The sequence below is a fragment of the Pelotomaculum propionicicum genome (assembly GCF_048984525.1).
Taxonomy (GTDB): domain Bacteria; phylum Bacillota; class Desulfotomaculia; order Desulfotomaculales; family Pelotomaculaceae; genus Syntrophopropionicum; species Syntrophopropionicum propionicicum_A.
Window position 1 is genome coordinate 115344 of the sequence record NZ_JBMGJC010000004.1, and the last position, 57033, is coordinate 172376.

General features: G+C 50.6%; 59 protein-coding genes and 1 riboswitch (2 of these 60 running past the window's edge). Of the genes, 46 read left to right on the top strand and 13 right to left on the bottom strand.

Annotated elements, in window-relative coordinates; translation table 11 throughout:
• The 10 genes from ACOBQJ_RS05765 to ACOBQJ_RS05810 form a co-directional block, all read left to right on the top strand.
• Nucleotides 1-36, top strand: partial view of an FtsW/RodA/SpoVE family cell cycle protein gene (locus tag ACOBQJ_RS05765; RefSeq protein ID WP_421070777.1) — the end only. The gene continues 1278 nt to the left of window position 1, outside the view; the window shows 36 of its 1314 coding nt (coding positions 1279-1314); its start codon lies off the left edge, out of view; the stop codon is at nt 34-36.
• Nucleotides 33-1427 carry a peptidoglycan D,D-transpeptidase FtsI family protein gene (locus tag ACOBQJ_RS05770; RefSeq protein ID WP_421070778.1) on the top strand — a complete coding sequence of 465 codons (1395 nt, stop codon included), beginning with the start codon at nt 33-35 and terminating at the stop codon, nt 1425-1427. The genes ACOBQJ_RS05765 and ACOBQJ_RS05770 overlap by 4 nt, the downstream gene beginning before the upstream one ends.
• A gap of 361 nt (nt 1428-1788) precedes the next feature.
• Nucleotides 1789-3651, top strand: coding sequence for a Stk1 family PASTA domain-containing Ser/Thr kinase (gene pknB, locus ACOBQJ_RS05775; protein ID WP_421070779.1), 1863 nt, complete (start codon nt 1789-1791; stop codon nt 3649-3651).
• On the top strand, nt 3644-4528 hold the full coding sequence (gene rsgA, locus ACOBQJ_RS05780) for a ribosome small subunit-dependent GTPase A (RefSeq protein ID WP_421070780.1): 885 nt from the start codon (nt 3644-3646) through the stop codon (nt 4526-4528). Before pknB ends, rsgA begins: the two co-directional genes overlap by 8 nt.
• A complete protein-coding gene (gene rpe, locus ACOBQJ_RS05785) occupies nt 4528-5196 on the top strand; it encodes a ribulose-phosphate 3-epimerase (RefSeq protein WP_421070781.1) in 669 nt (222 codons plus the stop codon). The genes rsgA and rpe overlap by 1 nt, the downstream gene beginning before the upstream one ends.
• Before the next feature lie 2 nt (nt 5197-5198).
• A complete protein-coding gene (locus ACOBQJ_RS05790) occupies nt 5199-5327 on the top strand; it encodes an RCKP-type rubredoxin-like domain-containing protein (protein WP_421070782.1) in 129 nt (42 codons plus the stop codon).
• A 195-nt stretch (nt 5328-5522) separates the two neighbouring features.
• On the top strand, nt 5523-5801 hold the full coding sequence (locus ACOBQJ_RS05795) for an ArsR/SmtB family transcription factor (RefSeq protein WP_421070783.1): 279 nt from the start codon (nt 5523-5525) through the stop codon (nt 5799-5801).
• Between the two features lie 10 nt (nt 5802-5811).
• Nucleotides 5812-7476, top strand: a complete 1665-nt coding sequence (locus ACOBQJ_RS05800; RefSeq protein ID WP_421070784.1) for an FAD-dependent oxidoreductase — start codon at nt 5812-5814, stop codon at nt 7474-7476.
• Between the two features lie 13 nt (nt 7477-7489).
• The gene (locus ACOBQJ_RS05805) at nt 7490-7714 is read left to right on the top strand and encodes a sulfurtransferase TusA family protein (RefSeq protein ID WP_421070785.1); all 225 of its coding nucleotides are present in this window, start codon (nt 7490-7492) and stop codon (nt 7712-7714) included.
• A gap of 177 nt (nt 7715-7891) precedes the next feature.
• Nucleotides 7892-8374, top strand: coding sequence for a DsrE/DsrF/DrsH-like family protein (locus ACOBQJ_RS05810; protein WP_421070786.1), 483 nt, complete (start codon nt 7892-7894; stop codon nt 8372-8374).
• Between the two features lie 409 nt (nt 8375-8783).
• Here ACOBQJ_RS05810 and ACOBQJ_RS05815 read toward each other — a convergent pair whose 3' ends face one another.
• Entirely contained in the window at nt 8784-11159 is a 2376-nt protein-coding gene (locus tag ACOBQJ_RS05815) for a beta-propeller domain-containing protein (protein ID WP_421070787.1), read from the bottom strand.
• Between the two features lie 174 nt (nt 11160-11333).
• On the opposite strand from ACOBQJ_RS05815, the gene ACOBQJ_RS05820 reads away from it, so the two are divergent.
• The 5 genes from ACOBQJ_RS05820 to ribE all read left to right on the top strand — a co-directional run bounded on the left by ACOBQJ_RS05820 (nt 11334) and on the right by ribE (nt 15698).
• Nucleotides 11334-11747 (top strand): GntR family transcriptional regulator, encoded by a 414-nt coding sequence (locus ACOBQJ_RS05820; RefSeq protein ID WP_421070788.1) that lies wholly within the window; start codon nt 11334-11336, stop codon nt 11745-11747.
• Nucleotides 11748-11840: 93 nt separating this feature from the next.
• A riboswitch (FMN riboswitch) is annotated at nt 11841-11979 on the top strand.
• A gap of 162 nt (nt 11980-12141) precedes the next feature.
• On the top strand, nt 12142-13239 hold the full coding sequence (ribD, locus tag ACOBQJ_RS05825) for a bifunctional diaminohydroxyphosphoribosylaminopyrimidine deaminase/5-amino-6-(5-phosphoribosylamino)uracil reductase RibD (protein WP_421070789.1): 1098 nt from the start codon (nt 12142-12144) through the stop codon (nt 13237-13239).
• 41 nt (nt 13240-13280) lie between these two features.
• Entirely contained in the window at nt 13281-13931 is a 651-nt protein-coding gene (locus ACOBQJ_RS05830) for a riboflavin synthase (protein ID WP_421070790.1), read from the top strand.
• Between the two features lie 21 nt (nt 13932-13952).
• Nucleotides 13953-15161: a bifunctional 3,4-dihydroxy-2-butanone-4-phosphate synthase/GTP cyclohydrolase II gene (locus ACOBQJ_RS05835; RefSeq protein ID WP_421070791.1), complete on the top strand. Its 1209-nt coding sequence runs from the start codon at nt 13953-13955 to the stop codon at nt 15159-15161.
• Nucleotides 15162-15218: 57 nt separating this feature from the next.
• On the top strand, nt 15219-15698 hold the full coding sequence (gene ribE / locus ACOBQJ_RS05840) for a 6,7-dimethyl-8-ribityllumazine synthase (RefSeq protein WP_421070792.1): 480 nt from the start codon (nt 15219-15221) through the stop codon (nt 15696-15698).
• A gap of 70 nt (nt 15699-15768) precedes the next feature.
• On the opposite strand, the gene rpmB is transcribed toward ribE, so the two are convergent.
• Nucleotides 15769-15960 carry a 50S ribosomal protein L28 gene (rpmB, locus tag ACOBQJ_RS05845; RefSeq protein ID WP_421070793.1) on the bottom strand — a complete coding sequence of 64 codons (192 nt, stop codon included), beginning with the start codon at nt 15958-15960 and terminating at the stop codon, nt 15769-15771.
• A 114-nt stretch (nt 15961-16074) separates the two neighbouring features.
• Here rpmB and recG point away from each other — a divergent pair, with 114 nt between their 5' ends.
• Nucleotides 16075-18141, top strand: a complete 2067-nt coding sequence (gene recG, locus ACOBQJ_RS05850; protein WP_421070794.1) for an ATP-dependent DNA helicase RecG — start codon at nt 16075-16077, stop codon at nt 18139-18141.
• A gap of 586 nt (nt 18142-18727) precedes the next feature.
• Here the strand turns inward: recG and gpr are convergent.
• Nucleotides 18728-19711 carry a GPR endopeptidase gene (gpr, locus tag ACOBQJ_RS05855; RefSeq protein ID WP_421070795.1) on the bottom strand — a complete coding sequence of 328 codons (984 nt, stop codon included), beginning with the start codon at nt 19709-19711 and terminating at the stop codon, nt 18728-18730.
• Between the two features lie 155 nt (nt 19712-19866).
• On the opposite strand from gpr, the gene rsmD reads away from it, so the two are divergent.
• Genes rsmD through ACOBQJ_RS05870 form a run of 3 tightly spaced genes read left to right on the top strand, consistent with a single transcriptional unit; the run spans nt 19867 to nt 21397 of the window.
• Nucleotides 19867-20442: a 16S rRNA (guanine(966)-N(2))-methyltransferase RsmD gene (gene rsmD / locus ACOBQJ_RS05860; protein WP_421070796.1), complete on the top strand. Its 576-nt coding sequence runs from the start codon at nt 19867-19869 to the stop codon at nt 20440-20442.
• Between the two features lies 1 nt (nt 20443).
• Complete coding sequence (coaD, locus tag ACOBQJ_RS05865; RefSeq protein WP_421070797.1) at nt 20444-20926, top strand: pantetheine-phosphate adenylyltransferase; 483 nt, start codon at nt 20444-20446, stop codon at nt 20924-20926.
• Nucleotides 20927-20950: 24 nt separating this feature from the next.
• Nucleotides 20951-21397, top strand: a complete 447-nt coding sequence (locus ACOBQJ_RS05870) for an ATPase (RefSeq protein WP_421070798.1) — start codon at nt 20951-20953, stop codon at nt 21395-21397.
• A gap of 5 nt (nt 21398-21402) precedes the next feature.
• On the opposite strand, the gene ACOBQJ_RS05875 is transcribed toward ACOBQJ_RS05870, so the two are convergent.
• Together ACOBQJ_RS05875 and acs are read right to left on the bottom strand one after the other, a co-directional pair.
• The gene (locus ACOBQJ_RS05875) at nt 21403-22455 is read right to left on the bottom strand and encodes a phosphotransacetylase family protein (protein ID WP_421070799.1); all 1053 of its coding nucleotides are present in this window, start codon (nt 22453-22455) and stop codon (nt 21403-21405) included.
• Between the two features lie 10 nt (nt 22456-22465).
• A complete protein-coding gene (gene acs / locus ACOBQJ_RS05880) occupies nt 22466-24568 on the bottom strand; it encodes an acetate--CoA ligase alpha subunit (RefSeq protein WP_421070800.1) in 2103 nt (700 codons plus the stop codon).
• A 549-nt stretch (nt 24569-25117) separates the two neighbouring features.
• Between acs and ACOBQJ_RS05885 the strand changes: the two genes are divergently transcribed.
• Nucleotides 25118-28165, top strand: coding sequence for a chemotaxis protein CheB (locus tag ACOBQJ_RS05885; RefSeq protein WP_421070801.1), 3048 nt, complete (start codon nt 25118-25120; stop codon nt 28163-28165).
• Between the two features lie 103 nt (nt 28166-28268).
• Complete coding sequence (locus tag ACOBQJ_RS05890; RefSeq protein WP_421070802.1) at nt 28269-29489, top strand: ATP-binding protein; 1221 nt, start codon at nt 28269-28271, stop codon at nt 29487-29489.
• Between the two features lie 41 nt (nt 29490-29530).
• On the opposite strand, the gene ACOBQJ_RS05895 is transcribed toward ACOBQJ_RS05890, so the two are convergent.
• The 3 genes from ACOBQJ_RS05895 to ACOBQJ_RS05905 form a co-directional block, all read right to left on the bottom strand.
• Complete coding sequence (locus ACOBQJ_RS05895; protein WP_421070803.1) at nt 29531-29779, bottom strand: hypothetical protein; 249 nt, start codon at nt 29777-29779, stop codon at nt 29531-29533.
• A gap of 25 nt (nt 29780-29804) precedes the next feature.
• A complete protein-coding gene (locus tag ACOBQJ_RS05900) occupies nt 29805-30074 on the bottom strand; it encodes an SLATT domain-containing protein (RefSeq protein ID WP_421070804.1) in 270 nt (89 codons plus the stop codon).
• A 240-nt stretch (nt 30075-30314) separates the two neighbouring features.
• Nucleotides 30315-31328 carry a DUF3231 family protein gene (locus ACOBQJ_RS05905; RefSeq protein ID WP_421070805.1) on the bottom strand — a complete coding sequence of 338 codons (1014 nt, stop codon included), beginning with the start codon at nt 31326-31328 and terminating at the stop codon, nt 30315-30317.
• 222 nt (nt 31329-31550) lie between these two features.
• Here ACOBQJ_RS05905 and ACOBQJ_RS05910 point away from each other — a divergent pair, with 222 nt between their 5' ends.
• Nucleotides 31551-32039 carry a DUF3231 family protein gene (locus ACOBQJ_RS05910; RefSeq protein ID WP_421070806.1) on the top strand — a complete coding sequence of 163 codons (489 nt, stop codon included), beginning with the start codon at nt 31551-31553 and terminating at the stop codon, nt 32037-32039.
• Between the two features lie 2 nt (nt 32040-32041).
• Entirely contained in the window at nt 32042-32188 is a 147-nt protein-coding gene (locus ACOBQJ_RS05915; protein WP_421070807.1) for a DUF3231 family protein, read from the top strand.
• 104 nt (nt 32189-32292) lie between these two features.
• Here the strand turns inward: ACOBQJ_RS05915 and ylbJ are convergent, their stop codons facing one another.
• On the bottom strand, nt 32293-33537 hold the full coding sequence (gene ylbJ / locus ACOBQJ_RS05920; RefSeq protein ID WP_421070808.1) for a sporulation integral membrane protein YlbJ: 1245 nt from the start codon (nt 33535-33537) through the stop codon (nt 32293-32295).
• A gap of 296 nt (nt 33538-33833) precedes the next feature.
• Between ylbJ and ACOBQJ_RS05925 the strand changes: the two genes are divergently transcribed.
• The 12 genes from ACOBQJ_RS05925 to ftsY all read left to right on the top strand — a co-directional run bounded on the left by ACOBQJ_RS05925 (nt 33834) and on the right by ftsY (nt 43436).
• Nucleotides 33834-34343 carry a YceD family protein gene (locus ACOBQJ_RS05925; protein WP_421070809.1) on the top strand — a complete coding sequence of 170 codons (510 nt, stop codon included), beginning with the start codon at nt 33834-33836 and terminating at the stop codon, nt 34341-34343.
• Nucleotides 34344-34447: 104 nt separating this feature from the next.
• Nucleotides 34448-34627: a 50S ribosomal protein L32 gene (rpmF, locus tag ACOBQJ_RS05930; protein WP_421070810.1), complete on the top strand. Its 180-nt coding sequence runs from the start codon at nt 34448-34450 to the stop codon at nt 34625-34627.
• 157 nt (nt 34628-34784) lie between these two features.
• Nucleotides 34785-35348 (top strand): transcription factor FapR, encoded by a 564-nt coding sequence (gene fapR, locus ACOBQJ_RS05935; protein WP_421070811.1) that lies wholly within the window; start codon nt 34785-34787, stop codon nt 35346-35348.
• Complete coding sequence (gene plsX, locus ACOBQJ_RS05940) at nt 35345-36364, top strand: phosphate acyltransferase PlsX (protein WP_421070812.1); 1020 nt, start codon at nt 35345-35347, stop codon at nt 36362-36364. Before fapR ends, plsX begins: the two co-directional genes overlap by 4 nt.
• Nucleotides 36354-37346, top strand: a complete 993-nt coding sequence (locus ACOBQJ_RS05945) for a beta-ketoacyl-ACP synthase III (protein WP_421070813.1) — start codon at nt 36354-36356, stop codon at nt 37344-37346. Before plsX ends, ACOBQJ_RS05945 begins: the two co-directional genes overlap by 11 nt.
• A gap of 52 nt (nt 37347-37398) precedes the next feature.
• Complete coding sequence (gene fabK, locus ACOBQJ_RS05950) at nt 37399-38343, top strand: enoyl-[acyl-carrier-protein] reductase FabK (protein ID WP_421070814.1); 945 nt, start codon at nt 37399-37401, stop codon at nt 38341-38343.
• Between the two features lie 4 nt (nt 38344-38347).
• Nucleotides 38348-39289, top strand: a complete 942-nt coding sequence (gene fabD, locus ACOBQJ_RS05955) for an ACP S-malonyltransferase (protein WP_421070815.1) — start codon at nt 38348-38350, stop codon at nt 39287-39289.
• Between the two features lies 1 nt (nt 39290).
• Complete coding sequence (fabG, locus tag ACOBQJ_RS05960) at nt 39291-40037, top strand: 3-oxoacyl-[acyl-carrier-protein] reductase (RefSeq protein ID WP_421070816.1); 747 nt, start codon at nt 39291-39293, stop codon at nt 40035-40037.
• A 42-nt stretch (nt 40038-40079) separates the two neighbouring features.
• Entirely contained in the window at nt 40080-40310 is a 231-nt protein-coding gene (gene acpP / locus ACOBQJ_RS05965; RefSeq protein WP_421070817.1) for an acyl carrier protein, read from the top strand.
• 64 nt (nt 40311-40374) lie between these two features.
• Nucleotides 40375-41616, top strand: a complete 1242-nt coding sequence (gene fabF / locus ACOBQJ_RS05970) for a beta-ketoacyl-ACP synthase II (protein WP_421070818.1) — start codon at nt 40375-40377, stop codon at nt 41614-41616.
• Between the two features lie 95 nt (nt 41617-41711).
• Nucleotides 41712-42422 (top strand): ribonuclease III, encoded by a 711-nt coding sequence (rnc, locus tag ACOBQJ_RS05975; protein WP_421070819.1) that lies wholly within the window; start codon nt 41712-41714, stop codon nt 42420-42422.
• 3 nt (nt 42423-42425) lie between these two features.
• The gene (gene ftsY, locus ACOBQJ_RS05980; RefSeq protein ID WP_421070820.1) at nt 42426-43436 is read left to right on the top strand and encodes a signal recognition particle-docking protein FtsY; all 1011 of its coding nucleotides are present in this window, start codon (nt 42426-42428) and stop codon (nt 43434-43436) included.
• Between the two features lie 10 nt (nt 43437-43446).
• On the opposite strand, the gene ACOBQJ_RS05985 is transcribed toward ftsY, so the two are convergent.
• Nucleotides 43447-44511 (bottom strand): NAD(P)/FAD-dependent oxidoreductase, encoded by a 1065-nt coding sequence (locus ACOBQJ_RS05985; protein WP_421070932.1) that lies wholly within the window; start codon nt 44509-44511, stop codon nt 43447-43449.
• Between the two features lie 149 nt (nt 44512-44660).
• On the opposite strand from ACOBQJ_RS05985, the gene ACOBQJ_RS05990 reads away from it, so the two are divergent.
• Both ACOBQJ_RS05990 and ACOBQJ_RS05995 read left to right on the top strand, forming a co-directional pair.
• A complete protein-coding gene (locus ACOBQJ_RS05990) occupies nt 44661-45143 on the top strand; it encodes a hypothetical protein (RefSeq protein ID WP_421070821.1) in 483 nt (160 codons plus the stop codon).
• Between the two features lie 152 nt (nt 45144-45295).
• Nucleotides 45296-46375: an NAD(P)-binding protein gene (locus ACOBQJ_RS05995; RefSeq protein WP_421070822.1), complete on the top strand. Its 1080-nt coding sequence runs from the start codon at nt 45296-45298 to the stop codon at nt 46373-46375.
• Between the two features lie 29 nt (nt 46376-46404).
• On the opposite strand, the gene ACOBQJ_RS06000 is transcribed toward ACOBQJ_RS05995, so the two are convergent.
• Together ACOBQJ_RS06000 and ACOBQJ_RS06005 are read right to left on the bottom strand one after the other, a co-directional pair.
• Entirely contained in the window at nt 46405-46629 is a 225-nt protein-coding gene (locus ACOBQJ_RS06000) for a hypothetical protein (RefSeq protein WP_421070823.1), read from the bottom strand.
• A gap of 21 nt (nt 46630-46650) precedes the next feature.
• The gene (locus ACOBQJ_RS06005; protein WP_421070824.1) at nt 46651-46905 is read right to left on the bottom strand and encodes a hypothetical protein; all 255 of its coding nucleotides are present in this window, start codon (nt 46903-46905) and stop codon (nt 46651-46653) included.
• A gap of 56 nt (nt 46906-46961) precedes the next feature.
• On the opposite strand from ACOBQJ_RS06005, the gene ACOBQJ_RS06010 reads away from it, so the two are divergent.
• From ACOBQJ_RS06010 to ACOBQJ_RS06040, 7 genes are all read left to right on the top strand, one after another.
• On the top strand, nt 46962-47240 hold the full coding sequence (locus tag ACOBQJ_RS06010) for a hypothetical protein (RefSeq protein ID WP_421070825.1): 279 nt from the start codon (nt 46962-46964) through the stop codon (nt 47238-47240).
• Between the two features lie 78 nt (nt 47241-47318).
• Complete coding sequence (mtnP, locus tag ACOBQJ_RS06015; protein ID WP_421070826.1) at nt 47319-48092, top strand: S-methyl-5'-thioadenosine phosphorylase; 774 nt, start codon at nt 47319-47321, stop codon at nt 48090-48092.
• A gap of 241 nt (nt 48093-48333) precedes the next feature.
• Nucleotides 48334-49377, top strand: a complete 1044-nt coding sequence (gene mtnA, locus ACOBQJ_RS06020) for an S-methyl-5-thioribose-1-phosphate isomerase (protein ID WP_421070933.1) — start codon at nt 48334-48336, stop codon at nt 49375-49377.
• 170 nt (nt 49378-49547) lie between these two features.
• Nucleotides 49548-50798, top strand: a complete 1251-nt coding sequence (locus ACOBQJ_RS06025; protein ID WP_421070827.1) for an adenosylhomocysteinase — start codon at nt 49548-49550, stop codon at nt 50796-50798.
• 19 nt (nt 50799-50817) lie between these two features.
• Entirely contained in the window at nt 50818-52122 is a 1305-nt protein-coding gene (locus ACOBQJ_RS06030; protein ID WP_421070828.1) for an amidohydrolase, read from the top strand.
• A gap of 97 nt (nt 52123-52219) precedes the next feature.
• Nucleotides 52220-53395, top strand: coding sequence for a class I SAM-dependent rRNA methyltransferase (locus tag ACOBQJ_RS06035; RefSeq protein WP_421070829.1), 1176 nt, complete (start codon nt 52220-52222; stop codon nt 53393-53395).
• Between the two features lie 88 nt (nt 53396-53483).
• Entirely contained in the window at nt 53484-54494 is a 1011-nt protein-coding gene (locus tag ACOBQJ_RS06040) for a GGDEF domain-containing protein (protein WP_421070830.1), read from the top strand.
• On the opposite strand, the gene ACOBQJ_RS06045 is transcribed toward ACOBQJ_RS06040, so the two are convergent.
• Nucleotides 54484-55908, bottom strand: a complete 1425-nt coding sequence (locus ACOBQJ_RS06045; RefSeq protein ID WP_421070831.1) for an aspartate aminotransferase family protein — start codon at nt 55906-55908, stop codon at nt 54484-54486. The two genes, ACOBQJ_RS06040 and ACOBQJ_RS06045, sit on opposite strands and share 11 nt — an antisense overlap.
• Nucleotides 55909-56142: 234 nt before the next feature.
• On the opposite strand from ACOBQJ_RS06045, the gene ylxM reads away from it, so the two are divergent.
• Together ylxM and ffh are read left to right on the top strand one after the other, a co-directional pair.
• Nucleotides 56143-56487, top strand: coding sequence for a YlxM family DNA-binding protein (gene ylxM, locus ACOBQJ_RS06050; RefSeq protein WP_421070832.1), 345 nt, complete (start codon nt 56143-56145; stop codon nt 56485-56487).
• A 357-nt stretch (nt 56488-56844) separates the two neighbouring features.
• A protein-coding gene (gene ffh, locus ACOBQJ_RS06055) for a signal recognition particle protein (RefSeq protein WP_421070833.1) crosses the window boundary here: on the top strand, nt 56845-57033 show its start. The gene runs 1161 nt beyond the window's last position; only the first 189 of its 1350 coding nucleotides appear in the window; its start codon is at nt 56845-56847; its stop codon lies off the right edge, out of view.

Genomic DNA, 57033 nt, shown 5'->3' on the forward strand with positions numbered 1-57033 from the left:
CTTAATATATCACACGAGGCAGACGACAGTATATGAAACAGAACATAAAAAAACTCGGCATACTGATTATCGGGCTGCTGACTGTGCTGGTGCTTTACCTTTCATACCTCAATGTCGTCAGGGGCTCCGCTATTGCGGCAAACCCTTTTAACCGCCGCTTTCAGGAATATGAGGCACAGGTCCGGCGGGGTACTATATATGACATCAACGGGGCTGTTTTGGCCAAGACCAATTTAACCGGTGATGAAAATAAACGTGTTTATCCGAAGGGAAGCGAAACAGCTCATCTTTTGGGATATATCTCGGAGAGGTATGGACGGGCAGGACTTGAATCTGTATGCGACCGCTATCTTTTGGGGATGGAGGGAGCTGACCGGATCAGGAATTATATTAATAAGCTGCTGGGCAGGGAACAACTGGGCGGCGATGTAACGCTTACTATTGACTCTTACCTGCAGGGTGTGGCCATGGATTTGCTGGGGGGCCGCCGGGGAGCGGTCGTGCTTCTCGACCCGAGGACCGGCGCTGTGCGAGCGCTGGCTTCCAACCCGAGTTATGATCCCAACGAACTGGACGAGCTCTGGCCACAGCTGGTCGAGGACGAAGATTCGCCGCTGCTCAACCGTGCCGCCCAGGGCGCTTACCCGCCGGGCTCAACATTTAAAATAGTTACCGCCGCGGGCGCCCTGGCCGCAAAACCGGATGCCGCCCGGAAAACATTTAAATGCCAGGGCTTTATCGAGGTAAACGGATACAGGCTGAATGACACCTCGGTGCACGGTGAGGTTAATTTTAAAAGGGCCATAGCCGTATCATGCAACTCAACTTTTGCCCAGTTAGGCCTGGACCAGGGCGCGCAGAACTTCTCCAGGGCGTTTAAGGCTTTCGGCGTCGACCAGGACCCCGGCATCGGCATACCTGTGCGGCCGGGGACGATGGCCGCCGCTGACGCGATGATCCCTACCGAGCTTGCCAGCAGCGCTATCGGTCAGGGTGAGGTGCTGGTGAGTCCCCTGCATATGGCCCTGGTGGCTGCGGCTGTTGCCAATAAAGGCGAGATAATGGGCCCGTACCTGATCGAGACGGTAAAAGATTCCATGGGGGAGGTTTTGCAGCAGGGGTCGGCTCGTCGCTGGCTTAACGCAATGACGCCGGAGATATCAGGGACTATTAAGGACGGCATGGTGGACGCGGTAAAATACGGCACCGCCACAGCCGCCGGGGTGGCAGGCGTACAGGTAGCCGGCAAGACAGGTTCCGCCCAAAACCCGCACGGACAGACCCACGCCTGGTTTATCGGGTTTGCCCCGGCAGACCAGCCAAGGTTAGCCGTAGCTGTCCTGGTGGAAAACGCGGGGTCCGGCGGCGCGGTGGCCGCTCCCGCGGCTGGACGTCTCTTATCCGCTGCTTTAAACAGAGGGTACTGATTGGGTCGTGGGTCGTGAGACGTGAGTCGTGAGAATATACTGCATTTTCTTTGTGGACATTTTATCTGATAAGGCTTTGTGGTCGTGAGTGGTGGGGCATTAGACATGAGAATTGTAGGTGCGGCTTCAGCCGCACAATGGTCGGATGAATCCGGCCCTGCAACTTTCTGGTTTTCAATATAGCCAATTGTATGAAATGAGATATGTGATAGGCGGGAAGTTTTACTTGCAGGAAAGAATCTGTATATACAGAATAATTAATAGAATTTAATCCTGGGTTTATCCATTCTAAAATCGCGGTATTCTATCCGGAAACAAAAGGCTTTTTATACTCCTTTGATAACAATAGAGGTGAAAAATATTGATTGGAAAAATTATGGGGAACCGTTATGAACTTCTAAAGCAGCTTGGCGGCGGGGGAATGGCTATTGTTTACATGGGGCGGGATACCCTGTTAAACCGCCTGGTAACAGTTAAGATGCTCCGCCCTGAATTCACAAGCGATGAAGATTTCGTAAAACGGTTTCGCAGGGAGGCTCAGGCTGTAGCAAGCCTTTCCCACCCAAACATAGTCAGTATTTATGATGTCGGGCTGGAGGATAACGTACACTACCTGGTGATGGAATATGTGGAAGGGGATAACCTGAAAAACCAGATCAGGGAACTTGGTGTTATCCCGGTCGACAGGGCGGTCGAGATTGCCCGCCAGGTAAGTGAAGCTCTTCAGCATGCTCATGAAAACAATATTGTACACAGGGATATAAAGCCGCAAAATATATTGATCACAAAGGGGGGGCGGGCCAAGCTGACCGACTTTGGCATAGCCAGGGAAGCGACGACCGCTACTCTTACCCAGACCGACACTATTGTGGGATCGGTGCATTACCTGTCTCCCGAACAGGCGAGAGGCGATACAGCCGATGCCCGGTCCGATATATATTCACTGGGCATTGTATTGTACGAGATGGTTACCGGAGTCCTCCCGTTCAGGGGAGAAACTCCTATCGGAGTCGCCCTGAAGCATATTCAGGAAAGCCCGGCCCAACCTTCAAGCCTGAACCCGTCTGTTCCAACAGGGCTTGAAAGGGTAATTAACCGTTGCATGGCAAAAAACCCCACGGACCGCTACCAGGCGGCAAAGGACATGGCAGCCGACCTTGAGAGGCTGTCAGGTTCGGGGGTTGTCGAGCCAAACCAAGAAGTTGACGAATTTGCCACCAGGGTTATCCCGACCGTACGGCCTCTACAGGACTCCCGGCCGGCTGTTGAAAACACAACAGCTGTCCGGCAAAAAAGGCCGTTCATATTCTGGGCGGGACTGGTCCTGCTGGTATTGGTAATTGCCGGCGCCGGCGCTTTCTGGTATTATGTCAACGTTCCGGAAGTAAGCATGCCTGATGTCGCGGGGGAAACAGAGGAGGACGCCAGGGATATACTACAGTCACAGGGCATAAAACATATCCAGGTCAACCGCAATGCTCACCCCACTGTCATGCAGGGGATGGTTATTTCACAGGATCCGGAACCCGATACAAAGATTAAAGTAACGCGGACCGTAACGCTTTCAGTCAGCCAGGGGCCTGAGCTCCGTGATGTCCCTGATGTAAAAGGCCTTACCTTAAATGATGCCAGGATCAAGATAAATAAAAACGAATTGAATGTAACAGATCCGGTCCAGGAAAGGACCAGCAACGATGTTCCCGCAGGAGTTGTGATCGATCAGGATCCCAAACCCGGCTCGAAACTGTCCAGGGGATCCGGAGTGCTGTTATTTGTCAGCAAGGGGCCGCAGCCGGTGAGCCAGCAGGTTCCCAGCCTGATTGGCCTTACGGTTGAAAGCGCCAGGGCTGAACTGGACAAACTAAAGCTGAAGCTCGATCCTAACGCGGGCAGGGCCACCAGCGCCGATTATTTTGCCGGCCAGATCATCAGCCAGAGCCCGGCCAAAGGCACCGAAGTCCAGGAAGGGTCAACCGTGCAGGTAATCCTCAGCAACGGCCCCGGACCGTCGAGGCGGGTAGCCAGGGTCGAGGCCAATATACCTGATGACAATAGAGATCACGAGCTGAGAATTGTAGTAAAGGACGCCAAAGGGACTAACGATTTTCATGTTGACACTTACTCTTCCGGAGAAAGAGTGGTTAAAGAAGTGCCCTATTACGGAAATGCTATTATACAAGTATATATAGATAAGAAACTGGCTGGTGAACAGAGTTTTGAATAACCAGGATAACCTTGTCGAAGGTATTGTGGTTAAAGCTTATGGAGGATATTTCTATGTCCATGACGGCGTGAGCACGCGGGAATGCACACTGCGCGGCCGTTTGCGCTACTTAAGACAGCAGGTGATGGTAGGCGACCGGGTGCTTATGGCGCCTGGCCAGGACAGGGGAGGAATAGTTCAGGAGGCACTGCCCCGTCGTTCTGCTTTGCTCAGGCCGGCAGTGGCCAATGTGGACCAGGCTGTAATTGTTTTTTCCCTCCGGGACCCTGAACCGAACCCGGGCCTTTTGGAGCGTTTTCTTATTACCGCCGCTCTGAACGGTATTACGCCGGTAATCTGTTTTAACAAGGTCGACCTTACGAAAGAAGACCAGGTAGAACTCGTGACAAGGTACCGGGAGAACTACAATGTGGTCGTCACCAGCGCTAAAACCGGTGCAGGCCTCAGCTTTCTGCGGGAAACTCTGAACGGTAAAATATCGGTGTTTGCCGGTCCCTCCGGGGTAGGCAAGTCAACGTTATTAAATTCTATAATACCGGGCCTGAAACAAAAAACAGGCGAGGTAAGCGCCAGGCTGAAAAGCGGAAAACATACCACCCGCCATATTGAGTTAATACTACTTGCAGACGGTGGTTTCGTGGCGGACACACCAGGTTTTTCAAGTATGGACCTGCCTGACATAAAACCGGAGGACTTGGCCGGACTATTTCCCGGTATTGGTGATTATCAAACAAATTGTTACTTCACCGGCTGCCTGCATTACAAAGAACCGGGCTGCTCGATCAAAGAAGCGGTGGAAGAAGGCAATATCAGTAAAGGCCGCTACCTGCAGTACCTGGAATTTTTGGAGCAGCTTATGGACAGGAGGAGGCATTAATGCCGCTCATTAAAATAGCGCCATCAATTTTATCAGCCAATTTCGCCGCCCTGCTCGATGATGTCAGCGCGGTCGAAAAAGCCGGGGCTGAATATCTCCACATAGACGTTATGGACGGCCATTTTGTGCCCAACATTACTGTCGGTCCTCTGGTGGTGGAAGCTTTACGGGAAAAGTGCTCGATGTGCTTTGACGTCCACCTGATGATCGAAAACCCTGACCTTTACATAGAAAGATTTATTAAAGCAGGGGCCGATCTGATCACGGTGCACGTTGAATCTGTCCGTCACCTGCACCGTACAATCACGTTAATCAAAGAAAACGGAATCAGGGCCGGGGCAGCCCTCAATCCGGCGACCCCGCCTGATACTATTGAATACATCCTGCCGCTGCTGGACCTGGTGCTGCTGATGACCGTTAACCCGGGTTTTGGCGGTCAGAGCTTTATCCCGGAAGTGCTGCCGAAGATAAGGTCCGTCCGGGAGATGGCTGAGCGGCAAGGGCTAAACCCGGAGATACAGGTGGACGGCGGCATCAATAAAGACACGGCAGCCTCGGTAGTGAGAGCCGGAGCTAATGTCCTGGTGGCCGGATCAGCGATTTTCGGCGGGGGCGACATTGCAGCGGCGGTGTGCGAGCTAAAAAAAGCAGCGGAAGGTGGTGCCTGAACATGGCAGTATTTAAGTGCAGCGAATGCGGAACGGTGGTGGAAGCCCGCTGCAAACCGGGAAAGTGCAAGAATTGCGGCGCGGTAAAAGACAAGCTCGTCAAAGAAGAACTGCCAAAGAAAGATAAGTGATACCGGGTGCTGCAGGCTGACTGTTTCCTGCAGCACTTCGACTTGAAAAGCACACCGGGACGGTTCTTGTGTCGATTCTTACCCCTGGAAACAAAAAAAAGAAAAAAGAGAAATTTTTTTATTGCCATATATATCGTTATATTGTAATATATTAATAATATAAATTTTATATTAACTCAAGGAAGGGGGAATCTAATGAAGGACCTTGCGGAATATAAAGAAAAGGCGGATATGCTTAAAGCACTGGCTCACCCCACCAGGCTCTGTATTGTACACGGCCTGATAGAAAACGAGTGCAACGTGAACGGAATTATTGAATGCATGCAGATGCCCCAATCCACGGTTTCTCAGCAGCTTGGCGTCTTGCGGAATTACGGGATTATTGAAGGAAGGCGCAAAGGCACGGAAATTTGCTACTCTGTGGTTAACAGCCAGGTCAGGAAGCTTGTCAATATATTGATGGATAATGAATAGGAGGATGACGATGAATTCTGAAAAAGTTGTAATTATCGGTGGAGTGGCCGCGGGGACCAAGGCGGCGGCCAAGGCGATGCGTGAAAACCCGGACCTTGATATTGTTGTTTTGACCAAAGATCGCCATGTGTCTTACGCCGGGTGCGGCCTGCCCTATTATATCGGCGATGTGATCAAAGAAGAGAAAGAACTGCTGGTCAAGAGGCCAAAAGATTTCAGGGCTGATTTTGGCATTGAAGTAATCACAGACATCGAAGCTACAAAAATAATGCCGGGAGAAAAGACGGTCCTGGCAAAGGACCTGAACACTGGAGAAGAAAAGAGTTACGTGTACGACAAGCTGGTGCTGGCCACCGGCGCCTCACCGTTTATTCCACCGGTGGCAGGGACAAAACTCGGCAATGTCATTACCGTGCGCACTGTTAATGAAGCTACCGCCGTTAAAAAGCTTTTAGTTGAACGGAATGTGGAGGACGCGGTGGTTGTAGGCGGAGGTATGATCGGACTGGAAGTGGCTGAAAACCTCTCCCAGCGGGGAATTTGGACAACGGTTGTTGAACTGGCGCCCCACATCCTTCCCACACATGATGTTGATATTGCTTTAAATGTGCAGAATTACCTGGCTGAAAAAGGGGTCAATGTCATTACCGGCACCGCTGTTAAATCTTTTGAAGACAACGGCCATGGTTATGTGGCAGCTGTTTCAACAGACAATGGCTTTCTAAAAGCCGATCTCGTTGTCCTTTCGGTAGGCGTCCGCCCGAATGTGGACCTGGCCAGGGACTGCGGTATAACGCTGGGGCCTACCGGGGCAGTTGCTGTTAATGACAAAATGGAAACAAACATAGATGACATATATGCGGTGGGAGACTGTGCCGAAAATGTCAACCTGATTACCGGCCGGACAGTCTGGTACCCCATGGGTTCAACAGCCAATAAAACCGGGCGGGTCGCAGGCATAAACATGGCCGGCGCCGCGGCGGAGGATTCTATGAAGGGCGTCCTGGGCACTTCGATATTGAAATTGTTTTCCCTCAACATAGCTAAAACCGGACTTTCAGAAAGAGACGCCAGGTCACTGGGTTACAAAGTGGAGACAGTGCTGGTGCCGGCGCCAGACCGGGCTCATTATTATCCCGGCAGCCGTCAGATTGTCACTAAGCTGATAGTCGACCGGGATAGCCACAGGGTCCTGGGCGGGCAGATTTTTGGCGAGGGCGTTGTCGACAAACCTATCGACATCCTGGTAACTGCAATCAGTTTCGGCGCAACCGTCGACCAGCTGGCCAAGCTTGATCTCTCCTACGCCCCTCCCTACTCCACCGCTTTGAGTACAACAGCGGTGGCAGCCAATGTGATGATGAACAAGCTGGCCGGTAAATTCACTGGAGTCGGACCCCTAGAACTGAAAGAAAAAATGGAAGCCGGCGCAGTGCTGGTAGACGTTACGACAGATAAAGAATACATGGTACGTAATATTCCCGGCTCTGTCAACATCCCGCTGAGGCGGCTGCTGGAAAGGTCAGGCGAACTTGATCGCAAGAAGGAGATTATCCTCTACTGCAAGGTAGGCCTGCGTTCTTACCTGGCTCTTTTAAAATTAAAGAGACTGGGTTTTGAAAAAGTCAGTATACTGGAAGGCGGCCTTGCCGCCTACCCGTTTGAAACGGAATAAGGAGGTATATAAAATGGCCGAAAAAATGATCAACGCGAGGGGAATGCAGTGCCCCGGCCCCATCGTGCAGCTGTTCAAAGAAGCCCAGAACTGCGCCTGCGGCGATATCCTGTGCATAGAAGTAACAGACCATGGGTTTAAAAAAGATATAGCCGCCTGGTGCAAGAAGACAAAAAACGAGCTGCTTTCCCTGGAAGACGAGGGCGGTGTGATCAAGGCCAGGATTAAAAAGGGCTGATTTAAGACGTGAGAAATGAGACGTGCAGTGAGACGTGAGAATGCAAAGAGACGTGAGTCGTGGGAAATGAGACGTGAGAATGCAAGATATTATTAAGGGGTTATAAATTAAGACCTTGAAGGAATGCAGGATATACTCACGACTCACGTCTCACGACCCACGACCAAAATGGGAGGGATGACTTTGGATGCGAATAAAAAGACAATTATAGTCTTCAGCGGAGATCTGGACAAAGCCATGGCATCCTTTATTATTGCGAACGGCGCTGCCGCGATGGGCAACGAGGTAACTATGTTCTTTACTTTCTGGGGCCTTAACATATTGAGAAAACCGGAAAAAGTAAGGACCAGAAAAAGCTTCTTAGAGGCCCTGTTCGTCTGGATGATGCCTCGGGGAGCGGGCAGGCTTGGCCTGTCTAAAATGAACTTTGGCGGCATGGGCGCCTTTATGATGAAGACTATCATGAAGCAAAAGAAGGTCAACACCATGCAGGAGCTGATCGAAACTGCGCGGTCGCTGGGAGTTAAGATGATCGCCTGCACCATGTCCATGGACGTGATGGGTTTCAAGGAAGAAGAACTGGTCGACGGCGTTGAGTTCGCAGGAGTGGCGACCTACCTGGGCGAGGCTGACGAGGCCAACGTCAATTTGTTCATCTAGATTGGAGCACATTGGTCGGCTGAAGCCGACCCTACACTCCCCTTCAGATTGAAAGGCGCCTGCGTTACATCGCAGGCGCTCAGACTGTCGAAAACTAACTTACATAGTCCATGGTGTTGAAACCAGCTGCTCCATTGGGGTCTGAGAAATGAGATGTGTGACGTGAGAGGTGTAGGTGCGGCTTCAGCCGCACATTATTGGCGGGTAAATCCCGCCCTACAGAGGAATACCCGGCTCAAACCACGACACACGACTTACGACTCAAATATCCCACGACTCACGACCAATGTCGCACGACCCAAATGCCAAGCGGATTCAACGCCATGGAGACTTTGTCTACAACATGAAGCGCCTGCGAGTAATTATCGCAGGCGCCTTTAGCTCAACGAGCAGGGTTTGTATCTTATCTTTATTTTATCTCGAGCTTGTTCAGCTCCGTCAAATCTCCCATGCTGTTGGCCTTGATCATGCCCTGGGATAAAGTATATAGAGTATTGTTGATGTAAAGGATCCTCTGGACGTCTTTTTCACTGTCGTACCAGTAGTTGCCTGCCTTCAGGTAATCTTCGCCTGCAAGGTGCGTGATCCTTCCTTTAAGTGAGAACCCGCTTTCCAGGTCAATATTATAGACATAAGCGCCCTGGAAGGAGAAGGTGCCGTATTCCGGCCACGGCTGGCCGTAGCTGTCTGTGCCGCTCCTCACTTCCATGACCCTGACCGGGAAGGCCAGCAAGTTTTTATCTTTGGAGAACAGCAGCGCCTTGTGGTTGTGCAGCAGCTCGGAGTCAGTCCCGCGGTCGCCGATTACTTCCCGGAACATTTCAACCGGGTTGCTGACGTCGCTGACATCAAATACGGCCATTTTCATACCCATGTAAAACGCCATGCTGTCGCCGCCCCACTCTTTTGCCCCCATCTCCACGGTGTCTTTGCCGAAGCCGATGATATGGTTTTCGTCATACGGGTGCAGGTAGTCGCTGTAGCCCGGTATCTTCAGTTTGCCCAGTATGGCCGGGTTCTGGGGGTCCTGCAAGTCCAGCACGAAGAACGGGTCCACTTTTTTGAAAGTTACCATGTAGGCGCGGTCTCCCATGAAACGTACCGAATAGATTTTTTCTCCCGGCGCAATGCCTTCAATCTTGCCGGTAATATTTAAGCTGCTGTCCAGTACGTAAACATTGTTTTTGGAGGTATTTCCATCCGTGCGCCAGACTTCCCCGCGGGTTGTGGCAATCCTGAAATAACCGTTATGCTCGTCCATGGAAAACTGGTTCAGGATGGAGCCCGGCACCTCCCCGCTGGACTTGTAGGTTAAGCGTCCATCGTCCAGGCCAAACTTGTATACCTTTGTTTTACTGGTGTCGTAAGACGGCCAGATTTCAGCCTCTCTTAACGGCACGACCGGCCCTCTATAGTAGTTATAGCTGGTTACAGCTACGTACAGGTTGTCAGTCGAAGCATAAATGTTCTGGCCTGAACCCAGGTAGCTGGAAACCGAAGCTGCTTCGCCCGGGCTGTCAAGTTTAAGACCGGCGACAATCAGGTAGCTTGGTTCCGCAAAATCGGGGAAACACTTGATGTCGGGGTAGTCTATTTCAACAAAGCCGCCGCCGGCCGCCGAGTCACGGTACATGGGTTTGGGTTCGTCAATTTCCCTGCCGGGGTAATAGTATATATTTTTATTGGCGATCAGGTACAGGGAATCCCCCGTTTTGCGGGAGGAAACATAACTGCCGTTAAGCTCCAGCTCGCGCACCTGCCTGACATTTGCTTTATCTTCTATATTGTAGATAATCGCTTTCATGTTTTCTCCCTGGTAGTGGTACGGAGGCATCATTTCGGGCATGATGCGCGTATCAACTTTATATAATGGAGGATAATAATTAATGGTGCGCCCTATAACCACCAGGTAGGTGCCGTCGACGTATATTTCCGCCGGGGAGAAAGCTTTATCGGCGTAGCTCAAGGTGCTGACAACAGACATTCCCTCGGGCGGGTAAGCTTCGGCGATTACTATTCTTTCCTTGTTGACCTGGTAGATGTAATTGCCGTCGGTTTTTACTATGTCAGCCTCGTCCACGCCCTCAACCTGCACGTTGGTCCTGGAGTAGTCATTGTCGCTGCTGCCGCCGGGCGCCGCTCCAGGCGCGGCCTTCGATTCCTCGCGCGCCATTGACTGCGCTGGCACAGCTCCCGTGACGAAGTCAAGTTCTCCTTCATATTGGGCCTGCTTGTTTTTAAGGAGCTCCTTCAGGTTTTCATAAGAGCCGACGGACGGCAGAAACGCGGCCTCGCCCTGTGCCGGCTGCGGCAGGCCGCCTGGCGGCCCGATCAGGACGGATTGGGTTGCCTGGTGCCAGTCCACGGTGTAGCCGAAGGCTTCCGCTATGTACCTGGCCGGCAGGTAAGCACGGCTGTCTCTCAGCACCGGCGCCACGTCCATTGTTGAGGGCTGGCCGTTTACGTACAGGGTGCTGCCGCCGATGGCAGCGCTGACGGTAACATCGCCCTGGGCCAGTGTTACCGACTGTGATGAGGAATTCCAGGCTATGTTTTCGTCGGAAATACCCAGGGATAATGCAAGGTAGCGCATGGGCACATAAGCGCGGTTGTTTTCAATAAAAGTTTGGGCATCCATGGCTTTAGCCAGGCCGTCTGAAGTGTATGCCCTCTGACCGGCGGTGAAAATCGCGGAATGGTCCGGTTCCGCGCTGGCCCGGGAATAATTGATCAAAAAGCCGGCCAGGGTAAATAAAATAATCCCGAGAACAACTATTTTCCTCATCTGCAAAACCCCTATCCTTGTTAATTTATTTGTTAGACGGCAGCATATTGAGGCTGGTTCATTTTGCCATTGAATAATTTCATTTTTCTATCTAAAAACCCTGTTTTTTCATGTGATAAATATTTATAATTAAATGCAAGTGTTAAATATATATGGCGAAAGGTTTTAAATACTATGGAGAATAATGGTGTATCCACTTATCATATGGCCCGTTTTATTACCATTGCCATGGACCTGGCGGAAAGAATAGCCAGCGGAGAATATCACAAGGGACAAAAGATATCGGGCAGATCCACATTAGCCGGCCTTTATAACGTATCCCCGGAGACTATCAGGCGGGCGCTGTCGCTTTTACAGGAGTCGGGTGTGGTAAAAGTGCTGCCGGGAACCGGCGTGATTGTCAACTCGGTGAAGTCCGCCCAGGAGTACCTGGCTGAGTCCAGCCAGTATAAAGTAATCAAAGAAATGCAGGAGCGCCTGGCCAAGCTGGTGCAGGAGAGGAATAAAATTAATTCAGATATTGAGCACCTGACTTCGGAATTGCTGGATTACGTGTTGAGCGTGCTTTCAGCGAAGCATAAGATCTGAATACGTATCCTGGAGACATGGCCGGCAAGCTATTGACATACAGTATGGCGGGTCATATAATATTTTTATATATTGAAGCGACAAGTTGAATAGTGAAACCTTCAGGGACGGGTGCAATTCCCTACCGGCGGTATGGCCTCAGGATTACCTGAGTCCGAGCCCGCGAGCCCATACGGGCAGATCCGGTTAGATGCCGGGGCCGACAGTACAGTCTGGATGGAAGAAGGTGAGCGTTGGCCTTTTAAAAGGACTTTTTATTAAGGCTGGTTGTCTTTTTCTAGCTCTGTGGACCCTGGGGTTTTGTACCCGGGGTTTTTATATTTAATGACTTTAGGATAGGCTTCAATGATAATTTCTGAAGCCGTCAGGCAGGCTTTAGAGCGGGAAGGCTGTTATGGACAAAGGCTATATGAAGCTGGCCCTGGAACTGGCAGCCAGGGCGAGAGGCCGGACCAGCCCCAACCCCATGGTGGGCGCGGTCGTGGTCAAAGAAGGGAAAGTAATAGGCCGGGGTTATCACCTGAAGGCAGGTACACCCCATGCCGAGATCCACGCCTTAAATGAGGCGGGGGAAGCGGCCCGGGGGGCGGAGCTGTATGTGACCCTGGAGCCGTGCTGCCACTACGGCCGCACCGGCCCATGCACCGATGCGATTATAAAAGCCGGTGTGGCCAGAGTCATAACCGCAATGACGGATCCCAACCCGCTTGTGGCCGGGGAAGGGCTGAGGCTGCTCAGCTCTGCCGGCATAGAGGTTGCCTCTGGTGTGATGGAAGCAGAAGCGCTTGAACTGAACGAGGTTTTTATTAAATATATCACCACCCGCCGGCCTTATGTGGTTGCCAAGGCGGCTGTAAGCCTTGACGGAAAGATCGCCACCCGCTCCGGTAAATCGAAATGGATCACGGGCGAGGGAGCGCGCGCATACGGCCGGCAGCTCAGAGACTGGTATGACGCGATCATGGTCGGCATCGGGACGGTGCTGGCTGACGACCCCTCCCTTACGACACGCCTGCCGGGCGGAGGAGGGCGTGACCCGGTCAGGATTATCCTGGACAGCCGGGCCAGTATTCCATTAAACGCCATGGTATTGACCCAGCAGTCTGGTTCCTCCACGGTAATTGCCGCCACCTCCGGGGCTCCTCCGGAAAGGGTGGAGGCGTTGCGCAGGACCGGTGTTGAAGTGCTGGTTGTTAACGAAGGGCCGCAGGTGGACCTGGATGAACTGATGAGGCTTTTGGGAGAAAGGGGTATCACCTCCGTTTTGATCGAAGGAGGAGCGGCAGTGCACGGCTCAGCTTTCTCCTCGCAAATAGTCGACAAGGTGGCCTGGTTTATCGCGCCGAAAATAATCGGCGGCCGGGACGCGCCCGGACCGGTGGGTGGGCCGGGAGCGGACAGCCCCTCAGAAGCCGCGGTGCTGGAGCGGGTTAAGGTAAGCCGCCTGGGCCCGGACATTCTGGTGGAAGGGTATTTAAAATACTCAAATTGAAACCATTTACCTGTACAGGTTTAAATATAAGGAGGATTAATTTGTTTACGGGCATTGTTGAAGAACTGGGGTCCATTAAAGCCGTGCGGCGCGGCGCCGACTCGGCCCAGCTTTTGATTGAAGCGGCCAGGGTTATCGAGGGGAGCAGGGTGGGTGACAGCATCATGGTGAACGGTGTCTGCCTCACCTCGGTACAATTCGGAGACCATAATTTTACCGCCGACGTCATGGCGGAGACCCTGGATAAAAGCAATCTCGGCAATTTAAGAACAGGGGACAGGGTGAACCTGGAACGGGCTCTGCGCCTCGGCGACAGGCTGGGCGGACATATTGTCAGCGGCCATATCGACGGGGTCGGCGCCATAACCCGCCTTGAAAAGCACGATATAGCCACCCTTGTCAGCATAAAGGCGCCGGATGCGGTGATGCGCTACATTATTAAGAAAGGGTCTGTGGCCATAGACGGGATCAGCCTGACAGTCGTAGACTTGGCCAAAGATACTTTCCAGGTATCCCTTATCCCTCATACGGCGCGGGAAACCACGCTGGGTTTTAAAAAGGCCGGGGCAAACGTGAACCTTGAAGGTGATATCATCGGGAAATACATTGAAAGGATGATGGACTTTCACGGCAGCCGGGAGAGCGGCTCCAGATTAAACATGAGTTTTTTGGCGGAACATGGTTTTCTTTAAATAAATTTAGGGGGCATAACGATGAAGTTCAACACAATTGAAGAAGCTGTAGAGGATATCAGACAGGGTAAGATCATTGTCGCGGTCGACGACGAGGACCGTGAAAACGAGGGAGATCTGATCATGGCCGCCGAGATGGCGACTCCTGAATCGATCAACTTCATGGCCGTCCACGGCCGCGGGCTGATATGCATGCCCGTCACGGGTAAGCGCCTTGATGAGCTCGAACTGCCGGCAATGGTTACCAACAATACGGATCCCCATGCCACCGCCTTTACCGTCTCAATTGACGCCAAGGACTGCACGACCGGTATCTCCGCCTTTGAAAGGGCAATGACTGTCAAGGCTGTCCTGGACCCCGACACCAAGCCCGCGGACTTGCGCCGGCCGGGGCATATATTCCCGCTGCGCGCCAAAGACGGAGGGGTGCTGCGCCGGGCGGGACACACGGAGGCCTCCGTCGACCTGATTAAACTGGCCGGCCTTTACCCGGCAGGGGTAATATGCGAAATCATGAAGGAAGACGGGACCATGGCTAGGGTACCCGAATTAATGGAGTTCGTTAAAACTCATAATCTAAAAATCATTACCATAGCCGACCTGATCCAGTACAGGCGCCGTACCGAACAGCTGGTGCGGCGGGTCGATGACGCCAAGCTGCCCACGGTGCACGGAGAGTTTACTGCCGTAGCTTATGAAAGCATTCTGGACGGCAAGGGACATATCGCCCTGGTTATGGGCGACCTGGAAAAAGTCGAGGCGCCGCTGGTACGGGTGCACTCGGAGTGCCTGACCGGCGATGTTTTCGGTTCCATCCGCTGCGACTGCGGCGACCAGCTTGCCCGCGCCATGGAGATGATCGCGGAGGAAGGCGCCGGGGTGCTCCTGTATATGCGGCAGGAGGGAAGGGGCATCGGGCTTTTAAATAAAATAAGGGCCTACAACCTGCAGGACCAGGGTAAAGACACGGTTGAGGCCAACCTGGCCCTTGGTTTCCCCGCCGACCTGAGGGACTACGGCATGGGAGCCCAGATCCTGTCCGACCTGGGCCTTAAGAAGATAAAGCTGATAACCAACAACCCGCGCAAGATAGCCGGCCTGGAGGGCCATGGCCTCGAGGTTGTGGAAAGGGTCCCTATTGTTATCCGGCCAGGCACCTGCAACCGGTTTTATCTTTCCACCAAGCAGGAAAAACTCGGACACATGCTGAACATCGCCGCTGACCGTTAAAATCCAGTAGCATTTAGTTTTCAGAGTAGGGAATATACAATGGAAAGGGGATAATATATGCCAAGATTGTACGAAGGACACCTTTTGGGACAGGGGCTGAGGTTTGGGCTGGTAGCCGGAAGATTTAACGAATTCATCACCAACAAACTGCTGAGCGGCGCGCTGGATGCCTTGAACCGGCACGGGGTGCAGGACCAGGATATAGAAGTGGCCTGGGTGCCCGGGGCGTTTGAAATACCGATGACAGCCCGCAAGCTGGTTTCGAAGAACAGGTACGACGCGGTAATCTGCCTGGGCGCGGTGATCAGGGGCGCCACTCCTCACTTCGACTATGTCGCCGGCGAGGTGGCCAAGGGCGTGGCTAAAGTTGGCCTGGATAGCGGCACTCCCACCATATTCGGTGTAATTACCGCCGACACTATTGAACAGGCTATCGAGCGGGCCGGGACAAAAGCCGGCAACAAGGGCTGGGACGCGGCTGTCACCGCCATCGAGATGGCCAACCTGATGCGGGATATAGACGGGGAAAAACAATAAAGCTGTCTTAAATACAGGCCGGTAAAATTAAAAAAGCGGCTTAACCGCCGCTTTTTTTAAAACATTATATTTATATTGCGCGCTGGACTTTGCCGCTCCTGAGACACCTGGTGCATACCAGCACCTTTTTCGGGGAGCCGTCAATGACAGCTTTTACACGCTGCAGGTTTGGAGCCCATGTCCTTTTGGTGCGGATGTGCGAGTGACTCAGTTTGATCCCGACTACGATGCCCTTGCCGCAAACTATGCAACTTCTAGCCATGTATACACCTCCTTTAAACCACTTATACATTCTATCAAAAAACATTATTTGCCGCAAGGGCTGATTTGCCGGTAAATGCAAAATTTACGCGGACAATATTAATTTGAGGATTCCATGAATAAAGATTTTTTAATGAAACCGGTTCAGAGCGTAAAAACAGTGGGCCCGCGCCGGGCGGCGACCCTGCAGCGGATCGGCATATTTACAGTTAAAGACCTGTTATATCACTTCCCCAGGCGCTATGAAGACCGCACCCGGCTGAGCCCGGCCGGGGCCTGCGCCCACGGCGAGACCGCCACGGTGCGCGGGAAGGTCCTGGCGGCGCAGGATTTAAAACCGAGACGGGGACTGACGATAACCAAACTGGCTGTACACGACGGGTTTGGCATTTTTTATGCTGTTTGGTTTAACCAGCCTTTTATAAAAAAAAGCCTCGCGCCGGGGAAAATGATTTATGTAACCGGCAAGGTAGACAAGAGTTTCGGAGCCATCCAGGTGACGGTGGAAGACTATGATCTGGACGACGGCAGCGACAGCCTGAGCGCGGGACGCCTGGTACCCGTTTACCCCCTGACCGAACAGCTGAACCAGCGCCAGCTGCGGGTTATGGTAAAAACCGCCCTGGAGGGGTTAAATAACCAGGCTCTTGAATTTCTGCCCGAAGAAATAACAAAAAAATACAATTTGCCGCGGTTGGCAAAAGCTCTGTCCCAGGCCCATTTTCCCGACCATGAAAAGGAAGCGGGGGCGGCGAGAAAAAGGTTTATCTTTGAAGAGCTGTTTCTTTTCCAGCTGGTCCTGGCTGTAAGAAAAAGGGACATATCCGGCAGCGAAAAAGCGCACCGCTACCAGCCTGAGGGGGACCTGCTGCGTTTATATAAGGAAAACCTGCCTTTTCAGCTGACCCGGGGCCAGCTCAAGGCCTGGGAAGAAATATCCCGGGACCTTGATTCTCCCAGGCCCATGCACCGCCTGCTCCAGGGTGACGTCGGCGCCGGTAAAACAGTGGTATCCGCCATGACCATGATCAGGGCCGTGGAGAGCGGTCTGCAGGGAGTCCTGATGGCACCGACGGAAATCCTGGCCGAACAGCATTACCTGGGGATGAAGAGGGACCTGGCCGCGATTGGCGTTGAAATGGGTCTGTTGACCGGTGGGGCCAGGAAGAAAGAGAGAGAACGGCTTTTAGAAAGGCTTGCCGACGGAGAACTGAAACTGCTGGTGGGTACCCACGCCTTGATCCAGGAGGACGTTAATTTTCAGAAGCTGGGGCTGGTGATCGTCGACGAGCAGCACCGCTTCGGGGTCCGCCAGAGAGCGACCCTGGGCCGCAAGGGAGATCTCCCGGACACCCTGGTCATGACAGCTACACCGATCCCGCGCACGCTGGCCCTGACCCTGTACGGGGACCTGGATATATCCATCATCGGCGAGCTGCCGCCGGGCAGGACTCCGGTAAGAACCTACGCCGCCCTGCCCGGAGCGCTGCACAAAGCCTTAAGCCTGATCAGGCAACAGGTAAACCAGGGACGGCAGGCCTATATCGTCTGCCCGCTGGTGGAGGAGTCTGAAAAGGTTGATCTTAAAGCATCCGTCGACCTGGCGGCAGACTTGGCTTCAAGCGAGTTTAAAGACTTTAAGGTCGGGCTGCTGCACGGCAGGATGAAGTCGGATGAAAAAGAGGAAATAATGTCACTGTTTCGTGAAGGTGAAATAAAAGTGCTGGTTTCCACCACGGTGATCGAGGTCGGGGTAGATATTCCCAATGCCACGGTGATGCTGATTATGGACGCGGAACGTTTCGGGCTGGCCCAGCTGCACCAGCTGCGGGGCAGGGTCGGGCGCGGCGGCTACCAGTCGTACTGCGTCCTCATCGCCAATCCCAAGACTGACGAGGGCCGCGCCCGCCTGAAGGCTATGACCCAGACCTCGGACGGTTTCGCCCTGGCGGAGGAGGACCTGCGCCTGCGGGGACCGGGCGAATTTCACGGCACCCGCCAGTCCGGTCTGCCCGAGTTCAAAATCGCCGATCTGCTGCGCGACTGGAAGGCACTGGAGGCAGCCAGGGAAGAGGCGCAGGCTTTTGTGCAAAAGGACCCGTATTTCAAAAGCGCTGAAAGCAGGGCCCTGCTGGAAGAGATGCACGCCAGGTTCGGCAGCGGTAATTATATAGAGGCTTAGAAAACCTTTACGGGCAGGGAGTTTCATTATAGAAACAGACAAGGGGACGGTCCTCTTGCTCCTTTATTTAAAATTACAATTAAGACGCTGTTCTTGTTTAAATTTATCATGGATTTTAAAGAAACATTTCACTGGTATTTATATTTTATTTTGATTTATACTATATATAACAAAATAATGGGGGTGATTAAACAATAAGAGTTAAATATTCTTGAAATATATCATATTTGTTTGTTAGACCATGTATTTGCCACAAGTTCCACACATTTTTGCAGAAGTTATTGGGTTTTAATAAATTGCCACTTCACCTCCAAAATTTTTTAAAACGCAAGCAGGTTAAACGACACCGCTTGCAGTTTTTTTTTAACTTGGTACCCGTTACCACCTGGTTTTTAAGTAAAAATACCTACGAGGTTACTTATTTCGTGGACCGTGTCAAGAGGACAGTTCTCCTGACACGATTTTTCTTTCTGGATGTAAAACTCGCAATCGTGTCACGAAAACCGTCCCCTGGACACGCTCCCATGACACCTTTAAAATCCTGTTAATCTGTTTTAAATCCTGTTAATCCTGTCAATTTGTTTTGTTAATTCAGGTACATGCTGTATTCTTCCGCGTTGATGGAAGGGTGGAGCGCCATGGATATGCCGCCGGCGACTACTTTGGACGTGTCCAGGATCAGTTGGTCGACTTCCTTGGGTGTGACCATCAGGGCTCCGCCGAAGGGGCTCAGGATATCATTTATAATTCCCTGGGTATAGTCCGGCATGATGCTCTGCTGGACCTGATTGAGCATCGGGTTTGTCTGAAGTTTTTCCAGGAAATGCTCCATCGTGACCTGCGCGATTACAGCTGCGTTTACCACGGTGGGGACTCCGATGGCAATGGTCAGTACCCCCATTGTCTCCCTGTTGATCCCGGTACGCTTGTTTCCAATGCCTGAACCGGGGCTGACACCGGTGTCCGCAATCTGGATGGTGGTCCCGATCCGGTCGACGCTGCCCGCGGCGAGAGCGTCAATGGCAATAATCAATTCCGGTTGGACTTTTTCCACCACGCCTTTTATTATTTCAGCCGATTCGATACCGGTTATGCCCAGCACGCCCGGCGCCAAGGCGCTCACCGAGCGCATGCCGCTCTTTAATTCCTCCGGTGCGTACCTGTACAGGTGCCGTGTTACTATAGTCTGGTCCACCACTTTTGGTCCCAGGGAATCCGGGGTAGCCTGCCAGTTGCCCAGGCCGACGATGAGGACATTGGCGTTTTCAGGCAGGTTGAAAAGCGATGTCAGCTCTTTGGCCAGCACTTCAGCCACTTCTTTTTGGGCAACCCGGTTGTTGTCCCGTAGGGCGGGAGCTTCAATAGTAATATATGTCCCAACGGGTTTGCCCATCATCTGTGCCGCCTGCTGTTCCACAACCTTGACGGTGGTCACGGTCGAGTTGGCATATTTTTGCCGGTCGACAACAGCACCGGGAATTTCTGTTCCAAGCTGCCCTCGCACAATATCGTGGGCTTCAATGGCCAGGTCAACACTAATATTGTTATTGCTGTAAAAATCAATATTCAATATGCAAACCTCCATTTTAATTCAACTGCATTTAGGGTAACCTTTTAAGAGTCCATTATGCAGTAAAAAAAAGCGTTGATGATCTCAAATTGCTGAAATAAATCGATTTTCCTGTTTAATTATGCTATAATATCAGATTAAAGGAAGGGATTTTTATGCTGCGCGTCATTTCCGGTTCGGCAAAGAAGCGTAAGCTTAAAACTCCTCCGGGAATGGGAGTTAGACCAACATCAGACAGGGTTAAAGAGGCGCTTTTTAATATCCTGGGAAACAGTGTGCCGGACTGCAGTTTTCTGGACCTCTTTGCAGGAAGCGGGAACATCGGCATAGAAGCTTTAAGCCGCGGCGCCGCTAGCGCGGTTTTTGTTGAGAATAACTATAAGAACCTGCTGGTAATAAAAGAAAACCTGCATCTAACCGGTTTGGAAGATAAAGCGAGGCTTATCCGTGGGGAAGTCGCGGCTGTTTTGTCTGGACTGGGCCTTGAAAATCAAGCATTTGATATAATTTTTCTTGATCCGCCGTACCTTAAAGATTATGAAATAAAAACTCTGGCCGCCATAGCGCGGCACAGGCTGCTGAAGCCCGACGGGAGGGTTATTGTAGAAAGCAGTAAGAACCAGCATTTACCCCCGGATGCCGGGGGCCTGGAAATTATTCGCCAGGAAAAGTATGGTGACACGGTGCTTTCTTTTTACCGTTATATGGCTTCAGCCGGGGAGGGAGACTAGTTTGCGAACAGCAGTATATCCAGGCAGTTTTGATCCGGTTACCCTGGGACACCTGGATATTATCGGAAGGGCTTCTTTATTGTTTTCCAAGTTAATTGTGGCAGTCTCCGTAAACCCGACCAAGAACCCGCTTTTCAGCCCCGAGGAACGGGTTGAAATGCTAAAAGAAGTCCTCATGCCCTATCCCAACGTGGAAGTTGACTTATTTAACGGTTTGACTGTACATTATGCCATTGAGCATAAGGCTAAGGCAATTGTACGGGGGCTGCGGGTAATTTCGGACTTTGAGAATGAGTTCCGGATGGCGCTTACAAATAAAAAACTGGCTTGCCACCTGGAAACAGTATTTTTAATGACCAGAGCGGAATATTCTTTCATAAGTTCCACGACGGTAAAGGAGATAGCCTCTTTTGGAGGTTCGGTGCGCGCCCTGGTGCCGCCGCTGGTGGAACAGAGGCTGAAAGAAAAAATGAGAGAAAAATAAATCTGGGGAGGTATATATAATAAAGTGGATTTGCTGAACGCCCTGAACGAACTGGAAGAACTGATTGAAAACAGCGGTAAAATACCTTTTACTAAAAAAGTGATGGTAGAAGAAGACCGCCTGCTTGATCTTTTGGACCGCATCAGGACAACTATGCCTGAGGAAGTGCGCCAGGCCAAGTGGATTATCCAGGAGCGGGAAAAAGTACTGAACGATTCGCAAAAAGAGGCCATGCGTATAATGGATGACGCCCAGAAGCAGGTTGAAAGAAAGGCTGACGACAGCGAGGTAGTCCGCCAGGCCAAGATGAACGCTGAAGAAATTCTGGCCAAGGCCGAGGGCATCGCCGTGGAAATACGCGAGGGGGCCAAAGGCTATGCCGACGATATCCTGGTAAACCTGCAGGAAAGCCTGGGCAAAATATTAAGCCAGATCGAGCAGGGCCGCTCCGAACTCAAAACAATGAAGTAGCGATCTTACTGCAGCGCTTTTAATATATTTTGCCACTCAACGTGTTTTTCCGTGTTTTCAACTGCCGTTTTTATTGCCTTCTCATCACCGGCGGTTATCCTTCTGCTTACAGCCGACATCTTTTCTATTGTCGTGTAAGTATCGTAATGTACAAGAATAAGTGGTATGCCCTTTTCCTCCGCACGGGCTATTACTTTTACGTCCGGATAAAGGCCGCCGGTTAAAATAAGCGCTGAGGTGTTAGTCTCCAGTGCGGCCAGCGCCACTTCGGAACGGTCTCCGCCTGTAATCACACCCTTATTGGCGGCCCGCCGCAGGTAGCTCAGCGCGCTTTCAGCTGTCATCGCCCCGATTACTATGTCTTCCACTATCCTGTCCATTTTTTCTTCGCCGGCAAGTACTTCACCACCTAAAACTTCATAATATTCTTTTACCGTGGGGGACGTTATCTCCGGCATGCCGGGGATGATCCCCAGTATTTGCTGCCCGCGCTCCTGCAGGACCGGCTTGTATATACCCTCGGTCTTGGCCAGCAGGGAGCGGGGTACATTGTTGAAAATATTGCCTAAAACGGGAGCGCCTTTACATGCCATGTAGCTGTTGATAAAAATTGCCTGGTCCAGGCTGTAATCATTGTCAATTCTGATAATATAAAGCGGCACTGCCTGCAGTTCCAGGGCCAGGCTGGAGGCGTCAAGCCCCAGGCAGCCCATGATGTGGGGGAAACCGGCGCCGCCTATAATTACGAGGTCGCTGCCGGAAGCGATACTTTCGTAAGCCTTCCGGATGTTTCTTAATGATTCGCAGGGATTGCTGTGGCTGGAAAGGTAGGACGGACCCGCTATATAAGGCACAATATTCTCAAGAGGCTGTTCCATCTGCAAGACCTCTTTCATCAGGAGAGCGTCTTCATCTTCCCGGAAATTAGCGCCGGTGTAGCTGCCCACGGGTTTGAAATATGCCACCCGGTAGCCTTCCTGGCGTAATTTTAAGGCCAGGCCCAGGCCGACACTGGTCTTGCCGCTGTTGGGCGTGCCCAGGATATATATGTTTTTCAAATTAAGCACCTCACGATATCGTTATTTTGACATCCAGGGCGCTTGCCCCCTGGTTATAGGCGAAAACAGGATTTATATCGATTTCATTTATCTCCGGGAAGTCGCCGGCCAGTTTCGCCACCCGCCCGATTATTTTGAGAACCGATTCAATGTCGGCGGGTTTTTCCCCCCGGTAGCCCCTGAGCAGGGTATAGGCCTTTGTTTCCGCGATCATGCTGTTGATTTCGCTTTCCGTCAGGCCGTTTACCAGCCTGAAGGATACGTCTTTTAAAAGGTTTACATAAATGCCGCCCAACCCAAAGGCGATCAGTGGGCCAAACTGGATGTCCCTGGTCATGCCTATGATTAGCTCCACGCCCCTGGGCATCATTTTTTGCACTTCCACACCGTATACCGCCACGTTGGGCAGGTAGCGGTGGACGTTGTCCATAATCTCCATAAAACCACGGCTTACTTTTTCACGCGAATCCAGCCCGATTTTTACTCCGCCCACATCGGTCTTGTGCATGATTTTGGGAGAGGCGATTTTCAGCACGACAGGGTAGCCGAGCCGGTCTGCCTGCGCCGCCGCTTCATCCGGGCTGGACGCGAGGACAGTCGGTGCGGCGGATATGCCGTAAGCCGAGATTATTTCCGCGGCCTCACTGCCGAGCAGGACCAGGCGGTTGTCTTTTTTGACGTCGTACAGTGTTGCTTTAACCGTTTTTAAATCAATATTATTAAAAGACAGCGGCTTAATTTCAGCCGGCAATCCTTTGATCCGGCCGTAGCTCACCATACCGCTGATGCTTGTTATGGCGGGCTCGGGGAAAGTGAAGCAGGGGATGTTGGACTCGGATAATACCTTTTCTCCCTCTTCCAGCCTTGTGCCACCCATTAAAGCCGCGAAAAGCGGCGTGCCGGGGAACTCTTTTCTCATTTGGGCCATGGCCCTGGCCGTTTCCACCGGCTCAGTGACCGCGGCCGGGCAGACCAGCACAACCGCGCTGTCCACGCCCGGGTCGGCCAGCACAGTTTTCAGGGCGTAGTGGAAACGGTCGGCTTTGGCGTCCCCCAGCACGTCGACAGGGTTGTAGATATTCGACTCGGCCGGCAGGTAGCTGCGCAGCGCTTCTATTGTTTCCTTCGTAAACCTGGCCATTTTCAATTTCTTTTCTTCGATATTATCTGTTGCCACAATGCCCGGCCCGCCGGAGTTGGTGATCACGGCGACCCTGTCTCCCCCCGGTATGGGCTGGTTGGCGAAAGCTACAGCCAGGTCGAATAGTTCAGGCATGTTCCTGGCCCTGATCACGCCGCTCTGGCGGAAGGCCGTTTCATAGGCCAGGTCGCTGCCGGCCAGGGCGCCGGTATGGGATGAGGCGGCCTGCGCCCCTGCCTGGCTTGTCCCTGATTTTAAAATAATAACCGGCTTTTTCCTGCTTGCCTTTCTGGCCACATCAAGAAAGTGAGGCCCGTTCTCAACATCCTCTATATAGCATAATATTACTTTTGTGTTCGGATCTTCGGCAGCGTCTTCAATAAAGTGGGCCTCGGTCAGGTCGGCTTTGTTGCCAAGGCTGATAAACTTGCTGAAGCCCAGCCCCGCCCGGTAGCTCCAGTCAAGTATCGACAGTACCATGGCGCCGCTCTGGGAAATAAAGGCGATTTCTCCTTTTAGGGGAAACCCAGCGGCAAACGAGGCGTTGATAGGCGCGTGGGTGTCCATAAGGCCCACGCAGTTGGGCCCGAGCATCTTCATATTATACCTGCGGCATATTTCCAACAGCTTTCGCTCCAGTTCGAGTCCTTCTTTGCCGGTTTCCTTAAAACCGGCGGTAATCACCACCAGGTATTTAACCCCCTGTTTGCCGCAAACTTCGGCAATTTCCATGGACTTGGCCGCCGGGACCGACAAAACCGCCATTTCCACCGGCTCCGGTATCTTATCCACGGAGGGGTAACACCTCAGCCCTTCTATTTCAGGCTCCTTTGGGTTGACAGGAAAGACTTTCCCTTTATAGCCGCTGCTGATCATATTTTTTATAATTACGTTGCCAATCTTGCCGGGTGATTTTGAGGCGCCGATTATTGCTGCTGACTTAGGGCTGAACAGACCGGCCAGTTCGCTCAAATTATTCCACCTACTTATTCGTAATCTTTTATTATGATGGACATAAACAGAAAAATATATGAGTATGTGAAAACATTTCACCTGGCAGATCAAGGGATGGCAGGCCGGAAAAAGATCTGCTGGAATAAAGGCGATGGTTCTCTTGTGCCCATAAGGGAGGACTCATTTTAACGATAAGCCAACCGCTAAACACCGGACAAATGCATAAAAAAAAATGAGTTATTCGTGTTCGAGCATGATTTCGATAACGTTTAATTATGTAAAGAGGAGTACTCCTAAGAATTATTCCTCTTAGTGAGCGTTTTTTAAAAAAACTTTTCTTTGACAAATTTCGATAAATTCTCTAAAGGTAATCTGCCGATGTCTGTCTAATACATCAATCAATTGTATAAACTTTTCGAAATTTATATACAATGCCATTCCTGGTAATGGTACTTGTAATGGCTTTCGGAATTGAAGTTAACTGTCTCCCAGGCTGGAGCAAATATACATTCAATCCGATTTTTATTTTTTGATACCGCAATGACGTTACTAAAAAGATGGGGTGAGATGTTGACGGAGATAAAGTCAGGACATGAAAACAAGATTGCACAGGAAGGCGAGCAGCAGGAGTTACCTGAAGACAGCACCTGCGAGGATGCCGTCGCCGGAGGGCTCACCGGTGATGAACGGTCAGGAAATGAACCTGGCGCGATTGTCGGTATCGGGGCCTCCGCCGGTGGTTTGGAGGCTTTTACGCAGCTTCTTGAAAATTTGCCCAATGACACCGGTATGGCCTTTGTGCTTGTCCAGCACCTTGACCCCAGCCACAAGAGCATATTGAGCGAAATTCTTTCCAGGAGCACTTCTATGCCGGTCAGTGAGGTTGAAGATAAAACAGTACTGAAACCAAACTGTGTCTATATCATTCCACCCGGCAAGGCCATGTCTGTTTCTCAAGGGATCTTAAGCCTTGTGCCCCGGGAAGATATTGCAAGACAGTATATGCCGGTTGACTTTTTCCTGGAATCTCTGGCAAAAGATCAAGGCGGTAAGGCCATAGGGGTAATTTTATCGGGAACTGCCACAGACGGCTCCAGGGGATTGAAAGAGATCAAAAACGCCGGTGGCATCACCTTTGCCCAGAAACCACAAACAGCCAGGTTTGATGGCATGCCGCTCAATGCCGTTGCTGCCGGAGTTGTTGACTTTATCTTAACCTCGGAGGATATCGCTGGCGAGCTGGTAAAAATAGCTTGTTCCAGCGCCTTCGAAGCTGTAAACGCAGAAACCGGCAAGTTGTTTTCTGACGGCGCCATTGAACTCAAGCAAATATTTACCATACTGCGCAAAGCCTGCGGCACCGATTTCTCATTGTACAGAGAACTGACTATTAAGCGCCGTATCTTGCGGCGCATGGTCCTGCACAGGATAGAAAAGCTGGACGAATATGTAGATTGCCTGCGGGAAAACCCGGCGGAAGTCGAGGAACTGTACCAGGACCTGCTGATAAATGTAACAAACTTTTTCCGCGATCCCGAAGCATTTGAGACTTTAAAAAGCCGGGTTTTCCCGGTTGTCGTGAAAACCAGGCAGCCAGGTGATCCTGTCAGGGTGTGGGTGCCAGGGTGCTCAACCGGCGAAGAAGCCTATTCAATAGCAATTTTATTGATTGAGTTTTTGGGGGATGACGCTGTCAATACTCCAATACAGATATTTGCCACGGATACTAATGAAACGCTCATTGAGAAAGCGCGGTCAGGCATATACCCGGCAAGCATTAAGGCTGACGTAGCGCCTGAGCGTCTTCGCCGCTTCTTTACCATAGTTGATAAAGGCTACCGGATCAGTAAGACTGTCCGGGACATGTGCGTTTTCGCCAGGCAGGACATGGTCAAGGACCCCCCTTTCTCCCGGTTGGACCTGATCAGCTGCCGGAATGTGATCATTTATTTCGGGCAGGCTATGCAAAAGAAACTCTTTCCGGTTTTCCATTATGCCCTGCGGCAAAATGGTTTTCTTTTTCTGGGGTCTTCGGAGTCAGTTGGCGTTTATGCCAACCTTTTTAACCTGGAGGACAAAAAGCACAAGATTTTTTCAAAAAAAGCCGTGCAGACTCCTATAATATCCGAGCTGGCAGCCGGCGAATATATGGCGGCTGCGGTAGAACAACGCGAGAAGGTCAGCCGGATCAGCCCGGACGCTGATCTTAAGTTTAACGTGCTGGAAGAAGCAAACCGCATTGTCCTGAGCCAATATGCCCCGGCCGGTGTTATTGTTAACAGTGATCTGGAAATCATTCAATTCCGCGGGCGTACCGGACCTTATCTCGAACCCGCGTCGGGAACGCCGAGCCTGAACATTTTAAAAATGGCTCGGGACGGTCTGTCGCTTGGGCTGCACAGCGCTATTAACCAGGCCAAGAAGGAGAATGTCCCGGTAAGAAAGGAAGGTTTGCGGGTTGTTTATAACGGGCGTTCCGATCGTGTCAATGTTGATGTGATCCCTTTCGGGGAGCCGCGCACCAAAGAAAAACACTTTCTGATATTATTTGAGAAAACAGTCCCGCATGACCTGACGTCAAGGGAGAAAACAGGCAGCGCAGCGGTGAAATTGCGACAGGCGGAAGTGTGTGATGAAGATAACCAGTTAATCGGATTGGAACATGAGCTTGCCGCCACAAAAGAATACCTTAAATCAGCTGTTGAACAGTATGAATTAACAAATGAGGCGCTCAGGGCCGCTAACGAAGAAATCCAATCCAGCAATGAAGAGCTGCAAAGCATGAATGAAGAACTGGAAACCTCAAAGGAAGAGCTTCAATCTTCTAATGAAGAATTGATGACCTTAAATGATGAAGTACAAAACCGTAACCTTGAATTGGGCAGAATCAGCAGTGACCTGCAGAACCTGTTTCGCAGCGTTAATATTCCGGTTATTATGCTTGGCAGCAATTTAAATATCCGGCTTTTCAACCACTCAGCGGAAAAAGCATTGAACCTGATTGCTACTGATGTCGGCCGGCCTATTACCGATATCAATACAAAATTCAACAATTTTGAATTGGAGCAGGCGATCCTGGAAGTAAACGACACCCTTATCAGCAAAGAGCAGGAAGTGCAGGACAGGCACGGCTGCTGGTATTCCGTGCAAATCCGCCCCTACAGAACCTTGGAAAATAAAATAGACGGCGTTGTTATTACATTTGTCGATATTAGTATAATCAAAAAAAGCCTTGTGTTATCCCAGGAAGCCCGTGCCTACGCGGAAGCGATTGTGGAGACCGTGCGGGAACCTCTCCTGGTCCTGGATGCCGGTTTGCATATAAAATCGGCGAATAAGGCTTTCTATCAGAGCTTCATGGTAACACCCGAGGACACATTGGACAGAAGCATTTTTGATCTTGGCAATGGACAGTGGAATATACCCGAATTACGGGTCCTTTTGGAGGAAATACTCCCAAATAATATGATGTTTGAAGATTTTAACGTCGATCATGAATTCCCGAACATCGGCCACAAGAAGATGCTGGTTAATGCCCGCCGGGTTGTCAGCGTGGACAACCAGACGAAATTAATTCTGATGGCCATCGAAGACAAGAATGAGCATATGAGGTAACAGAAAATTTAAGCATAATCTCCGGCGGATGAATTGCTTCACGGAACACGACGGATGACCTGCCGGCTCCAGGTAGATATGTAGCAATAAGGAGGCGATATTTTTGGCGCAGTCAGAAAAGAGCGCCAGGCAGGGGATGAGCAAGTCCGGCAGGTCTCTTCAATCTATTAAGGTTTCTTATAAGGGTAAAGTCCAGCACCTTAAAGATGCATTGGAAACAAAACAACTTGACCTGGAGGCGAAATGCCAGTCGCTGCAGGAAACCCTGGAAGACTTGGAAGAATCCCGGAACCGCTATGCCGCTCTTTACGACTTTGCCCCGGTAGGGTATGTAACTCTTGATCAAAAAGGCTGCATACTGGAGATTAACTTAACCTGCGCATCTTTGCTTGGCCTGGAACGGATTCAATTAATTGGTACTCCGATGTCTGTTTTAGTAGTTCAGAGCGATATGAAGATGTTTCTGCACCATATGTACCACTGCAGGCAGAATGGTGAAAAAGTGATCACAGAATTAAGCCTCACAACCGGAAATGGCCCGCCGGTCCAGGTGCAGCTCCTGAGCATCCCGCAAAAAAGCGCCGGTGACAGCGCTAATTGCTACAAGACTGTTATCACTGATATTTCCGAACGCAAGCTGTATGAAAGAGAACTGGCCCGCCTGGACCGGTTGAACTTAGTGGGGGAAATGGCCGCCGGTATCGGGCATGAGGTCAGAAACCCAATGACTACCGTGCGTGGTTTTCTGCAGCTGTACAGGGATAAAGAAGCTTTCACTCAATTTAAAGGCAGCTTTGACCTCATGATCGAGGAACTGGACAGGGCGAATTCTATAATTACTGAGTTCCTCAATTTGGCAAAAAACAAGATTGTAGATTTAAAAATGCATAACCTTAATAAAATATTAGAAAACTTGTTCCCATTAATCCAGGCCGACGCGATGGTACTGGATAAAAATATAGATTTGCAGCTGGAGGAAATTCCCGGATTATTCCTGGATGAAAAAGAAGTCCGCCAGCTTGTTTTAAACCTCGTCCGCAACGGTCTGGAGGCAATGTCGCCCGGAGGGATTCTAACTGTAAGAACGCTCATGGACGGCCAGGAGGTAGTTTTATCAGTGCAGGATCAAGGCGGCGGGATTGAACCCGGTGTGCTTGAAAAAATAGGCACTCCTTTTTTCACTACCAAAGAACAGGGGACAGGTTTGGGTTTGGCGGTTTGTTACAGTATCGCCGCCAGGCATAACGCCTTAATTAATATAGAAACCGGTTCCTCTGGCACGACCTTTTTTATTAAGTTTAAAAATTTAAAAGAGCAGTTATAAAATCCTTCCCTTAATAGGTAATCATTTTATCGCCGGGCAGCTTATTCCTTACCTTCATCCTTTAAGGTTTGCATATCGGTTTCTTCCAAGTTGATTTCATATACATGATTTTTCAAATTAATCTCTTTAAAGCATTTTTCTGCTTTTTTTTGTGCCCAAAAAGGGATGAAAGGGCTGTTTTGGTTCAGTTCGTCACGTTGAATTTCGTATTCTTTTAATCTAATTAACAGCAAGGATTTTGAAGTCTCGATGGCACAATCTACTTTGCAAAAAATATTTATATTGCTCACAAGGGTTGTATAGCTGTTCGATGAATTAAAATGTGCATTTTTTTTCAGTAGGTTCCAAAAAAGTTGTTATTGCTGAAAGGATAGATACTATAAGAGCAAAATACCCGGCAACTTCATGATAGTTGGACAACGCCAGGCCGCTGGTTATGGCTGCAAGTACTGTAATTGGGATCTCTAAAAAGAATTTAAGTTTTGACCAAAAAGCTGCAATTTTAAAATGTACATTAACCTTATAAACACAATCAATTCTTATTCTTTCAGCTTCTTTGATAATTTCTTTTTTTACATTTTCCATTCTATAATGACCTGACATTAATTTATTTATATATTTGTATGCATAAATGAATATAATGACACAAATAGGATCGCGGTAATATTAACTCCTGATTAAAGAAGTTGAATCTGTCTGAACAAAAAAAATCAGAAAGTCCACCCCGGGGCTTTCTGATTTATTTTTTTCGATCGTTGAATTATGGTCTCCAGTGTCAGCAGAGATTTAGGTAAAAAGGTCAATTGTAAAAATACCTTCTCTTTGTTATCGTTTGGATGTTACTAAAGGTGGATTGTCCAGGGTATGCCGTTCTTTTGCTATCTGTAATATTTTTTGATATTCTTCTATCTCTGCAGAAATAAAATCCTTAAACATATTTCTTATATCTTTTCTTATGGCTACACAGTATGACCTGGTATGATGGGCTATGGCTACCTGCGCCGCGGTTATCAACACTCCCAGAAACTCGTCATCACTCAGTTTAATCTTGTTGACCCGGCCGGGAGGGCCCTGGTTCAGCCGACTGACCGGACGGGCGGGGACTGTAAACCCCTCTTCTTTTAACTTGTTCTCCAGCTGCTCCAGTTGAGTCAGCGCTATTTGGTTAAGCATCCTTTTCAGCATTGTTGTCAATTCCTGGTCATCGGTGCTGGCGATGAGTGTTTCAGCGTTGATCACGCTTAAACGCCTTCCTCCCAACTCCTCCCACAGCACAAAAACCTCACCCATGTTAAGGCCGTTTTCCCTGGCTGTAGCCGGGGGAGGGGTTTCAAACACATGCCTGCTGTTGCCGAGATCCATAATCAGGCTGTAACCGGTCATCTCTTTAAAAAGGAGGTCGATAAATAATTTTTGCACCGGCTTCCTGGTGCAGGCTCCTATAGCTTTGGCATTTTGGAATAGAGAGACTTGAGTCCAGGCTATTATATTGCTGATTATTTCCTCATCGTTCAGTTTTACTTCCTGGCCTACCCCGGGCTTGCCCATCGAGGTCTTGGTGGCGGGCCGTGGCGGCACGGTAAAACCTTCTGCCTTTAAAATTTTTTCAATCGGGTTGATCCTGGTCAGGTAAATCCCCTTTATAAGACCCTGCAATAATAAATGAAGTTCGCCTTGCTCAGAGTTCATCAGGTATGTTTCTACCACAGTGATCATCTCATACCCTGAAGTCAATCCCTCCCACAGGTAATAAATCTCACCCGCGTGCAGCGGCTTATCTGCTTCGGGATTGGCAAAAGGAATCAGCTTCTTAAGTTTATAGAGATTTAATATGTTCAACCTGCTTCCCCCATTAGAAACCCATTTTTTAATATGATGAACAAAAACAGATAAATATATGAGTTTATGACAATTATTTCGCATGGCAGATCATGGAGGTATTAATCGGAATCGTTGTCCTGTTTCACAAGATACATACAACTGTATAATTATATTTTTGCCAGAGATATTATTCTAAATATCTCCTTTTTGTTTTCTATCTATTTTTTGGAGGCGTAATTCATGAAAGTTAAGGTCGAAACCAGGTTAACTTCAGTGGAGATCGGAGACCTGTGGACGTCATACATGAATGACAGCATGGTCACATGCACACTCAAGTACTTTTTGGCAACGGTTGAAGACACCGAAATTCGTCCTCTGCTGGAGTACACGCTGGGCATATCTCAAAAACATACTGAATTTATTGCGAAAGTCTTTAAACAGGAAAATTATCCTGTCCCCCAGGGCTTTAACGATAGTGATGTAAATTTATCCGCCCCGCGTTTATATTCAGATATTTTCTTTCCGTTTTATCTCGAGCATATGGCCAAGTACGGTATGCTTGGCTACGGTATATCACTGCCGCTCATATCCCGTTCCGATATCCGTAAATTTATTTCAGATGCTTTGACTACCTCTATTGAGATTTCTAACAGAGTGGTACAATTTTTGTTATCCAAGGGTCTTTATGTAAGGCCCCCTTATGTTTCAATACCTCAAATTTATCTTTAAGTATGAGACGTGACTTAAGCGCCACATTCATTCGTCTCATAGCGGAAATTTTAGATTATGCAGGAGACGGTTTAAACATCATGATTAACAACGGGTGGTTTGAACAGCCCCCGCAAGCCGTAAATCACGAAGCTCTGGCAGGGGTATAAAGAATGGAGTATAGAGCCCGTTTTTCACGGGCGGTGGTTTGTCGAGACAGCATTAAATGCAGATCCGGATTTATGTGGAATGAAAAATTTTTAGTCAACTAGAGTTATTTTCGCGTAATGGACCGCCTCAAGCCACAGATTGTGTGCAGGATCAGCGCTGCCATGATTACAGCGGTCAGCAGTATAATAAACAGAAGAAAAATATTTAAGCTGAAACTGACGCGGCTAGTACCCTCTAACAGGCGGCCAACGGCCATTACCGGCGCGGCCATTTCCTCCAGCGGGCCGGCCCACCTGCAGGCGATATAGGTGTAAATTCCGGCCAGACAGGTATGGCATACGCGTGAGATAACAAATGGCAGCATCCTGATGTCGGTATCGGCGATCATGCTGGCTGCCTGGGCGTGTACTGAAATACCGCTCCAGGCCAGGATCATGCCGACGGCGACGACCTGCTGGGTAAGCGGTACCGCGGCCTCGCTGGCAAGTTTGGACCCGATCGTCATTTCGAAAAAACCGCTGCCCAGCGCGGGCAATACCTCAGGTGAAAATCCAAGCGGCAGCAGTATATATCCCAGGATCCCCGCGATGGCCTCAATTATGCCGGCGGCGCCGAGCAATTTTATGATTACAGCGAAAAGGATGATGAAACCACCGATGTTAAGCAGGTTTGCAACAGATTTACTCACAGCGTCCCCAATGATTTTGCCCTGCGGACGGTTTTCCATCCTCTGTACCTGCAGCATTTTACGGAGCGCCCGGGCCGCCGGGTTTTGTCCACCGGCGGCAGCGGGTTTTATCCCGCCGCTGCCGCGAGCGTAAAAACGCAGAATGATGCCCAGGGTAATGTTTGAAAGATAGTGGGCGCCGGCAATCAGGACCCCCAGCCCGGGGTTGTTAAACATGCCGACCGAAACTGCCACCAGCATGAAGAGGGGGCTGGAATTATTCGTAAACGACATTAACCTTTCTGCTTCTACTCTGGTGCATAATCCATCTGTTCGCAACCTTGCCGTTACCATTGACCCGATGGGGTAACCTGATGTAAAGCCCACCGCCATCACAAACGAGCCGGAACCGGGGACGTTAAAGAGCGGGCGCATGACAGGGTCCAGCAGCTCTCCCATGAAGTGGACCACGCCAAAACTCATTAAGAGTTCGGAGGCGATAAAAAAAGGCAGCAGGGATGGGAAAACTATATTCCACCAGGTCTTTAAGCCCATAACAGCACCTTCATAGGCTATACGTGGTTGGCTTATCATAGAAAATACAAAAAGAACCGCCAGTATTGTCCATATCAGCCTGATACGATCTTTTGGCGAACCTGGCAGTTTATAATTATATCTCATATAAAACCCCACCTGTTTGACTCCTCAGTACCTCATCTTGGTAATTTATAATTTATTGTTTAAATGTCTGGGATATGTTTAAAAACAAATAAAAGGAATGTCGAGTTTAGTACTTATGGACGAAAAAAAATCCTCCTCTTCGCCGTCCTGTATATCTAGCGATAAAACAGGAGTACAAAATTCGGCTGGCAGCCATGTATATGCCTGCTTGCCGCCGGGACACATTAAAAAGGAAATTTCTTGACAAAACCGGGTCTTCTTAATATAATTCTTGGTGTTGAATTCGGGGTGATCTTATGATGCGGCTTGATGTCGCACGGCTTAAAAGGAGCCCGGGTGACTCCGCCCGTTACGACCTGGCGGCGGATTTGCCCCCGCTTGATATTTCAGGTGAGATTATTGCTTTTGTTGGGCCGGTAAAGGCCGTTCTCGCTGTCAGCAACACTGGAGAGGTTATTGAAGTGGAAGGCACGGCGGACGGGAAACTGGAACTGTCCTGCAGCCGTTGCCTGAAGCGTTTTATTTACGATTTTCAGGCGCCTGTCGATGAAAAATATTCCCTGGCCCAGGATGGGGGAAACGAAGAGATTCCTTCTGTTACGGGGGATTTTATCGACATCGCTCCCGCGGTGCTCAACAGTATTTACCTGGCGCTGCCGATGAAAGCCGTTTGCGTTGAAGGTTGCCAGGGCCTGTGTCCGGTTTGCGGCCGCAACCTGAACGAAGGCCGCTGTGGGTGTGCTGCTGAGGATATTGACCCACGGATGAGCGTTTTAAAAGAATTATTGAAAAAAGACGATAATTGAACAACTTAAGAATAGGATGTGGACCGGGTGAGCGGCAATATCAAGAAGCATTAACCACCTCCAACCTCCAACATCCTACTTCTAATTTGAAGGAGGTGTGAATTATGGGAGTGCCAAAAAGAAAAGCTTCTAAACAGAGGGGAAGGCAGCGGCGGGCCGTTAACATGAAAATCGAAGCGCCCGCGCTGGTCGAATGCCCGCAGTGCCACGCCCTCATCGTCCCCCACCATCTGTGCCCTGAATGCGGTTATTACAAAGGCCGGGAAGCTGTGGCGACAAAATAGTTAAAAATTAAGAATATTAATGATAAGCTCGTTTTATAAACGGAGCTTATTTTTTTTCTGCTGCTTGCAATTTAAGGAAAGGTACATTATACTGTTTTTAGTACCTGGTACTAAATATGTAACCTGCTATTATCAAGTGAGGGTGCGGCGTTTAACTATGAATAAAGCGGAAAGACAGAGGCGGTTGGTCAGGTTTCTGGACAGCGATCCCTTTCTGACAGACGAGGACCTGTCACAAATATTAAGAGTAAGCGTCCAGACCATCAGGCTTGACAGGTTCGAATTAAAAATTCCCGAGTTCAAGGAACGGCTTTTGACTGTTGCAAAAAACCCCGGTTCACCGCCCAGGACACTGTCCGGCGGAGAACTGGTGGGTGAAGTGGTCGACCTGGAAGTGGGGATTTCCGGGATTTCAATTTTAACAGTAACGCCCGAGATGACCCTGAGTAAAACAAGGTATGTCAGGGGGCATCATCTCTTTGCCCAGGCCAACTCACTTGCAGTCGCCATTATTGACGCTGAAGTGGCTTTGACCGGAATCGCCAGGGTTACCTTTAAACGCCCGGTATCCTGCGGGGAAAAAGTTTTAGCCAGAGCACTGATAAAATTAAAAAAAGGCAATAAGTATATGGTAAAAGTTACCTCTTACGTTAAGGACGAGGCAGTGTTTGTGGGCAGGTTTTCAATTTTTGCAGTAGCGGAGGAGGCGGCGCCTCAGTGAGAATAGCAGTGGACGCCATGGGAGGGGACTTCGCGCCCGGGGAAGTAGTAAAGGGCGCCCTCCAGGCCGCGGTGGAATATGGTATATCCATAATCCTGGTGGGGGACGAAAAACAGGTGCTGGCCGAGCTCGGCAACGCTGACGCCGGCGGCCTGGTCAGCGTGGTCCACACGCCTGAGGTGATAGGGATGGGAGAACACCCCGCTGTAGCCGTCAGGCGCAAAAGGAACTCTTCGATCGTCAGGGCTACCCAGTTGGTCAGGGACGGCGAGGCCAGCGCTGTTGTATCCGCGGGCAGCACCGGAGCGGCTATGACTTCCGCCTTGCTTTACCTGGGAAGGATTAAGGGTGTTGACCGCCCGGCGATAGCCGGTGTCCTGCCCAACGAAAGAGGACACTCTTTAATGCTTGATGTGGGAGCGAACGTGGACTGCAAACCTACGCACCTGCTTCAGTTCGGCATAATGGGTTACCACTACGCCAAAAAAATTATGGGTATGGACAATCCCCGGGTGGGGCTTTTGAGCAACGGCGAGGAAAACACAAAAGGAAACGAAGCCACCCTGGCGGCTTTTCCCAAGCTGCAGGAGGCCGGGATAAACTTTATCGGCAATATTGAAGGAAGAGACATTTTTAGCGGCGGCGTCGACGTTGTCGTATGCGACGGATTTATCGGCAATATAGTCCTTAAAGCGGGAGAAGGCATGGCTTCAGCGCTGCTAAAAATGGTGAAAGAGGAGATTACTAAAAGCTGGCTGGCTAAAATAGGCACGGTTATGGCGATGCCGGCGTTGAAGGAACTGCAAAAACGTGTTGACTACACTGAGTACGGCGGCGCTCCCTTCCTCGGCGTAAATGGTGTGTCAATCATCTGCCATGGCAGTTCCTCGGCCAAAGCGGTTAAGAACGCGGTCAGGCTGGCCAGGGATTCGGTGGAAAACTACCTTGTGGAATCAATCAGGGAGAGCATGAAGATCATAGGACCAAAGGAGGCTGGAGGCAGTATTGCCCAATGAGCTTTTAAATACCGGCATTGCAGGCGTGGGAGCCTATGTGCCGGATAGAATAGTTACTAACGCTGACCTTGAAAAAATAGTCGATACAAGTGACGAGTGGATTGTTGACCGTTCCGGTATCAGGGAGAGGCGGATCGCGCCGCCGGAAATGGCGACTTCGGACTTTGCGGAGATTGCCGCCAGGCAGGCAATAGCCGACGCCGGCATTACCGCTGAAGAAATAGACCTGGTTATAGCCGCCACAAATACACCTGACATGGTTTTCCCCGCGACCGCCTGCCTGGTACAGGACCGGATCGGGGCAAAAAAGGCCGGCGCCTTTGACCTGGCCGCTGGTTGTTCGGGGTTTATGTACGCGATGATCACGGGAAGCCAGTTTGTTTCCACGGGAGCCTGCCGGAATGTCCTGGTGATAGGAGCGGAAAATTTATCAAAGATTATCAACTGGAAGGACCGCAAGACCTGCGTGCTTTTTGGCGACGGCGCCGGGGCGGTTGTCTTGAGGCAGGCCGCTCCAGGCAGCGGCATTCTGTCGCAAAAGCTGTGGGCTGACGGGTCCGGCGGCCATTCTCTGAAGCTGCCGGCGGGGGGGTCCAGGCTGCCGGCCTCTCATGAAACAGTCGATAATAACCTGCACTTTATTCACATGAGAGGCCGGGACATATTTAAGTTTGCCGTCAGGGCGACGGGGAAAGCAGCCGCGGAGGTGCTTGCCGCGGCCGGGCTTAAGGTTTCTGATGTGGACCACTTCATACCGCACCAGGCGAATGTCAGGATTATTGAAGCAGCCGCTAAAAGGCTGAAGCTGCCGAGAGAAAAAGTCTTGGTTAATGTGGACCGCTACGGCAACACATCAACAGCTTCCATGCCGATTGCCCTGGCTGAGGCTGTGCGTGAAGGCAGGATCAAAAAAGGGGACTACATCTTAATGGTGGGTTTTGGCGCGGGTTTAACCTGGGCTGCTGCCGTATTAAAATGGTGAGATGGAAATTATTCGCAGCTGCGAATATACAATTTTTATAGGGGGGGAGAATTTGATCCAAACCGAGTTATGTGACTTGCTGGGTATTGAATACCCAATTATTCAGGGTGGCATGGCCTGGGTGTCTACCGCCGAACTGGCAGCGGCCGTTTCAGAGGCCGGCGGCCTGGGTGTGATTGGTTCAGGCGCCGCCCCGCCTGACTGGCTCCGGGAACAGCTGCACAAGGCCAAAGAACTGACAAATAAGCCCTTTGGTGTTAACGTGATGCTTCTTTCTCCTTACCTGGCGGAAATTATGGATATACTTCTCGAAGAAAAAGTGGCCGTGGTCACCACGGGGGCGGGTAACCCCGGCAAATATGTACCCGCGCTCAGGGAGGCGGGGACCAAGGTTATCCCGGTAGTTTCTTCAGTAGCCCTGGCGAAAAGGCTGACCCGCTCCGGCGTGGACGCGTTTATCGCTGAAGGCATGGAGTCCGGCGGTCATATCGGCGTCCTGACAACCATGGCCCTGGTGCCCCAGGTTGTAGACGCTGTTGATCTGCCGGTTATCGCTGCCGGAGGTATTTACGACGGCAGGGGTCTTGTTGCCGCGCTGGCCTTGGGGGCCGTGGGTGTCCAGATGGGCACGCGCTTTATGTGCGCGGAGGAATGCACAATTCCTCAGAGAGTCAAGGATTTTGTAATCAGGGCTAAAGACCGTGACACCGCGGTTTCCGGAACTTCCACCGGACACCCTGTACGTGCCCTGCGCAACAGGCTGACCAGGAAATATGATGAGATGGAGAAAAACGGCGCGCCGCCGGAGGAAATTGAGAATCTTGGAGTGGGCAGCCTCCGGCTGGCAATGGTAGAAGGTGACATTGAAAACGGCACGGTTATGGCAGGACAGGTCAGCGCCATGGTCAATAAGGTGCAGCCTGCCCGTGAAATTATTTTGGATATTATGAATAGCGCCGAATGTGTATTAGGTCGCTTGAAAAATCAGGTGGTGTAGATAAATGAAAATCGCATTTGTTTTCCCCGGCCAGGCTTCGCAGTACGCCGGCATGGGAAAGGAATTATACGAGGAGTTTCCGATTGCCGCCGCTGTTTTTAACAGAGCGGACGATGCGCTGGGTTTTTCACTGTCCCGGTTATGCTTTGAAGGTCCCCAGGAAGAGTTAAACCTGACCGCCAACACCCAGCCGGCCGTGCTCACAACAAGCGCGGCCTGCCTGGAAGTCCTAAAAAGTATGGGAGCACCGGTCCCCCACGCGGTGGCCGGCCACAGCCTTGGTGAATATACAGCCCTTGTGGCTGCTGATTCCCTTTTGTTCGAGGACGCCGTCCGCCTGGTGCGCAAACGGGGCCAGTACATGCAGGAAGCGGTGCCCGTCGGTGAGGGCGGTATGGCCGCTGTTATGGGATTAAGTACCGAGCTGGTTGAAGAGGCTTGTTTAAAAGCGTCAGGCTCCGGCGTAGTCGAGGCGGTTAACCTGAACTGCCCGGGGCAGGTGGTTATCGCGGGAGATACAGCCGGCCTGAGTGCTGCCGAGCCGCTGCTCAAGGCGGCAGGCGCCAGGCGTGTGATGCCGATTCCCGTGAGCGCGCCTTTCCATTCCAGCCTGATGGTGCCCGCGGGCAAAAGGTTAGCCGAAGATTTGAATAAAGTCTCTGTCGCCGATCCGAAAATTCAAGTGGTGGCGAATGTCAGCGCGGACCTGGTCAGTTCCGGCCCGGAGGTAAGAGAATCTTTAATCAGGCAGGTTTACAGCCCCGTACGCTGGGAAGAGTGTGTCTTAAGAATGATACATCTCGGGGTGGACACATTTATAGAAGTGGGCCCGGGAAAGGTGCTCAGCGGGCTGATTAAAAAAATCAGCCGCGATGTGACTATATTAAATGTTGAGGACAGAGCATCTTTGGAAAAAGTCCTTGCTTTAACCAGGGAGGTTAGCTAAAATGGTTCTGGATGGGAGAATTGCGGTCGTTACCGGAGCATCAAGAGGTATCGGACGGGCAATAGCCCTGGCCCTGGCAGAAAGAGGCGCCGCCGTGCTGGTCAATTACGCCTCCAATGACGCAGCGGCGGAAGAGACGGCTCAGCTGATCAGGAACAACGGTGGCAGGGTTTTAACATTTAAGGCCAATGTCGCCGAACCGGCCGAGGCCGCCTCCATGGTTAAGGCTGCGGTTGCCGAATTCGGCGCTGTGGACATCCTTGTGAATAACGCCGGCATCACCAGAGATAATTTTATTCTGCGAATGAAAGACGAGGACTGGGACCAGGTCCTCGGCGTTAACCTGAAGGGGGCTTTTAACTGCGCCAGGGCGGCTGCCAAGGTTATGGTCAAGAACCGTTCCGGCCGGATCATTAACATTAGCTCCGTGGTAGCCTTGATCGGCAATGCCAGCCAGGCCAATTACTGCGCGGCCAAAGCAGGACTGATAGGTTTAACCAGAGCTATGGCCAAAGAACTTGGCTCCCGCAATATAACCGTTAATGCTGTGGCGCCCGGTTTTATCACCACGGAAATGACTGACGGCCTGCCTGAAGAGGTTAAAGAGATGATGCTTTCTCAGATCCCTCTGAAAAGGTTTGGCGGCCCTGAGGAGGTTGCTGAAACAGTAGCTTTTCTGGCCTCGGACGCCGCGCGTTATATCACCGGCCAGACTATTGCGGTGGACGGCGGCATGTCCTGTGCCTGAAGATAATTTGTTTAGTCACTGGAAGGGGGTGAATTGTTAATTATGGCAATAATAGATAAGGTTAAGGCAATTATAGTTGAACAGCTGGGCGTTGAGGAAGAAGACGTGAAGGTGGAATCGTCTTTTGTAGATGACCTGGGAGCGGACTCCCTGGATATTGTTGAGCTTGTAATGGCCCTGGAAGAGGAGTTTGAACTGGAGATCCCGGATGAAGACGCTGAAAAAATCCGTACTGTTGGCGAAGCGGTGAAGTATATCCAGGAGCATCAATAAATTTTTGTTCATTTATGAGTCCCGGAGGGCAACCACGGGACTTTTTTGAAGAGGGGGTAATTTTTTGCTAAAACGGGTTGTAATTACCGGTCTGGGAATAATATCACCGGTGGGAACGGGTTTGGATAAGTTTTGGAGCTCTCTGACTGCCGGTGTTTCCGGGATCGGGCCGGTAACAAGGTTTGATCCGGCTCATTTTAGCACTAAAATAGCGGGTGAAGTGAAAGATTTTGAGCCTACCCGTTATATTGACAAAAAAGAAGCACGCCGTATGGACCGTTTCACCCAGTTTGCAGTAGCCGCCACCGCTATGGCCTTGGAAGACGCCTCTTTAAACTTTGATGATGAAGACAGGGACCGCATCGGGGTTATCCTTGGCTCCGGGGTCGGAGGCATTGAAACAATGGAAGAACAGGCCAGGGTCCTGGCTGAAAAAGGTCCTGGCCGGATAAGCCCGATATTTGTGCCGATGATGATTGCCAACATGGGCGCTGGACAGGTGGCGATCAGGTACTGCCTGAGAGGCCCGAATACTACCGCTGTTTCTGCCTGCGCCTCAAGCAGCAATGCCATCGGAGACGCCTTTAAGATGCTGCAGTACGGCCGTGCCGACGTGATGATCACCGGGGGAGCCGAGGCGGCTATAACACCCCTGGCCATGGCAGGCTTCATCCAGATGAAAGCGATGTCGTCCAGAAACGAGGAGCCGGAAAAGGCCAGCAGGCCTTTTGACCTGGACCGGGACGGCTTTGTGATAGGGGAAGGGGCAGCTATACTGATTTTGGAGACACTGGAGCACGCCCAGAAAAGGGGCGCCCGGATCTACGCTGAAGTAGTTGGTTACGGCAGCACCTGTGACGCTTACCACATGACTGCCCCTGATCCGGAAGGGCATGGCGCGGCCAACTCAATGAAGGAAGCGCTGGGCGATGCCGGCATTGAGCCGTCCAAAGTGGACTATATCAACGCCCACGCTACCGCGACGCCGCTGGGGGATAAGGCGGAAACCCTGGCTATAAAGCATGTTTTCGGAGCTCATGCCGCGAAAGTTGCCATCAGCTCGACCAAGTCAATGACCGGCCACCTGCTGGGGGCATCGGGCGGTCTGGAAGCGATGGTCTGTGTGCTGGCTATCCATGAAGGAGTAATTCCTCCAACTATTAACTATGAGCAGCCCGACCCGGACTGCGACCTGGATTATGTCCCGAACACAGCCAGGAAGGTTGGGGTAGACGTGGCGCTTTCTAATTCTTTCGGTTTTGGCGGCCATAACGCCACGCTGGTATTTAAGAAATATAAGGCATAATTATGATTATTTCTACAGGATTAACATTAAAAATTCTGTGCATAAAGGGAATTGTTTTGCGGCATCTCAAAAACCCTTTACCGGGTGGTGCTCAGGTGTTTAAAAACAAGGTTTACCTTGACAGCCTTCAAAACAAGCTGGCAGTGAACTGGCGTGATAAGAACCTTCTCTATCAGGCCCTTACACACAGTTCATTTACCTATGAAAGCAGGGTCAACGGGTTTGACAACAATCAAAGGCTGGAATTTTTGGGCGACGCTGTCCTGGGCCTGGCAGTCAGCGATTTTCTGTTCCGCAATTACCCCAACCGTGACGAGGGGGAGCTGACCAAAATGCGCGCGGCCCTGGTATGCGAACCTTCCCTGGCCAGGGTGGCAAGAGACCTGGAATTGGGCTACTGCCTTAATATGGGGAAAGGTGAGGAGCGTTCCGGGGGCAGAGAGCGCCCTTCCATTCTGGCTGACGCCTTTGAGGCCCTGCTTGGGGCACTCTATCTCGACCAGGGCCTTGTGGTTGCCAGCGACCTGGCCCTGAGGTTCCTGGCCCCGTTGATAAAAGATGTCCTGGAAGGACGCCTGGACAGGGATTACAAAACGGAACTGCAGGAAATTGTCCAGCAGCGCGGCGGTGAGCAGGTCCAGTATAAAATCCTCAGGGAAGAAGGGCCCGATCACCATAAAACATTTACAGCCGGTGTGCTGTACAAAGGTGCGCTGGTCGGGAGCGGGACCGGGCGTTCCAAAAAGGACGCTGAACAGCAGGCTGCAAAATCTGCGCTGTTAAACAATATTGGAGGGTCTAAATAAGAGATGGGTTTATTCAGCCGCATAAAAGGCAGCATAACCGGCGGGTCTCAGCAGGCGGCGGCAGCGGAAGAGCCTCAACAGGAGACAGCCGTGGAAAAACCAGGTTTTTTTGGCCGCTTGAAAGACAGCCTGAACAAAACCCGGCAGGGCTTTGTTGAAAAAATTGATGTATTAATCCACCGCGGCAGGGCTATTGATGAAGACCTGTACGAGGAACTTGAAGAAATACTGGTGCAGGCCGACGTAGGTGTCAATACCGCCGTGGAACTGGTGGAAAGGACCAGGCGTACCGTTAAAGAGAGACGCTTGGACGATGCCGGAGAGCTTAAAGCTATTCTCAAAGAGCATATCAGGGATATGCTGGGCAGTGAAACAGCGCCTTTGAATATCAGTGATGAGTCTCCCACAGTTATGATGGTGGTCGGTGTTAACGGGGTAGGGAAAACCACCACTATCGGCAAGATGGCGCACCAGTTCAAAGCCGGTGGCATGAGGGTGCTGATAGGCGCTGCCGATACCTTTCGGGCCGCGGCTATCGACCAGCTGGAAGTATGGTCTGAACGTGTCGGGGTGGATTTAATTAAACACCGGGAGGGCGCCGACCCGGCCGCGGTGGCGTTTGACTCCCTGCAGGCGGCAAAGGCCAGGCACGCCGATCTCCTGGTTATAGATACCGCGGGCAGGCTCCATACGAAGACCAACCTCATGGAAGAGCTGAAGAAAATAAGCCGTGTTTTAAACCGTGAAATAGCTGGAGCGCCTCACGAGGTGCTGCTGGTCCTGGACGCGACCACAGGCCAGAACGCCGTTAACCAGGCCAAGCTTTTTGGAGAAGCTGTCGGTGTTACCGGCATAGCTTTAACCAAGCTTGACGGGAGCGCAAAAGGGGGCATTGTTATTGCAATCAAACAGGCCCTTGATATTCCCGTGAAGCTAATTGGCATTGGAGAAGGTATGGAAGACCTCAGGCCTTTTTCGCCGGCAGATTTTGTAGAAGCCCTTTTTGCAGAATAAAAAAAAGAATTTAAATAAAATGCGGTTTCTTAACCAGTTTTCTTACAGCCGGGTAGAGCAGGTTGATTATATCCAGGTCCGTATTATAAATGGCCTGTTTAACACCTGGTAAAGTAATTGCGCTTATCAGCATGCTGAAACCGCTGTTATCCAACCTGTTCAAAGCTTCTCTGAACACAATGAGGCGCTTGATCCGCCGGATCATGGGCCTTACCATCCTTTCATAGTCAAGCCCCTCAGATATAGCCCTTCCCGCCAGGACGCCGCTGGTAATACCCATTACCAGCCCCAATCCCAGCAGGCTGTCGGTGAACCCGCCCGCGTTGCCTGTCAACAGTATGTTTTCTATGCGCTGACGGGAGGAAACGCCGCTGGTGTGGTTCATTTCGAAGGTATGGACAGTTTGCAGGTCCAGGTTTGCTTTTCGTATAAATTTTTCCCAGAAACCGTCCACCTCTGCGCGTTTGATATCCGGAACGCTGAGCATTACCACCGCCCGACTCCTGTCGAACGGCGCCAGGAAGGCATACCCGTGCCTGGCATAAGAGGTGTCAAAAAAAATAGCCGCTTCCTCCGGTTTGAATTCTCCCAGGATTACAGCTCCCTTTACCCAGGCGTCCATGGTGGTTTCCCATACTTTATTATCTGCCGCCGCCCTTGAGCTGCCGTCGGCCACTACTACAAAATCGTAATCACCGGAAAGTTCCCGGTAATCTGCTTCAACATTAAACTTTATTTTGGTATGGAGCCTTTCCGCTAGCTGTACTTCCAGCGCTTTTTCACCCTGCCCTCTCTCAACTAAATAACCGAGGCTGCCTCTGACCTCGGCGCTCCGGTGCGGCGAGTGCATGATTACACGGCTGATTCTATTCAAAGGGCGCAGGTTTATTCCGAGTTTGGACAGATAAAGCAGCTGGTCCCGGTGAGGGCGCTGAAATAACTCCAGCATCAGGTAAACCATCGGCACATGGAGTCCCGTCCTGCCGGAGCGTTCATAAATGTCAGGACATATGCCTCTTTTTTCCAATGTCAGGGCGCAGGCAAGTCCGCTGGGCCCCGCTCCCACTATCGCCACACGCAAGTAAGAAAACCTCCCGTTTAAGTTGCCACATGGCTGCTCAATATATTTTTTACCGGTCTGGAAACATTAATCTAAGAAAAAGTGGAAAATCTAATTAAATAAATTATGCTGAATTAAATACTGTTCGGAAGGATGGTATAAGATTGCCTTTGAATAATTATGCCTGGCTCGCCAGCGCGATAGTCTCTTGGATTATATTTTTTCTCCTGTTGGACTGGTCCAGGATTAAATATACGGTCTGGGGCGGTTTTATCACAGTAGCCCTGCAGCTGCTGGTTGATACCGGGGCGATGAACCTCAACCTATACCGGGTGGAAAGCTTTTATTACATATTAACATCGTCGACATTTTTTACCTTTGGCGTTGTTTTCACCATTGGTGTTCTATATGCCCAGACCCTGCCTGAAAACCGCTGGATGCAAGCCCTGAACATTATTGTGGCAACCACTCTGTTCAGTTTGCAGGAATTACTCTTTATTAAAGTACAGGTTCTGGAATATATTTCCTGGAGCCATGCCGCCAGCATCTTTGTTAACATACTGGTGTTTATCAGCTATACCTGGATTGTTGATTCACTGGGACTCAACCGGGCCGGTAAAGAAAGAGGGGGTTACAAGCTGCTGTGAGCCTGATGGAATTCTCCCTTTATACAATTCTAATCGGCATATTTGTTTATGCCTGGTTTAAATACTTGACACGATTATAGTGAATGACGTGCAGGTTATATGCAAGGCTTATTAAATCAGTTATCCGTTTTTGAAAGGGGTTTGAATGGTTTTTGAAAGTCGCCGTTATAGGAGCGGGAATATCAGGTTTAGCCTGCGCGCATGAACTGGAGAGACACGGCGTTATACCCGATATATTCGAACAGCGTTCGCGCTGCGGGGAACTGTTCACCCACTGTGCGGTTCTGCTGCAAATAATGCACAGGCCGGTCAGAGATATTATTAATGACTTGCATGAAAGATTTCACATAACAATTAAACCGATAAACACCCTGAAGAAAATCACAATGTACGCTTCCGGCAATTCCGGGTCGGTTTACGGCAATCTCGGTTATTTTGTAGAGCTGGGGCAGGCGCCCGACAGTGTCGCCAACCAGATCCACAGCCGGATAAAAACAGCCGTGCGCTATAACACCATGGCAGACTTCTCGCGACTGGCCCGGGAATATGATTACGTCGTCGTCGCTTCCGGCGACAGCAATACTGCAGAAATCTTAGGCTGCTGGGAAGGCGTCAGCAATGCCTGGGTGATGGGCGCAACCGTGCTTGGCTCATTCGATCCCAGCGCCATGAAAATGTGGGTCAACACGGATTATGCCAGGCAGGGTTACGCCTACCTGACACCTTTCAACAGTAAAAGCGCCTCACTTGTCCTGGTTGTTACCGGGGCGAACAGAAAAAATATAGGTCGCTTCTGGAATAAATTCTGGCAGGTTGAAAACCTTAAATATGAAATTTCATTGCTGTGGGACCTGCAGCATGTTTCCGGGTTTGTATACCCGCACAGGGTGGGCAACATTTTGTTGGCCGGCAACTCCGGCGGAGTACTGGAACCTTTTCTGGGCTTCGCCATGTATAGTTCTATCAAGAGCGGTATTTATGCGGCGAGGTCAATAGTCGAGGGGAACAGCTACGAGGAGTACCTGGAGCAGATAAAAGAAAATGTCAGGGTTTCCATCGCCCTCAGGAATACCATTGACAAATACCGGAATGAAGACTTTGGCAGGTTGGTTAAGTTCCTGACCACGCCCGGCATAAAACAAATTATATATAACACAAACCTTGATATGTTGAAAATTGCTGCGTCACTGCTGGGGATAAAAAGCAAACTGGAACTGTTGAAGGAAAAATAGACTCCAGCTGCAGTTTCAATAAGGCGCTTTTAGTTTTTGAGCTTTGATAAAACAATATTTACCGGATGCGGTTTGGACTCGATAGCGGCGATTTCCTTTTGCAGTATTTTAATGTGTTCCGCTTCATCATCCCTGAACCGTGCAAACAGCGACCCGGCAGCCGGATTGGTGATTCTGACGGAACATTCGTTGTAGAAGACCTGGTTGCTTATCTTTTCTTCCAGAGCCTGGTACAGGTAGTTCAGAGCGTCCATTAACAACAGACCCTTTCAAAACTAGATTTTGATATTAAAATTCTTTGCTTCGGACCTGATCTGTTTTACGCGCCCTTTGCTGGCGGCTGCAAAGCTTTTGAACAACGCACTTATCCTCTTGTCCCGGATGGTCTCAGAAAGGCTGGTATAGCGGGCGAGACGCTGTTCTTCCCGGTGCAGGGATTCCTTGAAGGCGCTGTTCAACAGTTCGACCTGGCTCAGTTTTGTCATATATGGCGGTTCATCTCCATAGACTACATTTTTAACTTTTAACAATGTACTATTATTATTGGCCTTAATACAAAATAAAAACCTTAAAAGGTGGTGCCGGGATGGCAGTGTGCATGGTTTGCAACGGCCTGGCCTCAGTTGAAAAAAGCTGTCCTGAATGCGGTTCACTCATGGTTGACGCCGGTATTATCCAGGACTATTACGATAATTACAGCGCCTACCTGGAGCAGGATATTTATGAAGACGGGTACAGGTCTTACAGTGAATTATGCTGTGTGCACCTGTTTGCCTGCCCCCGGTGCCATTACGATGTTTCACTCAAGTTCAAAAGGATTGAAGAAGAAAGATTGTTGGACTTAAAACTGCCTATTTATTCATAAATAAGAGGATTGAGAATCGGACGAGTAGAATACTAGGATTTATCTGGTAAAATATTTTGCAAAACAGGGGGCATAAAGATGGAAATTAAAATAGCCGTTATCGGAGGCACCGGTGTGTATGATCCGGATATTTTGAATGATATCAGGGACGAGAAGGTTTCGACACCTTACGGGGACGTTGAGCTTAAAATAGGTAAACACCAGGGTATAATGGTGGCTTTTATGAACCGCCACGGCGAAGGGCACTCAATCCCTCCCAATATGGTGAACTACCGCGCCAATATTGACGCGCTGAAAAGGCTTGGGGTCAAGAATATTTTAGCCACGGCGGCGGTAGGCTCGCTGAACCCCCTTATGCAGCCCGGCCACCTTATTTTTGTTGACCAGTTCCTGGACTTTACAAAGTTCCGGCAGCAGACTTTTTTTGACGGGGGCAGCGCCGGCGTGGTACACACTGATATGACCGACCCGTACTGCCCTGAACTCAGGGAAGTCCTGTCGCTGGCCGCTCAAAGCCAGGGGTTGACATATCACAATGGCGGCGTCTATGTGTGCACTGAAGGGCCGCGGTTTGAAACCGCGGCAGAAATTAAGATGTACCGCATGATGGGCGGCGATCTGGTCGGCATGACCGGCGTCCCCGAGGCGCCTCTGGCCAGAGAAGCGGAAATTTGCTATGCCACGATAGCCATGGTAACCAATTTTGCCGCGGGCATATCTCCTGTCAGGCTCTTACACCAGGAAGTTGTCGACACCATGATCCAGAATGGTGAAAACATGAGGAAACTCTTGATGCAGGCTATCGCCCGGGTTGATATCGACCGTGCCTGCGCCTGTCACAATATTGCTTAAAAAAAATATCACAAGATTAACAGGATTAGATAGATTAACAAGATTAAATAAATATTTTTAATTATTAAATTAGTGTTTTTGCATTAAGAAATCATCAAATCCTAAATATGGTTTATCCCGTTGCCAATAAATAAATGTTTTAATAAATAAGTACTCAGCTTATTATTCTGTTTAATAATCTTGTTAATCCTGAAAATCTTGTAAATCATGTGAAAATTTTATGGGAGTAGAAGTGCGCATGTTGGATACTCTACGCTGGCTGACGGGTGAAGAGTGTCTGGAACTGCTGGACCAGACAAAACTGCCCGCGGAAATAACCTATATCAGATGTTCCGATTACCGTGACGTCGCGTCCGCCATTAAATGTCTGGCCGTGAGGGGCGCGCCCGCCATCGGCGCCGCCGCCGCTTATGGTCTGGTCCTGGCGGCTTATAAGGGCAGGCCCGGTTCAAAAGAAGAATTTCTGGCCCGGGTTGAGGATGCGGCCCGCGAACTTGCCGCCACCCGGCCAACGGCGGTGAATTTAAGCTGGGCGTTAACCCGGCTTCTCCGGAAGGCCCGCGCTGCCATAACAAATGACCCCGAAGCATTGAGAGATATAATGCTGGCAGAAGCCCATACCATCTTTCACGAGGACGTCTCTGGCAACCGCAGGATAGGAGAATACGGGCAGGTGTTCATCCCGCGGGAGGGCAGGGTACTGACGCACTGCAACGCGGGCGCGCTGGCCACTGCCGGTTACGGCACCGCGCTGGGAGTAATCAGGGCAGCCCGTGACGCCGGTAAAAAAGTAAGCGTTTACGCCGATGAAACCAGGCCTCTTTTGCAGGGCGCCAGGCTGACAGCGCTGGAACTGCTGCGTGAAGACATACCGGTTACGCTTATTACCGATAATATGGCCGGTTTCTTGATGGCAAAAGGTATGGTTGACCTGGTTATCGTCGGCGCCGACCGTATAACGGCCAACGGCGATGTGGCCAATAAAATAGGGACATACGGCCTGGCAGTTATGGCCAAAGCCCACAATATCCCTTTTTACGTGGCAGCCCCTGTATCCACTGTTGACTTAAGCCTGGATTCAGGTGATGAAATTCCCATAGAGGAGCGGGATCACTCCGAGGTTACCCACCACGGCGGGCGCCTGCTGGCCCCGGCCGGAGTAAAGGTCTGGAACCCTGCTTTCGACGTGACCCCTCACAGCCTGGTTACCGCCATCATAACCGACCGCGGGGTAGCCCGCCCGCCTTACAGCGAAAACTTAAAGAAAATAATATTACAGGATTAACAAGGATTTATTTTTAAAACCAAAAATATTTTCACAGGATTTACAAGATTATAAGGATTAACAGGATTTAAAAAATAAATATAAATTTTGTTTTGTGTTTAATCCAGTCAATCTTCTTTTAATCTTGTTAATCCTGTGCAATGTTTAAAAATATAAGGAGGCCAGCATAAATGCCTGATTATATTGTTAGAGATATAAACCTGGCGCCGGGTGGAAGGTTGAAGATCGACTGGGTACGAGCACATATGCCGGTACTTAACGCAATCAGGGAGGAGTTTGAAAGGGATCTCCCGTTTAAGGGCGTGCGGGTGGCGCTTTCAATCCACCTGGAGGCTAAAACGGCTTACCTGGCCGAGGTAATCAGGGCCGGCGGGGCGGAGGTTGCTGTTACCGGTTCCAACCCGCTGTCAACCCAGGATGATGTGGCCGCAGGCCTTGCCGCGGCTGGCATAAAAGTATTTGCCTGGTACAACGCCACGGACGCGGAATACCGGGAGCACCTTCTGTCCGTGCTTGACTGCCGCCCGCAGATCATAATAGATGACGGAGGAGACCTGGTAAACCTGCTTCATACTGTTCGGGTGGACCAGTCGCCGGAAATAATCGGCGGCTGCGAGGAAACGACCACCGGCGTGCGCCGCCTGGAGAACCTGGAGCGGGAAGGTAAGCTGCTGTTTCCGATGATGGCGGTAAATAATGCTTTTTGCAAGTTTCTTTTTGATAACCGTTATGGTACAGGAGAATCAGTTTGGTCAGGGATTATGCGCACCACCAACCTTGTGGTGGCCGGAAAGAACGTGGTTGTGCTCGGCTATGGCTGGTGTGGCAAAGGAGTCGCCATGCGGGCCAGGGGGCTGGGGGCGCGTGTCATAGTCTGTGAAATTGACCCGGTCCGGGCCATAGAGGCACTGATGGATGGTTACCAGGTAATGGGCAGCGAGGAAGCCGCCTCCGCGGGGGACTTCTTCATTACTGTCACGGGCTGCCGTGACGCGCTGGACAGGCGTCACTTTGCCAGGATGAAGGACGGCGCGATATTGGCCAACGCAGGGCATTTCGACGTGGAAATCAACAAGGCGCACTTGGACGCAATGGCGGAGCGCAGCCGCCAGGCCCGCCATAACATTGGACAATTTGACCTTCCGGGAGGGAGGAAAATTTACCTGCTTGCTGAAGGCCGTCTTGTCAACCTCGCGGCTGGGGACGGTCACCCGGCGGAAATTATGGATATGTCTTTCGGTATCCAGGCGCTCTCGGCCAGGTATATTAAAGAAAACGCAGGCTCTCTGGCAAAAAAACTATACTGTGTGCCGGAGGAAATAGACCACCGGGTGGCGTCAATTAAACTGCAGTCACTTGGTATAGATATAGACAGCCTTAATGAAGAACAGGAAGCCTATTTAAACGAATGGCACGAATAAAAATACGGAGGGATAATTAATGGGCGAAATTTTAATCCAGGGTGCCACCGTGTTAACCATGGAAGGGCACGATAGTATTATTAACGACGGTGAGATCGCCATTGGGACTGACAGGATCATATCAGTCGGCAAGAGAGGTTCGGCGCCGGAGAATTTTAAAGCGGAGAAGGTTATTGACGGCACTGGAATGGTAGCCATGCCGGGTTTTGTCAATTGTCACACCCACTCTTCCATGACTCTGCTGCGGAGTTACGCCGACGACCTGCCACTCATGAAATGGCTGAATGAAAAAATATGGCCGCTGGAAGAAAAACTTCAGAATGAGGATTTCTACTGGGGCGCCAAGCTTTGCTGCCTGGAAATGATTAAATCCGGCACAACAACTTTTGCCGACATGTATTTTCAAATGGAACAGATAGCCCGCGCTGTTGCCGAGAGCGGCATAAGAGCCTGCCTGTCGCGGGGCATGATCGGTTTAGGCCCGTACGCGGAAATGGCGGTGGATGAAAGTATTCAGTTCATAGAGAAGTGGCATGGCGCGGCTAGAGGCAGGATTACCGCCATGTTTGGACCTCACGCCGCATATACCTGCCATCCCGAATACCTGTCGCTGGTCGCCGAACTGGCGGCCACATACGGCGTTGGCATACACATCCACGTGGCCGAGACAGCTGATGAGTCAGAAAGAGTAAAAGAGGAGTACGGCACAACGCCGGTACGCCACCTCGACTCGCTGGGAATTTTCGAAGGTCCTGTGCTCGCCGCGCACTGTGTCCACATTGATCAGGAGGAAATTGAAATACTGGCCCGGAAAAGGGTTGCTGTGGCCCACTGCCCTGAGAGCAATATGAAGCTGGCCAGCGGGATCCCGCCTGTAGCCGGACTGATCAAAGCCGGCGCTCACGTGGCTCTGGGCACAGATGGAGCGGCCAGCAACAACAACCTCGATATGATGGAAGAAATGCGCACCGCCGCTCTCCTGCAGAAGGTTGCGACCGGGGATGCTATGGTCCTGCCGGCTTTTGAAACACTGAAAATGGCCACCCATAACGGGGCTGCTGCCCTGGGCCTGGCCGGTCTGGGGCTGATACAAAAAGGCATGTTGGCTGATATAATTCTGGTGGACATGCGCCGCCCGCACCTCTATCCCCGGCATGACCTAATCGCCAACCTGGTTTACGCCGCCCAGTCCTCCGATGTCGACACTGTCATTATCAATGGCGAGGTCGTGATGGAGGGCAGGAAAGTGCTGTCCATGGACGAGGATGAGGTAATGGCGCAGGCGCAAAAATGCGCGGACCGGTTGGTTGGGAAGAAGAATTAAAATCATATCACAAGATTTACAAGATTTTAAAGATTAACAAGATTAAATAATTACCCTGTTAATGCTGTCAAATTGTTTACTTTTGGAGTGTGACTAAATGGCGGTTGTAAAACTGGCGGGAAACATGCGTCACAGGGTGTCCTTCGGACACCCCTGGGTTTACAGTACGGAAGTGGAGGACATTACAGGTCATTTTGAGCCGGGCGATATTGTCGAAGTAATTGACCCCAAAGGCAAATTCCTGGGGCGGGGCTATATCAATCCCGCCTCTCAAATCCTTGTGCGCATATTGACCAGAGACCGCACTGAAGAAATAAACCGGGCTTTCTTTGCGAACCGGATCAGGGCGGCGCTGGACTACCGCCGCAGAGTTGTCAGCGGCACCGACTCATACAGGTTAATTTTTGGGGAGGCTGATTTTTTGCCGGCGCTGATAGTGGATAAGTTTGGCGACTACCTGTCGCTGCAAACCCTGGCCCTGGGAATCGATAAATACAAGGGCGAGATTACAGCTATCCTTGACGATCTGCTAAGACCGGCCGGAATTTACGAGCGGAATGACGTTGCGGTGAGAGAACTGGAGGGGCTGCCGCTTCAAACCGGGTTCTTAAAAGGCCCTTTTAATCCGCTTATTGAAATAAATGAAAACGGGATGGTGTTCCTGGTCGATCTGGCAGGAGGTCAAAAAACCGGCTATTTCCTTGACCAGAGAGAAAACCGGATGGCCCTGCGGGGTATAGCGGAGGGCGCCAGGGTTCTTGACTGTTTCTGTCACACCGGTACTTTCAGCATTTACGCCGCCAGTTACGGCGCCAGGGAGGTCAACGGGATTGACATTGCCGCGCCGGCGCTGGCCCTGGCTGAGAAAAACGCCTCCAAAAACGATTTTGGCGGGGTCTGCTCCTTCAGGGAAGGCAACGCCTTTGATGAGCTGAGGGCACTGGAAAGGAACAAGGAAAAGTACGATTTAATCGTCCTTGACCCGCCTGCTTTCACCAAATCCAGGCGTGCCCTGGAGGGAGCCGCGCGCGGCTACAAGGAGATCAACCTGCGGGCTATGAAACTGCTGCCGCCGGGAGGTTTCCTGGTAACCTGCACCTGCTCTTACCACATGGGTGAAAGCCGTTTTTTGGAGGTAATCACGGATGCGGCGCAGGATGCCGGCCGGCAGCTCCGCCTTGTTGAGCTCCGGCGGCAGTCCAGAGACCACCCGATGCTCCTGGCCTCAGCTGAAACGCATTATCTGAAATGCGTATTTTTCCAGGTCTGGTAATAATTATTATTTATGCAGCCATGGAATTTTTAAATAATGTGAAAAACTAGAAGGAAATTTTTGATTTACACGAAATATTTTATATGCTATGAAAAAATTTCTTGATCTGTTTTTGCGGGGAAAAATAAGAAATTCACTGCTGGCCGGCTTTATAATTCTGGCTTTTGCTCTGATCATTGTAACCAGCGCGGCAGGATACTACCTATTGAACAAAGTAAGCGCAGACGCCGGTTCAATTACCTGGATTATAGCCGTCGCCGCGATTCTGGTGATGATCTTTTTTCTGCCTGTGGTTATACTGGCCGCCCGTAAAATTTCATATCCCCTGGAGGTACTGGCGGAAGGCGCAGATGAAATTTCCAGGGGTAACTATGGGTTTACCTTAGACCTGAGTTCTAATCATGAAATTAATATCCTGGCCCAGAGCTTTAACAGGATGTCCACAAAGTTAAAGGAACAGAGGGAAGTCCTGCTCAAACAGATATCGCTCCTGGAGGCGCAGAAACAGGAAATTGCCGCGCAAAATGAGGAACTGGCTGAAGCTAACGCCCGTCTCGAGTTGATAGCCATTACCGATCAGCTTACCGGCGCCTATAACAGACGCTATATTATGCGTGAAATAGAGCAGGAGCTGGCTATATCAATAAGACACGGCCTGCCCCTGTCTATTACTATGATAGATATCGACCATTTTAAAGAAATTAACGACACACACGGCCACCAGGTTGGTGACGAGGTTTTGAAAGAGGTTGTGCAGGTCCTGTCTTCCAGTATGAGGACCTCGGATTTACTGGGGCGCTATGGCGGTGAGGAGTTCATTGTTATCGCTCCCCTTACGGCGCACCATGAGGCCCTGGTCCTGGCTGAGAGGCTGCGGGAGACTGTCAGCAAATGGCCTTTCGAAACAACTTACGGTTTTTTGAAATTAACAATCAGCCTGGGCGTTGCCACATACGACGGAAAAACCGAGGCCTACCCGAGCACCCTGCTTGAACAGCTGCTGGCGCGGGCTGACGCGGAGTTGTACAAGGCAAAGTCATCCGGCCGCAACTGTATCAGCCCGGTGTACATTGAAGAAAGAGCTGCTGTTACTTCTTAATAAAGGACTTAATTATTGATTTCGCCCCCGCTTTGGCGGCGCTGAAGAATCCTTTATGAGTGGCGAATATGTCCTCCAGGGCCTGCAGGACGATGTCAATTTGTTCCTTGCTTACGCTCAGCGGCGGTTCCAGCCTGATTACATTGGGATTGTTTAAAGTATAAGCAGTTATGATACGGTGCTTGTTCATTAATTCTCCCGCCACCAGGCTGCCCAGGTATTCCTCGGAGAGCTTGGTGGCTAGTCCGAAGGAAGCCTTTGCCGCCAAGCCGCCGGGCTGGTTGAATTCAATACCCACCATCAGACCGCGACCCCGCACATCCTTTACCAGCGGGTATTTTTCTTTTAAGCGGGTAAGCCCGCTGAGCAGGTATTCTCCGGTTTCCCGCGCCTTCTCCGGCAGGTTTTCCTCAAGTATTATTTCCAGTGCCGCGATCCCCGCTGCCGCGGCCCAGGTATTGCCGCCGAATGTGGAGGTGTGAAGCAGCGCTTTTTCCATGCCACCATAGGCTTTTTTCCAGATTTCATCCGTGGTGATATAAGCGCCTGCCGGCATAATTCCGCCGCCCAGTGACTTCGCCAGGCACATAATGTCCGGTATCACATCGTCGTGCTGGCAGGCGAACATTTTGCCTGTGCGGCCCAGTCCGGTTTGAATTTCATCAATGATGAGCAGGGTTCCATATTTGGAACAGAGCCGCCTGACCTCGGGCAGGTAGCCCGGAGGCGGGATAATAATACCTCCCTCGCCCTGTACCGGTTCAAGTATAAATGCGGCTGTTTCTTCTTTTTTCAGCTCATACTCAAGCGCGTCCAGATCGCCGTAAGGAACTGAGGTGCAGCCCGGAACCAATGGCTGAAAAGCTTTCTGGTACTTGCCGCGGCCGGTCACCGCCAGGGCTCCCAGCGTCTTACCATGGAAGGAACCCTCGCAGTAAATCAGTTTTTGACGGCCGCTGGCGGCGCGTGCCATTTTAAGGGCGCCTTCCACCGCTTCCGCCCCGCTGTTGCAGATAAAGGAACGCTGCAGGTTACCTGGCGTGATTAAAGCCAGGTTCCTGGCCAGGGCGCCTGCAACCGTGCCAAGAGAAGCCTGGAGAAGGTTGGGCATCTCTTTTACCCTGTCCAGCGCCTCCAGGACCCTGGGATGGTTGTGGCCCGTGTTCAGGGCGCCGTAAGCTCCCAGAAAATCGAGGTACTTGTCCCCCTTGCTGTCCCAGACATATATGCCTTCAGCCCGTACAAACTGCCTGTCGAAATTTAAAAGTCCCAACATCATTGCCAGTCCCGCGTTCAGGTAGGTTTTATGGTTTTCCACCACCTGTTCCCGGTTCTGTTTAACAGCGCTGTCAATTGAGATAAAACCTGCCGGTTTTGAAATTTTCTGATCTTTGGCTGAACTGTTAACTTTCAATTCTATGCCACCTCCGTTATATATGGTTTTCTCCTTATGGTTTAAATAACCTTCACAAGTACGAAAAAAACTCTCTTTCACTTGACAGGGAGATGGCAATACTTTAAAATCTATCTGTAAAGCTTTTGACCTTTGCAGCTTAACCGTCAGGTGCGGCTTTTACTTTACAGAGCTGAGCTCAAGCCGGCCCTGCATTGTGTGAACGCCGCAATGCGGGAGGGAGGGGGAATGCGGATGCTCGAAAAGGTAGCCTGGATGAACATGCTTTTTGATTTTTATGGCGTGCTCCTGACCGAGCGCCAAAAAGACTTCATGGACCTTTATTACTGCCAGAACCTGTCCCTCGGCGAAATTGCCGGCGAGTTTAACGTTACGCGCCAGGCTGTATATGACACCTTAAAGAGGGCGGAGCAGGTCCTTTCACAGTACGAAGAAAAGCTTGGACTGGTGACAAAATCCACAGCGGAGAGAAACAAGCTTGCCACCGCTGCCGCCATGCTGGAAGAATATGAAACCGTAAAAAGCGACGGCAGGGTACAGCAAGCCAGGAAGATAATAGAAGAAGTCCTCGAGATGTAATGAGAGAAAAACAAATTGACAGGATTAACAAGATTAAAAAAAGATTAACAGGATTATCTTTAAGCTTTATAATTTTTGATTTACATACTTGGTAAAAGTATTTGGGATTATTAAGTTTAATTCACATGATTAACATGATTTAAAAAGATTAAGAGGATTAAACATCAAAATAGAATTTGTTTTAAATATAAATGTATATCTTAAATCTTGTTAATCTAGATAATCTTGTAAATCCTGTGAAAATATATTTATTTTGGCTTTGATATATTAATAAATCCTGTAAATCCATAATAATCCTGTGAATCCTGTCAATTTGTTTTGTTTGGGGAGAGAATTAGAACTGGGGGGTGGACGTCGATGTTTGCCAATCTGGCTGAAAGGCTGCAGGAAACCTTTAGAAAGTTAAAAGGGAAAGGACGCCTTACCGAATCCGATGTGAACGAGGCCTTGCGGGAGGTGCGTCTGGCGCTTCTGGAGGCCGATGTCAATTTCAAGGTAGTAAAAGATTTTATTTCAAAGATAAAAGAGCGCGCGGTCGGCCAGGAA

What these genes read in the sequence shown, in the direction of transcription:
- fabG (WP_421070816.1), top strand. Translation starts at nt 39,291, where the DNA reads ATGGTTCTGGATGGGAGAATTGCGGTCGTTACCGGAGCATCAAGAGGT.
- acpP (WP_421070817.1), top strand. Translation starts at nt 40,080, where the DNA reads ATGGCAATAATAGATAAGGTTAAGGCAATTATAGTTGAACAGCTGGGC.
- ACOBQJ_RS05925 (WP_421070809.1), top strand. Translation starts at nt 33,834, where the DNA reads ATGATGCGGCTTGATGTCGCACGGCTTAAAAGGAGCCCGGGTGACTCC.
- rpmF (WP_421070810.1), top strand. Translation starts at nt 34,448, where the DNA reads ATGGGAGTGCCAAAAAGAAAAGCTTCTAAACAGAGGGGAAGGCAGCGG.
- ACOBQJ_RS05770 (WP_421070778.1), top strand. Translation starts at nt 33, where the DNA reads ATGAAACAGAACATAAAAAAACTCGGCATACTGATTATCGGGCTGCTG.
- ACOBQJ_RS06025 (WP_421070827.1), top strand. Translation starts at nt 49,548, where the DNA reads ATGCCTGATTATATTGTTAGAGATATAAACCTGGCGCCGGGTGGAAGG.
- ACOBQJ_RS05795 (WP_421070783.1), top strand. Translation starts at nt 5,523, where the DNA reads ATGAAGGACCTTGCGGAATATAAAGAAAAGGCGGATATGCTTAAAGCA.
- ACOBQJ_RS05820 (WP_421070788.1), top strand. Translation starts at nt 11,334, where the DNA reads ATGGAGAATAATGGTGTATCCACTTATCATATGGCCCGTTTTATTACC.
- ACOBQJ_RS05790 (WP_421070782.1), top strand. Translation starts at nt 5,199, where the DNA reads ATGGCAGTATTTAAGTGCAGCGAATGCGGAACGGTGGTGGAAGCCCGC.
- mtnP (WP_421070826.1), top strand. Translation starts at nt 47,319, where the DNA reads ATGGAAATTAAAATAGCCGTTATCGGAGGCACCGGTGTGTATGATCCG.
- rsmD (WP_421070796.1), top strand. Translation starts at nt 19,867, where the DNA reads ATGCTGCGCGTCATTTCCGGTTCGGCAAAGAAGCGTAAGCTTAAAACT.
- rpe (WP_421070781.1), top strand. Translation starts at nt 4,528, where the DNA reads ATGCCGCTCATTAAAATAGCGCCATCAATTTTATCAGCCAATTTCGCC.
- ylbJ (WP_421070808.1), bottom strand. Translation starts at nt 33,537, where the DNA reads ATGAGATATAATTATAAACTGCCAGGTTCGCCAAAAGATCGTATCAGG.
- ACOBQJ_RS06035 (WP_421070829.1), top strand. Translation starts at nt 52,220, where the DNA reads ATGGCGGTTGTAAAACTGGCGGGAAACATGCGTCACAGGGTGTCCTTC.
- ACOBQJ_RS05815 (WP_421070787.1), bottom strand. Translation starts at nt 11,159, where the DNA reads ATGAGGAAAATAGTTGTTCTCGGGATTATTTTATTTACCCTGGCCGGC.
- ACOBQJ_RS06010 (WP_421070825.1), top strand. Translation starts at nt 46,962, where the DNA reads ATGGCAGTGTGCATGGTTTGCAACGGCCTGGCCTCAGTTGAAAAAAGC.
- ACOBQJ_RS05915 (WP_421070807.1), top strand. Translation starts at nt 32,042, where the DNA reads ATGAGACGTGACTTAAGCGCCACATTCATTCGTCTCATAGCGGAAATT.
- fabD (WP_421070815.1), top strand. Translation starts at nt 38,348, where the DNA reads ATGAAAATCGCATTTGTTTTCCCCGGCCAGGCTTCGCAGTACGCCGGC.
- ACOBQJ_RS05900 (WP_421070804.1), bottom strand. Translation starts at nt 30,074, where the DNA reads ATGGAAAATGTAAAAAAAGAAATTATCAAAGAAGCTGAAAGAATAAGA.
- ylxM (WP_421070832.1), top strand. Translation starts at nt 56,143, where the DNA reads ATGCTCGAAAAGGTAGCCTGGATGAACATGCTTTTTGATTTTTATGGC.
- fapR (WP_421070811.1), top strand. Translation starts at nt 34,785, where the DNA reads ATGAATAAAGCGGAAAGACAGAGGCGGTTGGTCAGGTTTCTGGACAGC.
- ftsY (WP_421070820.1), top strand. Translation starts at nt 42,426, where the DNA reads ATGGGTTTATTCAGCCGCATAAAAGGCAGCATAACCGGCGGGTCTCAG.
- ACOBQJ_RS05805 (WP_421070785.1), top strand. Translation starts at nt 7,490, where the DNA reads ATGGCCGAAAAAATGATCAACGCGAGGGGAATGCAGTGCCCCGGCCCC.
- ribE (WP_421070792.1), top strand. Translation starts at nt 15,219, where the DNA reads ATGCCAAGATTGTACGAAGGACACCTTTTGGGACAGGGGCTGAGGTTT.
- ribD (WP_421070789.1), top strand. Translation starts at nt 12,142, where the DNA reads ATGGACAAAGGCTATATGAAGCTGGCCCTGGAACTGGCAGCCAGGGCG.
- ACOBQJ_RS05835 (WP_421070791.1), top strand. Translation starts at nt 13,953, where the DNA reads ATGAAGTTCAACACAATTGAAGAAGCTGTAGAGGATATCAGACAGGGT.
- ACOBQJ_RS05800 (WP_421070784.1), top strand. Translation starts at nt 5,812, where the DNA reads ATGAATTCTGAAAAAGTTGTAATTATCGGTGGAGTGGCCGCGGGGACC.
- rpmB (WP_421070793.1), bottom strand. Translation starts at nt 15,960, where the DNA reads ATGGCTAGAAGTTGCATAGTTTGCGGCAAGGGCATCGTAGTCGGGATC.
- recG (WP_421070794.1), top strand. Translation starts at nt 16,075, where the DNA reads ATGAATAAAGATTTTTTAATGAAACCGGTTCAGAGCGTAAAAACAGTG.
- ACOBQJ_RS05885 (WP_421070801.1), top strand. Translation starts at nt 25,118, where the DNA reads ATGTTGACGGAGATAAAGTCAGGACATGAAAACAAGATTGCACAGGAA.
- ACOBQJ_RS05810 (WP_421070786.1), top strand. Translation starts at nt 7,892, where the DNA reads ATGACTTTGGATGCGAATAAAAAGACAATTATAGTCTTCAGCGGAGAT.
- ACOBQJ_RS06030 (WP_421070828.1), top strand. Translation starts at nt 50,818, where the DNA reads ATGGGCGAAATTTTAATCCAGGGTGCCACCGTGTTAACCATGGAAGGG.
- ACOBQJ_RS06000 (WP_421070823.1), bottom strand. Translation starts at nt 46,629, where the DNA reads ATGGACGCTCTGAACTACCTGTACCAGGCTCTGGAAGAAAAGATAAGC.
- ACOBQJ_RS05910 (WP_421070806.1), top strand. Translation starts at nt 31,551, where the DNA reads ATGAAAGTTAAGGTCGAAACCAGGTTAACTTCAGTGGAGATCGGAGAC.
- ACOBQJ_RS06040 (WP_421070830.1), top strand. Translation starts at nt 53,484, where the DNA reads ATGAAAAAATTTCTTGATCTGTTTTTGCGGGGAAAAATAAGAAATTCA.